This window comes from Nocardia sp. CC227C (genome assembly GCF_030767025.1).
GTDB lineage: Bacteria > Actinomycetota > Actinomycetes > Mycobacteriales > Mycobacteriaceae > Nocardia.
This window is the reverse complement of sequence record NZ_JASITE010000004.1, coordinates 508,593-555,719: the sequence shown is the minus strand read 5'-3', so window position 1 is coordinate 555,719 and position 47,127 is coordinate 508,593. Positions and strand designations below refer to the sequence as shown.

Sequence of the window (47,127 nt, the reverse complement as noted above, 5' to 3'; positions counted from 1 at the left end):
CGACCGTGCGCGGCCCTGCCCCCGACCGTGCGCGGCCCTGCGCGGCCTTGCCGGACCGTGTGGTCCTGCCCGGCTGCTGCGTGGCGCTGCCCCGGCCTGCCCGGCCTTCCACGCCTACTCCGGGATCGGTCGCCCGGCTCAGGCTTCCAGCGGCACCGCGGCCTCGGCGGTGTACACCAGGAAGGTCAGGCTCTCCTGGAAGTACAACTCGACCTTGTCGGCGTCGTGGGACAGGTAGCCGATGGAGAGGTCCTGGCCCAGTTGCAGGTCGAAGTCGCCGCCGCGGGTGGTGAGCACGAACGCGCCGTCGATGGCCGGAGCCCAGATGATCTGGCCGTCGATGAGGCGTTCGATATGGGTGCGGATCGGGTGGCCGTGGTCGGAGGTCTCGCTGACCGCGGTGTAGAGGTCGGCCGACAGCAGCACCGAGTACGGGCCGTCCACACCGCCCAGTCGCAGCTTGCTCAGCGCCTGCGCGATCGTCTCCGGGGCCAGGCGCGGATCGCCGGGCAGCTTCACCGGCTCATTGGAGGTGCTGGACCGGATGCCGGTGATGGCGGCGGCCGGGTAGCCCTCGAAGATGGCGCGGTCCTCGGCGAAGGCGATCTTCTTGGCGGCGTCCTTCACCGGGTCCAGGTCGGTGTCGTTCGCGCCGCGTTCCACATTGTCGAGTTCCTCGCGGGTCAGGCTGAACGGCACGCGCAGTTCCACCAGCGGAGCCACCAGTCGCTGCCGCGCCTGCACCCCCTCGTCGGGCGGGTTGATGACGGTGGTGCGGCCCAGGCCGACCGCGTTGAAATCGGCCCCGTGCGGGCCCGACAGATCGACCACGCGGCGACCGGCGATGTGCCGCTTGAAGGTTCGCGTCGCCTCCTCCTCGATGGCCGCCCAGGCCGCGGAGGTGATCGGCGCGAGTTCGCGGTGGAGGTTGTTCATGCCTTAGCTCCTTTTCAACGTGCCGATACCGAGGGAACCGTTACCGGATATGTCAACGCCGTCCGCCTCCGGAGATTCCCGCTCCGCCGGCGCGGGTGCGTCCGGCAGTTCATCGAAAAAGCTTGCGGCGGGAGCGAAGAACGCGGTCCCGGTGACGGCTGTGGAGAAATCGAGAATGCGGTCGTAGGCCGCCTCGTCGCTACCGAGGAACATGCGCTCGAGCATGGTCTCGATCACGGTCGGGTCGGCCGCGTAGGCGATGTAGTAGGTGCCGAACTCCCCGGCGGCCACACTGCCGAACGGCATATTGGCCCGGGTGATCTGCCCCAGATCGTCCTGATCGTTCACGGCGATATGGGAATCCGCGGGCTTGTCGGCATCGTCGAGTTCGAAGTCGTCGACCTTGGTGCGGCCGATCACCCGCTCCTGCTCGGGAACCGACAGTGCCCGCCAGGCATCCATGTCGTGCAGGTACTTCTGCACGTACACGTAACTGCCCCCGGTGAATTCGGCGTCCTCCGCGCCGACCAGCGTGGCGGAGCGTGCCAGCTGCCCCTCGGGGTTCTCGGTGCCGTCCACGAAGCCGAGCAGGTCGCGCTGCTCGAAGTAGCGGAAGCCCTGGGTCTCGTCCACGATGGTGGCCGCCCCGGCGAGCCGCTCCCCGATCTTCATGGCCAACTCGAAGCAGGCGTCCTGATTCTCGGCCTTGAGATGGAACAGCAGGTCGCCGGGCGTGGCCGGGGCCTGGTGCTTGTCCCCCTCGTATCCCGGAAATTCGTGCAGGCGAGCGGGTTTCGGCCCGGCGAAGAGGCGGTCCCAGGCGGCGGACCCGATGGCGGCCACGCAGGTGAGGCCCGAGCCGGGCACCCGGAATCCGACGGACCGGCGTAACCCGGGCAGGTCGGTGAGTAGATCGCGCACCACCGCCTCGCCCCCCTCGTCGATGGTGGCGACGAGGAAGATCGCGGCGGGTGTCAGCGGGTCGAGTATCGGCTGCGGCTCACCCATGGGGTCCAGCCTAGAACCACGATCCGGTGCGGCGGTCGTCCGGTCGCCCGTGTCTGCCGGTAACCTGTACCGACCAGTGGGTTTGCTCTGGCGTCTACTTCGCCACAGTGAGCAGGAAGGCCACATCGTCAACGGCCTTCACGCTGTGCCGGGCGTCGGGGATGACCAGCAGGTCACCGGCCGAACCCTTCCACTCGTTGGCCCCGCTGATCAGGGTCAGGGTGCCGCTGAGCACGACCATGGTGGCCTCACCGGGATTCTCGTGCTCGGCCAGGCTCTGACCGGCCGTCAGGGCGATCACGGTCTGCCGCAGGCTGTGGGCGTGACCCCCGTAGATCGTCTGCGAACTGCGCCCGCTCGAGGCGGTGGCAGCGATCTTCAGTTGTTGGCGGGCGACCGCGGTCAGCGATTTCTTGTCCATGGACTGCCTTTCGCCGGGCTGGGTATCCGTGAGTATGCCCGACGGCCTCGAACCGCTCGGCTATTTCGCCGGTTCGTGTGCGGGAATTGCCGCACATGCGATATTCGCGTGATCCGTGTTACCGCGTATAACGCCGGAAGCGATACCGCAGACCCGTCGCGGATTCGCGCCACGGTTCGGAATCGGCGGACCACTCTGGGCCGATGGCGGGTGCGTAGCAGTCGCCGGCGATATCCGCGTCCACCTCGGTGACCATCAGTTCTGTCGCCGAAGGCATTGCGGCACGGTAGATCTCGCCGCCGCCCATCACCCACACCGGTTCCTCCCCGGCCAGGGCGAACGCCTGCTCCAGCGACCCGGCACGCTCGGCGCCCGCCGCCGCCCACGCCGGATCGCGGGTCACGACGATATTGCGGCGGCCCGCCAGCGGGCGGAAGCGCGGGGGCAGCGAATCCCAGGTGCGACGGCCCATGACGACCGGATGCCCCCAGGTGACGTCCTTGAAATGCGCCATATCCTCCGGAATTCGCCACGGAATGGTGTTGTCCACCCCGATGACGCCGTCCAGGGTCTGCGCCCAGATGAGCCCGATGGTGCGCACCCGCACCGCGCTCACACCGCCACCGGGGCCTTGATGGCCGGATGATGCTGGTAGTCCACGACTTCCACATCCTCGTAGCGGTACTCGAACAGCGTCGGGGCCTGTCGCAGCCGCAGCCGCGGGAAGGGGTACGGGTTCCGGCTCAGCTGCTCGCGCACTTGGTCCACATGGTTGTCGTAGATGTGGCAGTCGCCGCCGGTCCAGATGAAGTCACCCGGTTCCAGGTCGGCCTGCTGCGCCACCATGTGCGTGAGCAGGGCGTAGCTCGCGATATTGAACGGCACGCCCAGGAACAGGTCCGCGCTGCGCTGGTACAGCTGGCAGGAGAGCCTGCCGTCGGCCACGTAGAACTGGAAGAAGGCGTGGCAGGGGGCCAGCGCCATGCGGTTCAGCTCCGCCACGTTCCAGGACGAGACGATGATGCGGCGCGAATCCGGATCGGTGCGCAGCGTGTCGAGCACCTGCGTGATCTGGTCGATATGGCCGCCGTCCGGGGTCGGCCAGGAGCGCCACTGCACGCCGTAGACCGGGCCCAACTCGCCGTAGGCATCGGCCCACTCGTCCCAGATGCTGACGCCGTGCTTCTGCAACCAGCCCACGTTGGAGTCGCCTCGCAGGAACCACAGCAGCTCGTAGACGATGGACTTGAGGTGCACCTTCTTCGTGGTGACCAGTGGAAAGCCGCGCGACAGGTCGTAGCGCAGCTGATGGCCGAAGATGCTGCGGGTGCCGGTGCCCGTCCGATCCGATTTCGGCGTGCCGCGCTCCAGCACCAGCCGCAGCAGGTCCTCGTACTGGGTGTCTCGGTGTTGGATGTCTCGGGGGGCGTCCACGCCTGGCAAGCTTACGCAGTGTGCGGGAGCTCTACGTGATCGGAATCGGCGCCGGGGATCCGGACCAGGTCACCGTGCAGGCCATCAAGGCGCTGCGTCGGGTGGACGTGTTCTTCGTCATCGGCAAGGGAGCCGAGAAGCGGGAGCTGGTGGATGTGCGCACCGCCATCCTGGACGAACACGCGCGGTGGCCGTATCGGATCGTGGAGATCCCCGACCCGCCGCGCGACCGGTCGGTTCCCGCCGCCGGTGCGGACGACGCCTACCGCGGGGCGGTGGCGGACTGGCACGAACGGCGCAGCGAACTGCTGGAGGCGGCCTTCGCCGAGACCGAGGGCGTGGGCGGCATCCTCGTCTGGGGCGACCCCTCGCTCTACGACAGCACCCTGCGCATGGTCGAACGGGTGCTCGACCGGGGGCGCGTGCGGTTCGAGCACACGGTGATCCCCGGCATCACCAGTCCGCAGGCGCTCGCCGCCGGGCATCGCGTGGTGCTGCACGACATCGGCGCACCCGTGCAGATCACCACCGGTCGGCGGCTGCGCGAGGAGGGACTGCCGTCCGACCGGTCCACCCTCGTCATGCTCGACGGCGACTGCGCCTTCACCACGGTGCCGGGGGACGATGTGCACATCTGGTGGGGGGCCTACCTCGGGATGCCCGATGAGACCCTCATCGCGGGGCCGCTGCGAAAAGTGGAGCGGGAGATAGTGACCCGGCGCGCGGAGCTGCGCGCGGCCAAGGGCTGGATCATGGATATCTATCTGCTGCGCCGGGGCTGAACCGTGCGCTGCCGAATCGTGTGCTGCTGAATCGTGCGCTGCCGCCGGACTGCCCGGCGACAAACTCCCGACCTGCGGGAAGAATCGGCCGGGTTAGGCTGCCGTTGATGGGATCGGAAGGTGGTTCGGGTCCGATGACGCTCATCGGCCGGGAGGAATCGGCGGCGGTGCTGCGCGAGCACCTGCGCCGCACGCTGACCAGCCACGGTGGGCTGATCCTCGTCGCCGGAGAGGCCGGAATCGGCAAGACCGCGCTCATGACGCAGGTGCTGGGGGAGTTCACCGACTCGGCGCTGGTACTGGCGGCCACCGCCTGGAGTGGCGACGGCGTGCCCGGATACTGGCCGTGGGTGCAGATTCTGCGGCGGCTGCGGGATCGCTGCGCCGCCGCCGAATGGGCCGCGGTCGTCGACAATGCCGGAGCGGCGCTGGACGCGCTGACCGAGGGGACACCCGGAGCGGGTGCCAGGGGACAGCCGGGGGTTACGGGACATTCGGTTGCCGCCACGCGGCCAGAGGTCGTGGGAGCTGCGGGCGGTTCGGGGGAAGCGGGCGTTCCGGGAGCTTTGGGAGCTGCGGGCGGTTCGGGGGTTGCGGGCGGTGCGGGCGTTCCGGGGGCTGCGGGCGGTCCAGGAGCCACGGGCGTTGTCGGAGTCTTGGATGGAGCGGGGTCTTCCGAGCGCGACGGAGGTTCAGGCGTTGCGGGGGCTCCGGAGAGCGCGGGATCGCCCGCTGCCGCGGGCGCTTCGGAGCATGCGGGCGATGCGGGAGCTTCCGAGGTTATGCGGCCCGCGGGTGTGTCCGGATCTTCGAGCGTGGCGGAAAATGCTGGTGCCGTGGGGCTTTCGGGTGTCGCCGTATCTCCGGGTGCTGCGGCGCAGGCGGGTGCCGCGGGGAGTTCAGGCGCTGCGGGGCAAGCGAATTGGGCGCTGTTCGAGATCGGTGACGCGATCACCGCCGCACTGGCGAGCGCGGCGCGTCGGCGTCCGGTCTTCGTCGTGATCGACGATCTGCACCATGCCGATCCGGAATCGGTGCGGGTGCTGACCTTTCTCGCACGCCATGCCTGGTTCGAGCGGATCGCGGTGGTGGCCGCGGTGCGCGATACCGAGCTAGCGGCCGAAAAGCACCCGCTGCGCGAGGTTTTCCCGGAGGTGTGGGCGGCCGCGCACACGGTGGAGCTGTCCGGACTGTCGGCAGCCGAGACCGCCGCGCTGACCGCCCGGCTGACCGGAGGCACACCGCCACCCGAGATCGCGCACCGCATCGCGACCGCGAGCGGCGGGAATCCCTTTCTGGCGGAACAGGCCACGCGACTGTGGCACGGCGGCGGGTCCGTCGACGCCCTCACCCCGGGCGTGCGCCAGACCCTGGACGCGCGACTGGCATCGCTCCCGCCGCTGGTGGTGGCGGCGCTGGGCGTCGCGGCGGTGGTGGGACGCGAATTCGCCGCTCCCGTGGTCGCCGCCGCACTCGACACCACCCCGGCCGAACTGGCCGACACCCTCACACGTGCGGTGCGCGCGCGTCTGGTCGGCCGCGTCGGCACCGAACTCGGTGGGGTGGGCGGCGACCGGTTCGTCTTCGTGCACGACCTGATTCGCGAAACCCTGCTGGCGCGGCTGGACGCGGCGGACCTGCACCGGCGGCACGCCGACGTGCTGGTCGCCCTGGAGCGCCTGCCCCGCGATGTGACAGGCGCGACCGCAGGCGATTTCGCCCATCACGCCTACCAGGTGGCCCGCTCCGGCGACCCCGTCGCGGTCGACCGTGCCCTGGACTATCTGCTCACCGCGGCCGCCGAAGCCGACACCCGCTCGGCCGCCGGTGAAGCCGCCCACCACTACCGCCGAGCCCTCACCCTGCTACCCCCCGACGACCTTTCCCGCCGCGGCCGCCTCGGCCTCGCCCTGGCCGCCGCCGCCCACCGCGCCGGTGAACTCCCGGAGGCTCGCGCGTCCTACCAGACCGTACTCGCTGAATCCCGTGCGGCACAACGTGAATCGTCTGACCGTTCCGATCGGGAACGGCCGATCGGCAGTCGAGGGTCCGATACGGAGCGCGAGGTCGGCGGCGGTCGCGTCAGTAGCGAGGATCCGCCCGGCTACGACGGCGAATCCGCTCGCGGCGCGACCGAGCCCGATGGTGTTGTCGAGCGCGTCGATGGTGATGCTTCCGCCGGTGGGATGAATTCGGTGCCGGGGGCGGCGGAGTTGTTCGCGCGGGCGGTGCTCGGGTTGCAGGGGCTCGGGATGACGGATCCGGAGGGGGAAGCCGCGCGGGAGATCGAGCTCATCGACGAGGCGCATCGGCGGCTGGTGCGGGAGCGGGCGGAGGGGGATCCGCTGACGGTGCGGGTGTTGGCGGCGTCCGCGCGGGTGCGGGTGCACACGGGATGGTCGCGGCGGGCTCGCCGGGGCGAGGCGGTGACGGAGGAGATGAGCGCGCGGGCGTTGCGGCTGGCGCGGGCCTGCGGGGACACCCATACGATCGGGGCGAGCCTGCTGGCGCGACACGATGCCGTGTGGCGGCCGGGGACGGCCGCCGAGCGGCTGGCGCTCGCCGAGGAGATCCACACCGTCGCGGACTGCGTGGGTGATGAGGACCTGCGCATCCAGGGGTACGTGCTGCGCATCGCGGCCCTGCTCGAACTCGGCGACCCGCGCGCCCACGCCGAACAGGCCGCCCTCACCGCGTACGCCGACCGCACCCGCCTACCACGTCCCCGCTTCATCGCCCGCTCCCGCGCGGGCGCACTGGCCACCGTCACGGGCAGCGTCGCCGCCGCCGCGGCCATCGACGACGCGTACGCCCTCGGTGAACGCAGCGGCGAGGTCGACCGCCTGCCCCTGTGGCTCGAACAACGCTGGGCACTGGCCGTGACCACCGCCGCCGAGCCCGATATCGCCCGCCTCACCGCCCGCTACCGACGGGCACCCAGCGCCTACACCGTCGCCCCGCTCCTGCTCGCCGCGGCACGCCGCCTGGCCGCCACCGCGTCCGGGGCGGACCGCGCTTTTCCCGAGGCTGACAGCACGTTGGCCGGGGCTGGGGATCCGTGGTGGGGGCAGGACGAGGTGGGGTTGCTGGATGTCGTGCGGCGGGGGGTGGATGAGGTGCGGGTGCTGCTGGAGACGTATCCGCGGCACTTTCACGCCGGGGCGCTGGTCGCGCTGGCGGAGGCGGCGGTGGTGCTCGAGGACGCGGAGTTGCGGAAGTCGGTGCGGGAGTTGCTGTCTCCATTGCGGGAGCTGTGGGCGGTGACCGCCGGGGGCGGCGCGGTGTACGGGCCGTACGCCTACTGGCTGGGACGGCTCGACGCGGCGGCGGGGGACCGCGACCGCGCCGCGATGGAGTTGGAGGCGGCCGCGGCGTCGGCGCGGCGAATGCGGTCGGTGCCGTGGCGCGAGGCGGCGGAGCGGGAACTCGAGCGGTCGGGCACAGGGGCGACGCGATCCGCGGCGTTGCGAGCGCATACCACGATCGAACCGGCCGCCCATGTCTTCCGGCTCGCCGACGGCGTCTGGACGCTGCGGTTCGCGGGCGGGACGACGCACCTGCCCGATATCAAGGGGCTGCGGGACCTGCACACACTCCTCGCGAATCCGGGTCACGACATCTCGTCGATGGAGTTGCTCACCGGCACCGGAACCGCCGCGGCCACCGTGTCGGCCGCCCGCGGCCTGGGTGCCGACACGGTGCTCGACGAGCGCGCCAAGGCCGAGTTCCGCCGCCGTCTCGAGCGGCTCGACGACGAGATCGACCGCGCCACGGCCCGCTCCGACGACGATCGCGCCGCCGAGCTGGATGCCGAACGCGCCGCCCTGTTGGACGAACTCCGCCGCGCGGCCGGACTGGGCGGTCGCACCCGCCGCCTCGGCGACGACGCCGAGCGCGCCCGCAAGACCGTCTCCGCCCGCGTCCGCGATGCCCTGCGCCGCCTCGACCGCGCCCACCCGGAGCTGGCCGAACACCTGCGCGCCTGCGTCTCCCTCGGCCTGGTCTGCCGCTATCAGCCGCAGCGCGAGATGCGCTGGGACACCGACTAGCCGCCGGTCCGGCTGCATCTTGTTCGGAAGCCCCGTCCGAGCGGGGTGGGCCACCCGGGCGGAGCTTCCACACTGTCGGCCCTACACAAGGGGGCGTTCGCATTCGGCCGACAGCGCGAAACCTTATGGGGGCAAACGTCTGGACAACCATGACATTTGTGCCCGCACCGCTGACATTTCGTGCCGGACATTGTTCGCGGCCGTGTCGCGCGGGAACTCGCCGAATCTCGCGGCGCTGGATTCGGTCTCGCGCCTTACGAGTGAAGCACCCATCGGCCGCCGAGCGGCCGAGACCGAAGGAGCGAATCATGGAGCGCATCGCCACCGACCTGTGGGTCACCGAAACACAGAACCCGGCACCGGGCCTGACCACCCGCGCCTACCTGTGGACCCGCCCGGAAGGCAACGTGCTGTTCTACAACACCAGCATCGAGAGCGAATTCGACCGCATGGCCGAACTCGGCGGCGTCGCCGATCAGTACCTCAGCCACCAGGACGAGATCACCTCCACCCTGGCCACCCTGAAGGCGCGGTTCGGCACCCGGCTGCATCTGCACGAGTCGGAGGCGGACCTGGTCACCGCCACCACCGTGGACGATCCGTTCACAACGCGGCACACCGCCTTCGAGGGTTTGGAGGTCATCCCAACCCCCGGCCACACGGTGGGCAGCACCAACTACCTGGCCACCATCGCGGGCAAGCGCTACCTGTTCACCGGCGACACCATCATCCGGGGCGAGGACGGCCGCTGGTGGGCCGGTTACCTGGAGGGCTTCAGTGATAAGGAAGCGCTGGTCGCGAGCCTGGACGTGCTGGCCGAGCTGACTCCGGACGTGGTGGTCTCCAGCGGCTTCCTGGGCGAATCCGGGGTGACCGAACTCGGCGAGCGGCCGTGGGCCGATATCCTCGACGAGGCGCGCGAGAGATTGCTGACGGGCCGCTCGCTGGTCTGACCAGGGCGTGTTCACATCGGGCGGCATATCGGCGGGTGCCGGTAGGCTGCGTGTGTGCCCGAATTACCCGAAATCGTGGCGCTGGAGCAATTCCTCGCCGAGCATGCGGTGGGCGCGGTCGTGGGCCGGGTCGATGTGGCGGCGCTGAGTGTGCTCAAGACCTTCGATCCGCCGGTGACCGCGCTGTCCGGGCGTGATGTGACGGGTGTGGGCCACTGGGGCAAGCACCTCGGCATCGACTGCGACGGACTGTGGCTGATCACGCATCTGTCGCGGGCGGGCTGGCTGCGCTGGCTCGACGAGCCCGGCGCCGCCCCGCCCAAACCGGGGAAGGGCCCGCTCGCCCTGCGCGTGCACCTGTTCACCCCCGAGGGGGCGACCCCGGCCTTCGACCTCACCGAGGCGGGCACCAGGAAACGGCTCGCGGTCTGGCTCACCACCGATCCGCTCGCGGTGCCCAGTATCGCCCGCCTCGGCCCGGACGCCCTGGCGGTGAGCGAGCCCGAATTCGCCGAACTGCTGCACGGCACCTCGCAGCGGGTGAAGAACGCGCTCACCGATCAGACGATCATCGCCGGTATCGGCAATGCGTACTCCGACGAGATCCTGCACACCGCACGGCTGTCGCCGTTCGCGAATGCCGGAACGCTCGACGCGGAGCAGCTGTCCCGGCTGTATTCGGCCATGCGCGCCGAACTCCGCGATGCCGTCGAGCGTTCCGTGGGCCAGGACGCCGCGCGGCTCAAGGGCGAGAAGCGCTCCGGCATGCAGGTGCACGGCCGCACCGGCATGCCGTGCCCGGTCTGCGGTGACACCGTCCGCGAGGTGGCTTTCGCGGACAAATCCTTCCAGTACTGCCCCACCTGCCAGACCGGCGGCAAGATCCTCGCCGACCGCCGCATGTCGCGCCTGCTGAAGTAGGGCGGCGACCCCCGGTAGCGCGGGACACGGCGTCCAGCACACGACCCGCCGCATCTCCCCGCGCCCGGGTGCTCTCAGATCAGTGTGGGTACCGTAATCCCTTGCCAGGCAAGGCGTTTGGCGCGGTCGGGGTCGTCCTCCAAACGGGGCGGGTAGTCGATGATCATGGTGGTGCGCCGGTCCTCGGTGTACTGCGGCCAGGACGGCAGCGGTGCGCCGTGGCGGGCGAAGGACAGCCAGTTGTCCTGGAACTGCCGGGTCACCGAGCGCATGCCGCGTTGGCCGCCCGCCACGGTGAGCGCGCGTCCGAACGGGGTGTCGCTGGCCCCGAACACCGGGACCAGGTCGAAGGCGTGGGTGGCTCCGAATCCGGCGAGATGCAGTGCGCGCGGGGCGAAGTCGAAGCGGTAGCCGTAGGTGGGGGCGAAGCGGCTGTGTCCTTCCATGGCCGTGACCGTTGACCGCCACAGCACGAAGTCACCACCCATGCGCACCGCGACCTTCGGATCCGGGAAGCCCGGATAGGCGGCGATCACCTGGGCCGCGGCCTCGGAACTGGAATGCGCGAGCACCTTGCGAAGGCGTTCCGGGGTGGTCGGCAGCGTATCGGACAGGCGCGCGAACAGCGTGCCCTCATCCCGATTGCTGCCGATGATGAGCGGCAGCCGATGCGCGCTGCCCTCGGTGAGCGCGTCCAGCGGGGAGCGGGGCAGGAAGTCGCCGTCCACCATCGGCACGGCCGGGAAAAGGCCAGGCTGCTCCCGCAGCACCGTGGCGACGGCCCGGTCCACCGCGCGGCGAATGTCATTGGCACCGGCCGAGATCAGCGCGCGCGACGCCTCGTCCGGGCTGGCCCCGAGTCCCTCCACACAGCGTCGGGCGAAGAGTTTGGCGTCGTCCGGGCCGGCCGCCCACGCCGCGGGCGGGCTCTGCGAGATGCCCCGGTGGAACAGCCCTTCCGCCGCCGGGGTCGCGAACAGGCTCAATACCGCGTGCGCCCCGGCGGATTCGCCGAAGATCGTGACATTGTCCGGATCGCCGCCGAAGGCCGCGATATTGCGCCGCACCCACTCCAGCGCCGCCACCTGGTCGCGCAGCCCCAGGTTCGAATCGAATCGCCTTCCGGGCGTGGAGTATTCACTGAAGTCCACATAGCCGAACCCGCCCAGCCGGTAGTTCAGCGACACCACGATCACATCACCGCGCACGGCCAGCCGCGCCCCGGAGTACAGTCCCAGCGCCGAGGTGCCGATCATGTACCCGCCGCCGTGGATGAACACCATGACCGGGCGCGGCGTGGCCGAGTGCCCTACGGGCGCGGTGATATTGAGCGTGAGGCAGTCCTCGCCGGTCGGCTGCTGCTGCCGCGGTCCGATGCGCGCCCCGCTGCGATGCTGCATCGCGGCGAAGCCGAATTCCCGGGCGTCGCGCACCCCGGCCCACGGCCGCACCGGCTGCGGCGCCCGGAATCGCAGCTCGCCCACGGGCGGCGCCGCGTAGGGGATGGACCGCCAGCGCGCCACCCGGCGGCCCCGGGAACCGCGGACGACGCCGTCGGCAGTAGTGATGTCGATCGTTGCCACCATCTGAAAACGGTATCGGTGCGACCCACCCGCCCGCTAGCCCCTACTGACTTGTTGCCAATACGTGGCCGCGCCGAACCGGTCACAGCCAGCTCCGGAACCTGCGGATGTACAGCGTCTTCGCCAACTGCGCCACCAGGCAGTAGCTCAGCAGCGTCAGCACCAGCCAGGGGAAATACGTCAGCGGCAAGGACTGCATCCGGAGGACCTCGGCCAGCGGCGAGAAGGGCAGCCAGATGCCGACGGCCATGATCGTGCCGGTGGTCAGCAGCACCGGCAGGGCCGCCCGCGACTGGAGGAACGGGATCTTCCGGGTGCGGATCATGTGCACGATGAGCGTCTGGGAGAGCAATCCCTCGATGAACCAGCCGGATTGGAACAGCGTCTGGTGTTCGGGACCGTTGGCGTGGAAGACGAACCACATCAGCGCGAAGGTGCTCATATCGAAGATCGAGCTGGTCGGACCGATGCACAGCATGAACCGGCCGAGATCCCGGGCGTTCCACCGCTGCGGCCTGCGCAGGTACTCCTCGTCCATGCGATCCCACGGAATGCTGAGCTGTGAGATGTCGTAGAGCAGGTTCTGCACCAGCAGGTGCACCGCCAGCATGGGCTGGAAGGGCAGGAAGGCCGAGGCCACCAGCACCGAGAACACATTGCCGAAATTCGACGACGCGGTCATCTTGATGTATTTCATGGTGTTGCCGAAGGTGCGGCGACCCTCGATGACACCGCGTTCGAGGACCATGAGGTCCTTCTCCAGCAGGATGATGTCCGCGGATTCCTTGGCGATGTCGACCGCGGTGTCCACCGAGATGCCCACATCGGCCTCACGCAGCGCCGCCGCGTCGTTGATGCCGTCGCCGAGGAAGCCGACGGTGTGGCCGCGCGTGTGCAGGGTGCGCACGATGCGCGCCTTCTGCGTCGGGTCGATCTTGGCGAACAGCGTGGTGCGTTCCACCAACTCGGGCAGATCGGCGTCATCGGTCAGCTCCAGCCGGGTGCCGGTGACCGGTTCGCCCACCTCGAGGCCGACGTCCGCGCACACCCGCGCCGCCACCAGTTCGTTGTCGCCGGTGATCACCTTCACCTCGACGCCGTTGTCCGCCAGGGCTTTCAGCGCCGCCGCCGCGTCCTGCTTGGGCGGGTCGAGGAAGGCGAGAAAGCCGACCAGCGTCATCTCGGTCTCGTCGGTGGCCGTGTAGCGGTCGCGGATCGGTACCGCCCGAACGGCGACGGCCACTACCCGCAGGCCCTCGCGATTGGTGCGCTCGGCCAGGTCGATCACACGTTCGCGCAGCTCCGGGGACATGGCGATCTCGCGGTCGCCGTCGCGCGCGAACCGGCACAGCGCGACCACCTCCTCCACCGCGCCCTTGCAGACGAGCTGGTTCTCCGCGAGCGCGCCCAACCGGTCGCTGACCACCACCGACATCCGGCGACGCACGAAATCGAAGGGGACCTCGTCGACGAGCCGGTAGCGGCTGTCGACGACGACCTCCTCGGCCTCGCCCGCCCGGTCGATGACCGCGCGGTCCAGCAGATTGCGCAATCCGGTCTGGAAATGGCTGTTCAGATATGCCGATCGCAGCACCTCGTCGCTCGGCCGCCCGTGCATATCGAGGTACCGGTCGAGTACGACCCGGTCCTCGGTGAGGGTGCCGGTCTTGTCGGTGCACAGCACGTCCATGCCGCCGAGGTTCTGAATGGCGTTGAGCCGCTTGACCACGACGTTGCGCTTGCTCATGGCGACCGCGCCCTTGGCGAGATTGGCGGTCACCACCACCGGCAGCATCTCCGGCGTGAGGCCCACCGCCACGGCCACCGCGAACAGGAACGCCGAGGTCCAGTCGCCCTGGTTCCAGCCGTTGACGACGAACACCACGGGCACCATGACCAGCATGAATCGGATGAGCAGATAGCTGACCCGCTGCACCCCGGTGTCGAATGCGGTCTCCGGATGCGCGCCGACCATGATGTCGGCCATGGAGCCGAAGTAGGTGTCCGAACCGGTCGCTACCACCACCCCGGTACCGGTGCCGGAGGTGACGGAGGTGCCCATCAGCACCAGGTTGTCGGCCTCCGCCGGGTCGGGGCGGGTGTGATGCGGGGTGTCGCCGGTGGTGGTGTCGGCCTTCTCCACCGGCAGCGATTCACCGGTGAGCGCGGCCTGGGCGACCATGAGATCCTTGGCCGCGATCAGCCGCATGTCGGCCGGCACCAGGTCACCGGCGGCCAGCCGCACGATATCGCCGGGCACCACCTCGGCCACGGGGATTTCCCGGGCCCGGCCGCGCGGTTCGCCCGCACTTCGCCGCAGCACCGCCGCGGTGGTGGTGACCAGCCGGGTCAGCGCTTCGGCGGCCCGGTTGGAGCGGAACTCCTGCCAGAACCGGATCAGCGTGCTGATCGTGATCATGATGCCGATGGTGACGACGCCCTCGACATCGCCGGTCAGGTAGAGCACGACGGCCAGGGCCGCCAGCACCAGGATGAACGGATTCCAGCACGCCCGCGCCAGCTGCACCAGCCAGTGCGGAACGTACTCGTGGGCGATCTTGTTCGGCCCGTACTGTGCCAGCCGCTGGTTGGCGTCGGCGTGGTCGAGGCCCGCGCGCACCGAATCCAGGTCGTGCAGCACCTGTTTCGCCGGTTGGGCGCTGATGCCGACCAGCTTCGTGCCGACCGCCCGGGTGCGGGCCTCCAGTTCGGCGGCCCGGCGTTCCCGGCGCGACGGGCGGTGGGTGGGTGGTTCCGGCTGCTGGAGGGGCAGCGGAGTGGACATGGTCATGAGGTACTCCTCACGCGGTAGACGCATCGGGACTGCGGGGTGTCGTGGCCTGCTGCCCTAGCGCTTCGGGTGGCAGCCCAGCGACGCGCTGACCACGGCCGGCGGGGTGTAGCCCACCAGCAGGTTGGCCCGCTCCTGCGGGGTGAGATTCCGGCGTGCCCACAGGCGGCGCGCGCCGCGGCGGCAGCCGCCGAGCACGGCGGTGGTCAGCGTGGACGGGGTACGGCGTGCGATGAAGGTCATGGCGAACTCCTCGGTGACAGGGCCGCGGCTCATCGCTTCGAATTCATTTCAACCGGATTCGCGCACGCTGGGGTGGACAATTGTCGAGGGCGTGACAATTGCCTGTGCGTAATGCGCTGAATTCGCCGAACGGTCAGTTCGAAGGAATGCCGCGACCGGGCGAGACAATGCAGAGCGATCGAGACGGATACGGACTTCCACCGGGTGTCATCCTGCGGATCTCACCTCCTTGCGGCCGAGGCGTGCGGGGACGCCGAATCGAAAGCACAGCAGGGAGCGGACCAGGGAATTCCTGGTGAGCACCCCTCTCGTCAGAGTTTCGGCACTACACGACGTGTCCCGGCGTCGAGCCGGGAAGCCACTTCGGGTGCATCCCTTAATCCGGGAAGACCTGTCCTAACCTTGGGCGTCTCTCGACGTCGTCAGATCAGTGGCCTGTGTTCGCGTAGGAGCCTCACCTATCGAGGTGCATGAACGTCGACAATGGTGTCGCACGAATTCGGATTAGTCAAATCCCAAAAAAATCGGCCCCCGCTCGGGGGCCGAGAAACACTACTGGAGATAGCCTTCCACCTGCTGGGCGGAATTCGCCTGGGCCGAATCGGGATCTCGACCCTGGTCGAGCCGGGCCCGGCGCTGCCGCAGCAGATCCCAGCACTGGTCCAGCTGTATCTCGAGCTCGGCCAGCTGGGCGCGCTCGCTCTCCGGGTCCAGGTCACCGCCGGTGGTCTTGGACCGCAGCTCGTGCTCGCGATCCACCAGTGTCTTGATGCGCGCGAGGATGTCCTGATCGGTCATGAAGCCTCCACTCCGCGACGGTTGCAGCGACCCGGCCGGGCCACGCGTCCATGCTACGGCGCGGACAGGCACTCCCCGGCGGTCCGCAGCGCCGCCGCCAGTTCCGCACGCGGCAGCGCGGCGTATCCGAGCGCCACGCCGAACAGGTGTCGCGGCCCGACGTAGTGGGTGTCGAGGCGGCCGAGGTGCACGCCGCGCCGCTCGGCCGCCGTTACCGCCGCCGCCTCGGCGGCGGCCGAGGCCAGCGGAACCACCACGTGCGATCCGGCGGCGTCGCCGATCACGCCGAGTCCGTGCCGCCGCAGTTCCGCGACGACCAGGGCGCGCCGCGACTGCATCTCCCGGCGCAAGCGGCGCAGGTGCCGGGCGAGATCGCCGTGCGCGGCCAGCTCGGCCAACACCAACTGCCCGGCCGTGGCCGGACCGGTGCCGGTGTGTTCGCGATGGGCGAGCACCGCGTCGGCGACGGCGGGCGCGGCGACCAGCCAGCCGATGCCGAGGGCGGGGGAAAGGATCTTGCTGGTGGTGCCGAGATGCACCACCACATCCGGGGCGAGGGTCGCCAGCAGCGGCAACGGCGCGGTGTCGTAACGCAATTCGCCGTCGTAGTCGTCCTCGATCACCAGAGCGCCGCTGCGCCGGGCGAATTCGACGAGCCGCACCCGCCGCTCGGCGGGCATCCGGGCGCCCAGCGGAAACTGGTGCGCGGGAGTGCAGTACACGGCGCTGACGCCATCCGGCAAGAGGTCCACCCGCAGGCCATGGTCATCGACGGGAATCGGCACCAACTCGATTCCGGCCGCCTGGAACGCACCCGCGGCCCGGCGGTAGCCCGGATCCTCGATGGCAACCGCCGCGCCCGGGGGCAGCACCGCGGCCGCCAACTCGGCCACCGCGGCGCTGGTGCCCGACGTGGCCAGTACCGCGCTGCCGCCGGACGCGCCCAATCCCCGATGCCGCAGCAGATGTGCGGCCACCGCCGCGCGGTAGCCGGGGTCACCGGCGCGGTTGCGGCGGACCAGGGGCGTCGGGTCGGCGGCCGCCCGCCAGGCCCGTCGCCACGCCGCGCGGTCGATGGCCTCCACACAGGGTGCGCCGGGTGCCAGATCGGCCAGATCCGTCGCCTCGTCCGCATCGGAGGCGGCGGGTGACCACTCCGGGGCCAGCCGGGGGGCGGCGGTCAGGTAGGTGCCGGAGCCGTGCCGCCCGCCGAGCCAGCCTTCGGCGTGCAGCTGGTCGTAGGCGGCGGTGACCACGGTGCGGCTCACGCCGAGGCGCAGCGCCAGCGCGCGCGAGGAGGGCAGGCGGTCGCCGCGGTGCAGGACCCCGGTGGCGGCCGCGTCCCGCAGTCGGTCCGCGATCTGTGTCGACAGCGGGGCCGACGCCGAGCGGTCCACCACGATCGGCAGGTCGTCGGCTACGAGCGGACGGAATGCCGCGCCTTCCGGTGCTGTCGCTGTCATGGCGTTCCCGTCATACGGACAAGTGGTCTGTTGAAATCTCTGGGAAATGGCTATTCTACAAGTCCATTTCCCGGGCAATGCTGGTCCTATGAGTCAGACAGCGTCGAACCGGACCCCCTTGTCGCCAACGCCGCGCAGCACGCCGACGCGCTACCGGCACCGCGCCCGCAGCGACCGGGCACACCTGGACGCGGTCCTGGACGCCGGGTTCCTCTGCCATCTCGGCGTGGTGATCGACGGCACCCCGCTGGTGGTGCCCACCATCTACGGGCGCGACGGGGACACCCTCTACCTGCACGGCTCCACCGGGTCCGGCAATCTGCGCGCCGCCTGCACCGGTGACGTCTCGGTGTCGGTCACCCATGTGGACGGCATCGTGTACGCGCGCTCCGCGATGCACCTGTCCATCAACTTCCGGTCCGCCGTGATCCACGGTCGGCCGACCGCGCTCACCGATCCGGACGAGCAGCTGCGGGCCATGCGGATCGTCGTCGACAATGTCACCCCCGGCGCTTGGCCCGCGGTGCGGCAGCCGACCAAGAAGGAACTCGCGGGCACGCTGGTGCTGGCGCTCGACCTCACCGAGGCGTCGGTGAAGGTGCGCGAGGGCGGGCCGATCGACGAACCGGAGGATGTCGCCGCCGGTGGGGTGTGGGCGGGAGTGCTGCCGCTGCGGCAGCTGTGGGACACCCCGATACCGGCCGACGACCTGGAGCCGGGGGTTCCGATTCCCGGCCATGTGCTGGCTCGGGTCGCGGGGTCGCCGGTGGCGGGGTAGCCGAATGGTCGAATCACGGTCACACTGAATGTGATTCGATCTAGTACCGGGAGGTCCCCATGGATCCCGATAGCGATGACGCCGACGGCGGGCCGACACGCCTGCTGGATTTCATAGCGCGGCGGGAAGCCGAGGCCGCCGCCGCGCTCGCCGCGGCCCGGATCGGTTCCGGGAAGGAGCCGTTCAGCCTGGAGGCATTGCGCGCCGCCTACGACCTCACCCTCGACCTCGGCACCCGGCCGCTCACCGCGGCCGACGTCGCCGAGTACGAGCGGCGCTACTACCTCACCACCCCGGCCGATATCCGGACCGTCGCGCAGTTCGGCGAATACCTGTACTCGCTCTACATCAACGAGGTGGGCTGAGGTCATCCGTGGCCCGCGTGGCGACTGCCGTACGGCGGCAACCGCATTCCACGCGATGCCGCACCGTGCGCCGCGGTGAAACCGGCCGTGGCGAACCAGGCCCGGCGCATAGGGGCTGCCGAGGACAAGGCGGGGCGAACCGAGTCCGGACGGCCGAACCGAATGAGGCCGAGACGGGAGAGCCGGGCGGTCCGGTCGGTGGGCGGAGCAGGCCCGCGCGAACCAGGCCGGGGCGCGGCAGGAACTCCTGCGAATCGAGCGCCGCGACCGGCCGACCGGTGCCACCCGCCGCCATCGGCCGCTCGCGAGCGGTTGCGCGTCAACGCCACCACGCCCGGGCCGAGCGGCAATCCGGGCACGCCCGCGGGCATTTCGGGCCCGTGGGTCGCGATACCGGGAGGGATCCCGGCCACCGCCGCGAGCTTTCGGCCCGGCGCTACCAGGGCGTGGCGGTGAGGCCGAGGCGGGTGAGGGTGGTGTGGGCGAGGTCGCGCAGGTCCGCGGCGGTGGGGATGCGCTGGGGGTCGAGGCCGACCAGGCCCAGGGTGTAGGTGTCGGCGATGCGGGTGAAGTAGGCCGACAGGCGGGTGCGCGGGAAGGCGTCGGCGCGCAGGCCCGGATGGATGGCGCGCGCCGCCACGCCCGTGCACTGGTGCGGGCCGAGGGTGAGCAGCGAGTCCGGGAGGGTTCCGATATTGGAGCACAGGATGTCTCGCTCGCCCGCACCCCTCGCGAGGGTGTGCGCCCAGCGGTCCGGGATCACCTGGAGCAGTTCCTCGGGCATGCCTCCCGGGCCGGTCATGCGGTGTTCGTAGGCGGCGCGGGCGCGGTGCCGGATGGTGGCCGGGGTGTCGGTGCGGCGCACCGCGATCTCGGTCATGGCGAGATCGTTGTCCACGCGGGGTTCGTCGCGGGTGTCCACCGGGAGGCTGACGGCGATCTCATGCTCGGGAAAACCCGTGGACCACAGCATATTCGCCACCGCGTGCACGAAGAGACTGTTGGCGGTGCCGCCGTGGGCGACAGCAACGCGATTCCAGTCGCGGGCCGGGATCTGGAGTACGGCGCTGCACGGGACGGCGTCCGGGTGGTCGGACAGCGGTTCTCGCGCCGCGGCACCGGGCGGTCGGCGGGGAATGCCGCGGCGCAGCGCGCGGGCGGTGCCGCCCAGCACGATGGACCATTGGCGGCGGGCGTCGGCCCAATCCGAGTGCGGCGGCGGCGATGCCGCCAGCGGGGTGCCCGCGAGCGCGGAGTCCACGGCCAGGGCGAGGGCGCGGCCGTCGGCCAGGGCGTGTGAACACGTCAGGGCGACAATGGATCCGCCGTCATCCAGCGGCGCGGCCGAAAGCCGCCAGCCCGGACCGAATTCCGGATCGAGGTCCGCGCCCTGATCGTCGGCCCACTCCAGCAGGGTATGCGCGGCCAGCGGCTCCGCGGCCAGCACCAGGGGATGCGCCCAGCCGGTCACCTGCCAGCGCGGCCGCGCCCCCGGAATCCGCGACCGCACCACCCGCCGCCCCAGTGGCCCCGTCCGCAACGTCTCGTGCACACCCCGCAGCAACTCCGGCCCCACCCGGTCGGCGGTACGCCAAATCCCCTGCAGCGCGATCGGCGTTCCCATACCCCGATGCGCCCGCAGGAACATCTCGTCCACCACGGTCAGCCGGTTCATTGCAGGCAGCGTACCGATCGGTACTGACAATCGGCGAGCACAGCTGCCGACCGATCCGACATCACCCCGCCGCACGCTCGGTCACGCCCGTTCGCGGTGGTGCCGCGCCGCGTTGACCGGTCGCTCCGACCCGACCGCTGTTAGGTAGGTCGCGTGGGGAAGCCGCACGTCGAGGGGGTCGACGGAAACCCCGGATGCCCTGGACCGGCGGTTTTTCCTCGATCGAGGACGGGCTGCGGTGTCGGTCGGGTCAGGCCGGGCGGCCGCCGCGGCCCGCGCCGGCGGCGAAGCGCTGTGCGCCGTCGAGGGCTCCGTCGGCGAGGGCGGTCATGCCGTGGCGGAATTCGTTGCGGAGGGCCGCTGCCTCGTCGAGGCCGTCCTGTTCCAGCACCGACATGCGGTCCGAGCGCAGGCAGGTCTGTGGGAGGGTGGTGAGTTGGGCGGCGAGTTCCTCTGCGGCGCGGCGGGATTCGCCGGGCGGGACGACCTGGGTGACCAGGCCGATCCGCAGGGCCTCCGCCGCGCCGACGGCTCGGCCGGTGAGGATGAGGTCCATGGCGCGGCCGGTGCCGATGATGCGGGGCAGGCGGACCGTGCCGCCGTCGATGAGGGGAACGCCCCAGCGGCGGCAGAACACGCCGAAAGTGCTGTCCTGCTCGGCGATTCGCAGATCGCACCAGAGCGCGAGCTCGAGTCCGCCCGCCACGGCGTAGCCGGAAACGGCGGCGATGACGGGCTTGGACAGCTGCATGCGGGTCGGACCCATGGGGCCGTCGCCGTCCTCGGCCGCGCGATTGGAGCGTTCGGTGCCGAGGGCCTTCAGATCCGCCCCGGCGCAGAAGGTGCCGCCCTCGCCCCACAGCACCGCCACGGCGGCGGTGGGGTCGGCGTCGAATTCGCGGAAGGCGTCGGCCAGCGCCGCGGCCGTGGGCCCGTCCACGGCATTGCGGGCTTCGGGGCGGTGCAGGATCACGGTGGTCACGGGGCCGTCGCGTTCGACTCGTACGCTCACGGGACCGACCATACGCCGTGCGCACGGCCGTGCGCACACCCTTGCGCGAAGAAATGAATCCGTGGTTCACTTCTTTTGTGGCCTACCGCAGAACCCCCGCTGTGCAGGCCCGTCTCGACGCCCAGGCCGGGTCGATCGTGCGGGCCGCCATGAAGGTGCTCTCCGAGCAGGGTTTCGCCGGACTGTCGATGGCCACCGTCGCCGCCGCCGCCGGTGTCGCCACCGGGACCGTCTACAAGAACTTCAGCGGCAAGGCCGAACTGGTGACCGCCGTCTTCCGCGAGGTCGTCACCCGCGAGGTCGCCGCCGTGGCCGACGCCAGCGCCGACGGCGGTGTGGTGGAGCGGGTCACCGCCGCCGTGGAGACCTTCGCCGGACGCGCCCTGAAGAACCCCAAACTCGCCTACGTGCTGCTGGCCGAACCGGTGGACACCGCCGTCGACGCCGAGCGACTGCGCTTCCGCCGGGCCTTCGCCGACACCTTCGAAACCGCCGTGGCCGACGGTGTCGCCAATGGTCAACTGCCGCCGCAAGATCCACGCACCAGCGCCACCGCCCTGGTCGGCGCGATCGGTGAGGTGCTGGTCGGCCCGCTGGCCCAGGAACTGCCACGCGAGACGGTGCTGCCCGATCTCGTCGCCTTCGCACTGCGCGCCCTCGGCGCGCGGGCATCCTCGACATAGGAGTCACCCATGCACACCCACGACGTGTTCAACCAGGTGCCGAACATCGTCCCCTTCGACAACTCCCGCAACCCCGCGCTGCTCGAGGGGCTGCACCGCGAGGGCGCGGGCTGGGCCGAGGACGAGGTGCGCACGCTCGGCGCGCTCGCCGGCGGCGTGCGGGCACAGGAGTGGGGTCGGCTGGCCAACGACTATCCGCCGGTCCTGCGCACCCACGACCGCTACGGCCACCGGGTGGACGAGGTGGAATTCCATCCGCACTGGCACGATCTGATGCGGGTGGCGGTGGAACACGGCCTGCACGGCACGCCCTGGCAGGACGACCGGGCCGGTGCGCACGTCGCGCGCGCCGCCAAGTTCTACACCTGGGGCCTGGCCGACGCGGGCCACATGTGCCCGATCTCCATGACCTACGCGGTGATTCCGGCGCTGCGGCACAATCCGGAACTCGCCGCGAAGTACGAACCGCTGCTGGCGTCCCGGGTGTACGACTACGGCCTGCGGGAGCCGTCCGGCAAGGCCGGTCTGATCGCGGGCATGTCCATGACCGAGAAGCAGGGCGGTTCCGACGTCCGCGCGAACACCACCACGGCCACACCGCAATCCGACGGCACGTACCGCATCGTCGGCCACAAGTGGTTCACCTCCGCCCCGATGTCGGACATGTTCCTGACCCTCGCGCAGGCCCCGGGCGGCCTGTCCTGCTTCCTGCTGCCGCGCGTGCTGCCGGACGGTTCGCGCAATCCCCTTCGCCTGCAACGGCTCAAGGACAAGCTGGGCAACAAGTCCAACGCCTCCTCGGAGATCGAGTACGAGAACGCCACCGGCTGGCTGGTCGGCGCGGAGGGCGCGGGCGTGAAGACCATTATCGAGATGGTCAATATGACCCGCCTGGACTGCGTGATCGGCTCGGCCACCGGCATGCGCGCCGGCGTCGTGCATGCCGTGCACCACGCCCGCCATCGGGATGTGTTCGGCAAGAAGCTGATCGACCAGCCCGCCATGCGCAATGTGCTGGCCGACCTGGTGGTCGAATCGGATGCCGCCACCACCGTCATGATGCGGCTGGCGGGCGCGACCGACCGCGCCGCCACCGATCCCGCCGAGGCGGCATTGCGCCGGATCTCGCTGGCGGTCACCAAGTACTGGGTGTGCAAGCGCGCCCCCGCGCACGCCGCCGAGGCGCTGGAATGCCTGGGCGGCAACGGATACGTGGAGGAATCCGGGATGCCGCGGCTGTACCGGGAGGCCCCGCTCATGTCCATCTGGGAGGGCTCCGGCAATGTGGCGGCCCTGGATGCGCTGCGCGCCATGGGACGTCAGCCCGAGACGGTCGAGGCGTATTTCGACGAGGTGTCGCTGGCGCGCGGGGCCAACGCGCACCTGGACGCGGCCATCGACCGAATCGGCAAGGAGCTCACCGATCTCGCCGAGATCGAATACCGGGCACGCCGGGTGGTGGAGTCGATGGCGCTGGTGCTGCAGGGCGCGCAATTGGTGCGACACGGCAATGCCGCGGTCGCGGACGCCTTCTGCGCCACCCGATTCGGCGGCGACTGGGGTGTCGCGTTCGGCACGCTGCCGACCGGCATCGACACCGAGGCGATCCTCGAACGCGCCTACGTGAGCTGATCCCCGCGGGCCATGTGCGGCCGGACGTCGTGGCGACTCCCCGCGGGCCGCGCGCGGCCGGACCGTCGTGGCGATCTCGGTCACGGCGACGGCGGTGGCCGTGACCCGGGTGAGCAAGAGCACGGCCCGCGGGTGCTGTGCCGACCGTGGACGCCGCAATAGATTTGGGTGCACGCGCTCGACGGGGAGCGTGACACGCGGGGTTAGGACGGCGTTCGATGGGTGAGTACACGCAGTTCATCGCACTTCCGGCGGAACGGCTGTGGGACGTGGTGGGGGATCCGCGACAATGGCCGCGGTGGAATCCGGCGGTCACGTCGGTGGCCGCGGCGGGGCCGCCCGAGGTCGGCGCGACGGGCCGCTACCTGCCGCGCGGACCCGTCTTCGAGGCCGTACACAAGCGCTTCGCCGATCCCTTCACGATCACCACGGTGGTGCCGGGCCGACGCCTGGTGCTCGAGCAGCCCGAACCGGCCGGGACCATGCGGGTGGAGTGGACGCTCACGCCGCGTACCGGCGGGACGGTGGTCGGGCAGCGGATCACCTTCGCCGGGGCGTCGGCCGCGGTGGCGCGGAAGGTGGTCGGAAATCTGCTGGAGGCCGACGTCCGCGTCGGTTTCGCACGCCTGGCCCGCGCCGCCGGACTGGAACCCGCCGCGGACGCGCTCACGGTGGTGATCGCCGGGGGCAGCGGGGCGCTGGGCCGGAGCCTGGCGGCGGACCTGGTGTGCCGGGGCCAACGGGTCACCGTGCTCACCCGGCGCGCGGCCGCGCGCTCCCCGTTCACCCAGGTGGAGTGGGATGGCCGCAACCCTGGCGACTGGGTAGCGGCACTGCGCGGTCCGGGGCGGACCGCCGTGGTGAACCTGGCGGGCCGACTGGTGGACTGCCGCCCGACCGAACGGAATATCGCCGCGCTGCGCGACAGCCGGGTGGATTCCACGGCGGCACTGGTCGCGGCGTCGAAAACCCTGGACCGGCCGCTGGACTACTGGGTGCAGGCCAGCACCACGGCCATCTGGTCGGATGCCGGGGAGACCCGCTGTACCGAGCGCACGCCGCTGCCGGTCGGCCTGCCGCAGATGACGGGCGTCGCCGAACCGTGGGAGCGGGCCTTCGACGGGGCAGAGGCCGAACACCGGACGATTCTGCGCACCTCCATCGTGCTGGATCCCGACGCCCCCGCCGTGCGCCGACTGGTGGCGCTGACCAAGGCGGGGCTGGGCGGCAGGGTCGGCAGCGGCAGGCAGTGGTTCAGCTGGATCCACCGTGAGGACTGGCTGGCCATCGTCCGGGCGGCCCTCGGAATGACTCCGGAGGTCACGCTGCCCGACGGAATCGTGGTGGCCGCCACCGACTTCCCGGTGCGCAATCGCGAACTCATGGCCGCGCTGCGCCGCCGCCTGCACCGCCCGCCCGCGCCGCCCACCCCGGCCGCCGTACTGCGGATCGGCGCGGTGCTGCTGCGCACCGACGCGGCCCTCGGGCTCACCGGCCGCCACGCCACCTCGGAGGTGCTGCGGCAGGCCGGATTCCGCTTCCGCTATCCGACACTCGACGAAGCCCTGGCCGACGTCCTGCCGGACTGAACCGGATACGGGCGATCGCCCGATACCGCCCGGACGTACCCGTCCCTAGCGTTGGTGTGTTCGTCGGAGGGAGATCGCAATGGGCAGGGAAGCCATCGTCGTCGGTGGCGGCATCGGGGGACTGGCGGTGGCCCGCGCGCTGGGGCTGCGCGGGTGGGAGGTCGCGGTGCTGGAGAAGGCCCGCGACTTCGGTGCGGTCGGTGCGGGAATCTCGATCTGCCCCAATGGTCTTCGCGCCCTGGACGCCCTCGGGCTCGGCGCCGTCGTCCGGGCGCGTGCGCTGGCCGAGACCACGGCGGGCATCCGCACCCCCGGGGGTCGCTGGCTGTCGCGCACCGACACCCGGAGGTTCGAGCGGCGTTTCGGCCCGCTCGTCGTCCTGCACCGGGCCGATCTGTTGGACAGCCTGCGGGCCGCCGTACCCGATCACGCCCTGCACGCCGACACCGAGGTCGAGGAGGTCCGCACGGTCGGTGCGAAGGTCGAGGTGGTGCACGGGCGCGGTACCGCGCGGGCCGATCTGGTGATCGCCGCCGACGGCCTGCACAGCCCGATACGCACCCGGCTGTGGCCCGGTGCGCCCCGGCCCCGCTACGTCGGATACACGGCGTGGCGGCTGGTGGTCGACCCGCCGCGGCCGGTGCGGTGCGGTGGGGAGACCTGGGGGCGCGGCCAGCGCATCGGGCTCGCGCCGCTGCCGGACGGCCGGGTGTACCTCTATGCCGCCGCGAGTGTTCCGGCCGGGCAGCGTGGCGGCGAGGGTGAGCTGGCGGAGCTGCGCCGTCGATTCGGCACCTGGCACGATCCCGTCCCCGAACTGCTGGCGGCGGCCACCGAGGCGGCGGTGCTGCGGCACGACATTCTCGAACTGCCGCATCTGGACAGCTTCGTATCCGGCCGGATCGCACTGCTCGGCGATGCGGCGCACGCCATGACACCGAATCTGGGCCAGGGCGCGAATCAAGCCCTGGAGGACGCCCTGACGCTGGCGTCCGCGCTCGATTCGCACGAGGAGACCACCGCCGCGCTCGCCGCCTACGACCGCGCGCGGCGGCCCCGTGCGCAGGGCATCGCCGAGCGCTCCCATGTCATGGGCGTGCTCGCGCACCGGGATTCGCGCTCGGCCGTCGCGGCGCGGAACCTGGCACTGCGGCTGCTGCCGGGCCGGGTGATGCTGAACTCGCTCGCGCCCACGCTCGACTGGCATCCGCCCCGCTGAGTGCGCGGCGACCGCCGGGTGCAGCGGCGAGTGTCGGTTGGCCCGCGGCTGCTCGCCCGCCGCGGCGGAATAGGGCATTCGACCGATACCGGCGCGGCCGCCGTCTCCCTACTCTCATGATCGGCGGTACGGCATCCCTCGTCGTACCGCCGGTCCGTCCTCGGCTGCCATTTGCCATGGTCGGAGGGTGTGGCGAGGCGGTCTCCCCCGGACTCTGACGTCCGCCTCGTCATACCGGTCGTGGTTCGGACCGGTCACGGACTCGATCCAGCGCGGACTTGTTCCCGCGCGGACTCAATCCAGCTCCAGGCGGGCGAGCTCCACTCGATTGGCCACCCCGAGCTTGCGGAAGACACGCGACAGGTGATGCCCCACCGTCTTCGGGCTCAGGAACAGGCGGGCAGCGATCTCCCGATTGGTGGCGCCCCCGGCGGCCAGCCGTGCCACCTGCGACTCCTGCGGTGTCAACGACGTGCCGGGCGCATTCCCGGTGGGTTCCGCCGCGCCCGCGGCGCGCAGTTCCGCACTCGCCCGCGCCGCCCAGGTGGTCGCGCCGACTCGCTCGAATACCTCCATGGCGGTGCGCAATTCGGCGCGCGCGTCCGCCGTGCGATGTTGCTGCCGCAGCCATTCGCCGTACAGCAGTCCGGTGCGGGCGCGGTCGAACCAGCGGCCCTGGCGGGCATGCAGCCCCAGGGCGCGGGTGTAGGCGTCCGGGTCGCCCGTCAGCACCGCCCGCCCGCGCAGCAGCAGCGCCTCCGCCCACGGCGCGTCCAGGGCCGCGGCCCAGAGCCGCAGCGCTTCCAGGGGTTCCCGAGCCCGCTCCGGCCGCCCGATGCGCACCGCGGCCTCGATGCGGTCGGCGTACACGGACAGCCACTGGCCGTGGCGATTCAGCGGGGTACGGTCCAGCGCCTCCATCCGGTCCAGCGCGGACTCGAAGTCACCGCGGGCCATCTCCAGCACCGCCAGCGCCCAATCGAAGTGGATCCGGTGCAGGGCGGCGATGGGCGGCCCGTGCCGGTACCGCTCGACCAGCTCCAGGCAGCGCCGGGCATCGCCCATCGCGGCGGCGGTCAGCGCCAGCACCGTGGCGGCGTGGGTGCCGCCCACCGGTTGCTCGACGTGCTCGCCGAGTTGGGCGGCCTCGGTGGCGAGCAGCTCCGCCTCGCGAAATCGCCCGGCCATGAATTCGACCTGGGCCAAGCGTGATTCGACAGTGGTCAGGCAGCCCGCGGCACCGCGGGCACGGTAGTCCTCGGCCAGTGCGGTGAGCAGGTCGCGGGTGGCGTCGGCGTCACCGAGGACGATCGCCTGCGCCGACAGCACCAGGCGCACCGCCGGATCCCGATGCCGCGGTTCGGATGCGGTGCGGCGCTGGCGGCGCAACAATGCGATGCCGTCGGTCGGATCGTCGGCGTACAGACCGAGTACGCCGTCGTAGGCGAGCAGGAATCGGTCGCGGTCCGGGGCCGGCGGCAGCTCCCGCAGAATCTCGCGCGTCTCCCGTAGCGCGCCCAGATCGGCTGCGGCCCAAGCACATCGACCGGCTTCGAGCAGCAGTGCCGCAGCTCGCGCGGGATCGGTCGCCGTCACGGCCGCGGCCCCCGCGCGCAGCAGTCGGTGCGCCCGCTCCGGTGCGCCGTGCTCGAACGCCGTGTACGCCCGGACCGAGGCGATCCGGGCTCGCCACCCCGGATCGACGGGCAGCGCTCCTAGCTCGTCGGCCAGCCGTTCGGCGCTGTCGAACCGTCCGGCGCTCGCCGCGTCCTCCAAGGCTTCGACCAGGCGGCGCGCGCGCTCGTGCGGCGTCGGCGACAGTTGCGCGGCGCGCTCCCACGCGCTGGCCGCCGGGCCGTGCCCGCTGCGCTGCCGGGCGCGCACGGCGGCCGATTCCACGGCGGCCGCGACGGCTTCGTCCGGGTGCTGGGTCGCCGCGGCCAGCTGCCAGGCATGCCGGTCCGGATCGTCGGCGAGCGCGGTGGCGAGGGCCGCGTGCACCGCGAGCCGACGATCGGCGGGTGCGCTGCGGTACGCCGCTGCCCGCATGACCGGATGCCGGAACAGCACCCGCTGTCCCGAGACATCGATGAGGCCGCCGCGCTCCGCCTCCGCGAGCGCGTCGGGACCGGCACCGAGTGCGGCCAGCACCCGCAGCACCGTGGCCAGCTCACCGGCGTCATCGGCGGCGGACACCAGCAGTGCCAGCCGCGCCGGCTCCGACAGCGCCGCGATGTGCCGCTGATATCCGGACAGCAGCCGATCGCTGAGCGCCAGCGGACCCACCTGCGACATCCCCGGATTCATCCCCGGCAGCTCCAGCAACGCCAGTGGGTTGCCGGCCGCCTCCGCGAGTACCCGGTCGCGCACCTCGACCGGCAGCATCGGGAAGTGGTCCGCCAGCAGCGCTCGCGCCTGCCCGGAATCCAGCGGAGCCGGGCACAGGCGCTCGAGCCCCGGCGCGCGGAACGGCGCTCGCCCCGCGAACAGCAGCACGATGCCCTCCGCGCTCAGCCTGCGGGCCGTGAACAGCAGGGCGTCCAGCGAGGACTGGTCCAGCCACTGCGCGTCGTCGATCAGGCACAGCACGGGGGCGTCGGTGGCCAGTTCCGCCAGCAGCGACAGCGTCGCCAGGCCCACCAGGAACCGTTCCGGATTCGTCACCGGCCGCAGTCCGAGTGCGCAGCTCAACGCCTCGCGCTGCGGCTCCGGCAGGGCGTCCAGGTGGTGCAGCGCGGGGTCCAGCAACTGCCGCAGGGCGGTGAACGGGAGTTCGGACGCGGTCTCGACACCGGTGCAGCGCAGGATCCGCCAGCTCGGATCGGTGAGTTCGGCGGCCCGGCGCAGCAGCGCGGATTTGCCCTCGCCCGGACCTGCGAGCACGGCCAGCGTCCCGCTGCGCCCCGCGCGGGCGTCCGAGAGCAGGGTCCCGATGCGATGTTGTTCCGTCGCGCGGCCGTAGAGCATTACCAGCACTCTGCCGCCCGGGTGATCGGCCCGCAATTCACTCCTCCGCCCGGCGACGGCTCACCAGGACTCGTCGGCCAGCAGCCGCGCCAGTTCGACGCGACTGCGCACCCCGAGCTTCGGAAAGGCCCGGTAGAGATGGTGCCCAACGGTTTTGGGGCTGAGAAACAGTCGGGCGCCGATCTCGTTGTTGGTCGCGCCCCGGGCCGCCAGCCGAACCACCTGGAGCTCCTGCGGAGTGAGCAGTCCCACGCGATGATCGCTCGCCGTGGGCGGCGCGGTGTCGGCGGACGCGGCCCCGCCCGCCGCCCGCGATTCCGCCCGCGCCCGCTCCGCCCAGGGGCGCGCGTCCAGCCGTTCGAAGTCCGCCAGCGCCGCCGACAGCCGGGTGCGCGCCTCTCGCACCCGACGCTCCCGGCGCAGCCATTCGCCGTACAGCAATTCCGTGCGCGCGTGGTCGAAGCCGCGCTGCGCCTTGGTGTGCAGCCGCAACGCTTCCTCGTACCGGTCGGGGTCGCCGTCCACCAGCGCGCCGCAGCGCAGCGCCAGGCCACGCACCCACGGGTTGTCCGTCGCGTCGGCGAATTCGACGAGCGCCGCGAGCGGTTCGGCGGCGCGCTCCGGCCGCCGCCAGCGCACGGCCGCCTCCACCCGGTCCGCGAGCAGATGCGGCCACTGGGCCAGCGCCCGGTGCGGGCTGTTGGCCAGCGCCTCACCCCGTGCTACCGCCGCCTCGTAGCGGCCCTGTGCCAGATCCAGATGCAGCAGCGCCCATTCGTTGTGCGCGGCATCGACGGTGTTCACCGCGCGCCGCGGCTGCCAGTCGGTCAGCTCCCGGCAGCGCTCCGCGTCGCCCCGCACCGCGGCCAGGACCGCGAGGATCGACCGGGCCTGGCGCCCCCGGCTCGGCGTGCCGGTGCAGTCGGCCAGACGGGCCGTCTCCAGGCAGGTGGCCTCGGCATCACGAAAGCGACCGAGCAGCAACTGGATCGTGCCCAGTGCGCCGTGCACCGCGGGCAGCCGCCCGGCCATGCCGAGAGCGCTGTACTCGGCGGCCAGCTCGGTCAACACGGTGTTCGACTGCTCGATATCGGAGGCGAGGGCGGCCAGCAGGGCGAGGGGGAATCGGGCGGCGGGGTTCGGTACCGGGCGTCCCGTGTTCGTCGCGGCGCGAATGAGCGCGACACCGGCGGACGGGGCACCGGTCACCAGCTGGATCGGGCCGTCCACGGCGGCCAGCAGCGGTGCGGCGGGCGTGCCGAGGGCCAGCTCGGCCAGGTGCTCTCGGGCGCGGAGCAGGCACGGCAGATCACCGGCGACCCAGGCGGTACGCGCGGCGTCGAGCAGCAGCAGACCGGCCCGGTAGGGCTGCTCGACCGCGGATTCCTTCGCGGCGGCGAGAAACAGATCGTAGGCCGCGGTGAGCGAATCGGATTCGAAGGCGATCTGAGCACGCAGTTCGTACAGACGGGCGCGGCGCGGCGCATCCAGCACCGTGGGGTCCAGCCGGTCGGCGACCACGAGCGCATGCTCTGGCCGTCCCGCCTCCACCAGTGCCGCCATGGCGCGAATCAGGCGGCGGGCGGCGTGCGCCGGATCCGGCGTGAGCCGCGCAGCCCGTTCGAAGGCCGTGGCGGCGACACCGTGGGCACTGCGGTCCGCGGCCCGCAGGGCCGTGGCTTCCACCGCGGCTGCGATGGTTTCGTCCGGCTCGGCGGTCGCGGCGGCCAGATGCCAGGCCCTTCGGTCCGGATCGTCGGCCAGCGCTTGGGCCAGCGCCGCGTGCACGGCCTGGCGACTGGTGAACGGAGCCAACCGGTAGGCGGCGGAGCGCTTGAGCGGGTGCCGGAAAGCGACGCGGGTGCCGGACACCATGACCATGCCGGAGTTCTCGGCGGCCACCAGTGCGTCGCCGCCGAGCCCGAGCTGTCGCAGGGCCCGTTCGACCACGCGGACACACCCGGTCTCCTCGGCCGCCACCACCAGCAGTGCCAGCCGTGTCGAATCAGGCTGGGCGGCAATGTGGTCGGCGTAGCCCACACACAGTCGGTCGGGTATGGGCAGCGGCTCGACCGGCAGGGTGTCCAGGTCCATCCGAGGCAATTCCAAGACGGCCAGCGGGATTCCGATCGCCTCGGTGAGCACCCGCTCGCGCAGTTCCGGCGCGAGATGCGGAAAACGCTGGTCCAACAGGGTTCTGGAGTGCACGGCGTCCAGCGGGCCCAGCCGCAGCACCTCCAGCGCCGTGTGATACTCCGGCCGCCCCGCGAAGATCAGTGCCACCGCCTCGGCGTCGAGCCGGTGCGCGGCGAAGTGCAGGGCGTCGACCGAGGGGCAGTCCAGCCACTGCGCGTCGTCGATCAGGCACAGCAGCGGCTGCTCGGTGGCGATCTCGGCCAGCAGTTCCAGGGTGGCCAGGCCCAGCGCGAAGCGGTCGCTCGCGGGGTTCGCGGCGGCGCTCAGGCCGAAGGCGCGGCGCAGGATGCCGCGATGGGGTTCCGCGAGGTCGTCGATCCGGTGCAGGAAGGGCTGCACGAGCAATTGCAGCCCGGCGAAAGGCAATTCGGCCTCGCTCTCGACTCCGGTGCAGCGCAGTACCAGCACCGGGTCGGGCGCCGTCGCTTCCGCGTGCTCGAGCAGCGCCGACTTGCCCGCGCCCGGATCGCCGAGCAGTGCGAGTCCGCCACCGCGTCCCGCGGCGGCCGCCGCGGTGAGGGCGCTGATGCGGCGCACTTCCTCGGTGCGGCCGACCAGGGACGGCACCGGGGGGCGTGCCGGGGCGGGGGTTGGCGGGTGGTCGAGGGCTCGGGCGGTCATAGTCGGTCATTCTCTCCGGACCGACCGATCGTTTCGGTATGTGTGGCCGAGCTGCGCATACGGTGCGAAATCAGAACGTTCACCATTTGCTGATTCCCGATCCGGGACATAGGTTGTCGCATGTGCTGTTCGGTCGTGCCAAGGAAATACAGCACATCCACGACCTGCTCGACACCGCACGGGCGGGCCACGGTCGTGCGCTCACCGTCATCGCCGCCCCGGGGCTGGGCACATCCACACTGTTGAACGCGGCGGCCGACGCCGCCACGGGCTGGCGGATCCTGCGCTGCACCGGGATCGAAAACGGCTCCGACCTGCCCTTCGCGGGCCTGCACCGGTTGCTGGGACCCGTGGCGGAGCACGCCAACGGTCTGGACGCGCTACCGGCACCGCAGCGCCGCGCCCTGGACGCCGCACTCGGGCGCCGGGCATCCGACGACGCGGACCGCTTCTGCGTCGGCCTGGCCGTGCTCTCCCTGCTGGCCGAACTCGCCGCGGACGCCCCGGTGCTGTGCCTCGTCGACGACGCCCACCTGCTGGACCGCCCCACCCGGGACGCCCTGCTGTTCGCCGCCCGCCGACTCGACGCCGAACACCTGGTCCTGCTCTTCGCCGGAGATACGGAATTCCACGCCGACGGACTGCCCGAACTCCGGCTCGCCCCCCTGGACCACGAGTCGGCCGCCGCCCTCCTCACACACCACTTCCCGGCCCTCACCCCGGACACGCGCGACCGCGTACTGCGCGCCGCCGCCGGGAATCCCTTGGCGACCCTGGAATTCCCCGGCATGTACCCGGTGGCCCGCGCCGGCCACCCCCGGACCGCCGAGGCGGTGCGCACGAGCGAGGAGGAGCTGTCGGGGCGGCTGTGTGCGGGTTATGCCGACCGTATCGCCGGATATCCCGCGGCCGTGCGCACCGCGCTGCTGGTCGCCGCCGCCGAGGAGACCGGTGATCGCGGGCTGGTCTCGCGGGTCCTGTCCCGCCTCGGGTGCACCGGCGACGCGCTCGCCGCGGCGGAGGACACCGGTCTGTTGAGCCGATCCGGGCAGGTCGTGGCATTCCGGCATCCGCTACAGCGCTCGGCGGCATACCGGGCGGCGGATGCGTCCGCCCGGACGGCGGTGCACCTCGCCCTCGCCGCCGAACTCCGTCACGATCCGGTACGCCACGCCTGGCAGCTTGCCCGCGCCCGCACCGCACCGGACGAAACCGTCGCCGCCGCACTGGAAGCCGCCGCCGACTACGCGTGCGCGCACGCCGCGCACGCCTGCGCCGCCGGTGCCCTGGAAGCGGCCGCCCGGCTGACCCCCGACCTCGTCGTGCGGGGCCGCAGGCTCGCCCGGGCCGTGGAGACCGCTCTCGCGGCCGGATGCGTCGAACAGGCATTGCGACTCGCCGACACCGCCGAACAACTCTGTCTCACACCGGGGGAGCGAGCGCGGGTGCTCGCCGTCCGGGCGACCGTCGAATTCGAGGTCGGCTCACCGCACGGGGCGTATCAGCTCATGCTCGACGCCGCCGAACACATCGCAGACCTCGATCCGCAACGGGCCGCGTGGCTGCTCATCGACGCGGGCCGGATCGCGTGGACCGCGGGCGATCTCGCGGACTTCCGGATGGCGTACCACCGGCTGGCGGAACTGGCGCTCGGGCCCATGCGGGCACCGCTGCTGTCCGCGCTGCGGGGACCGATGGTCATGCAGACCGGCGATCCGGCCGGCGGAATCGCCCTCATCCGGGCGAATGCGGCCTTCGGGCGGACGGTGCCGCTGGAGATGATCTCGCTGCGACACGCGTTCGCCGCGCAGTCGGCCCTCATCGGCGATATGGAGGTCGCCCGGGAACAGCTCACCGAACTGGCCGGGCTGGTATGCGAGCGCGGCATGATCACCTGGTGCCCGGCCGTCGGCTGCGTCCTGGCCAATGCGGAACTCATCCTGGGCCGGTTCTGGGAGGCGGAAATCATTGCCGCCCACAGTCTCCGGATCGCCGCGGACACCGGGCAGCCGGGGCGGGTGGCGACGGCGGAGGCGCTGCTCGCCATGATCGCGGCCGTGCGCGGCGACGAGGCGCGGTGCCGGGAGTTGGCGGGGCGCACGCTGCGGCACGAGCCGGGCGATTTCAACGCCATCGACGTCACCCACGGGCACTGGGCGCTGGCACTGCTGGATCTCGGGTACGGGCGCTACCGGCAGGCGCTCGACCGGCTGCGGGAACTGTACGAGCAGCCGAAGCAGGCACGGGGACACTGGACCGATCTGCTCGCGGACCTGATCGAGGCGGCGGCGCGGGCACGGCGACCCGATCGGGCCAGCGCGGCCATGTCCGAGATCGACACCTGGGCGGCGGCGCTGGACAAACCGTGGGCCGAGGGCATCGCCCTGCGCTGCCGGGGGCTGTTGAGCGGCGACGGGGAGCTGTTCGGCAAGGCGCTCGGCCTGCACGCGGCGGCGCAGCGCTGGTACGACCACGCGCGGACCGGGCTGCTCTACGGGGAATGGCTGCGCCGGGAAGGACGGGAGGGGGAGGCGCGGGTCGCGCTGACGACGGCGCTGGAGACGTTCGAGCGGCTCGGGGCGGTGCCGTGGGCCGAGCGGGCGCGGGTGGAACTGCATGGGCTGGGCGCGGGTCCGGCGGCCGGTGGCGCGCGGCAGCCTCGCCCGGCCGGGGTATCCGGCGTCCCCGGAGACCGTCTGCCGCCGGGGGAGCCGTTGACGACCCTCGAACTCCAGGTGGTGCGATTGGCCGCCGCCGGACTGACCGAGCGGGATATCGCCGCCAAGGTGTTCCGCAGCGCGAGAACCGTTGGGCACCGCCTGGATACGGCGTGCCGGAAACTCGGAGTGACGGACCGCGAGGCGTTGGCGAGCGTCTGGTCGGAGTGATCCGGGGCGAGGCGGCAGTCGGCCGCACGCGCACACCGCCGGAGCGTGTGAGCGCGACGGTACGGCCCGGGCCCGCGCGGGATCGGTGGGCGCGTCAGCGGTTGGCGCGGTACCAGCCGATCAGGGCGTCGGTGGAGGAATCCGCCTGCGGCTCGGGATCCTCCGCCGCGGTGAGGAGGGGTTCGAGGGCCAGGGCCTGCTGTTTGCCGAGTTCCACACCCCACTGGTCGAAGCTGTCGATGCCCCAGATCGTGCCCTCGGTGAACACCTGGTGCTCGTAGAGGGCGATGAGCTGGCCCAGCACGGAGGGTGTCAGCCGCGGGGCGAGGATGGTGGTGCTGGGGCGGTTGCCCGGCATCACCTTGTGCGGGACCAGGTTCGGGTCGGTGCCCTCGGCGGCGATCTCCTCGGCGGTCTTGCCGAAGGCCAGCACCTTGGTCTGGGCGAACAGGTTCGACATCAGGATGTCGTGCATGCTGCCGGTGCCGTCCATGGTCGCCAGATCGTCGGTGGGACGGGCGAATCCGATGAAATCGGCGGGCACCAGCCGGGTGCCCTGGTGCAGCAGCTGGTAGAACGCGTGCTGGCCGTTGGTGCCTGGCTCGCCCCAGAAGATCTCACCGGTGGAGGTGGTCACCGGCGAGCCGTCCGCGCGCACCGACTTGCCGTTCGACTCCATGGTCAGCTGTTGCAGGTACGCCGGAAAGCGGGCCAGGTCATTGGAGTACGGCAGCACCGCCCGCGACTGCGCGCCGAAGAAGTTCGAGTACCAGACGCCGAGCAGACCCAGCAGCACCGGCGCGTTCTCCGGCAGCGGCGCGGTGCGGAAATGCTCGTCCACGCGGTGCATGCCGTCGAGGAACTCCGCGAAGCGCTCCTTGCCGATCACCGCCATGACCGACAGGCCGATGGCCGAATCCACCGAATAGCGGCCGCCGACCCAATCCCAGAAGCCGAACATGTTCGCGGTGTCGATGCCGAACGCCGCCACCCGCTGGGCGTGCGTGGACACCGCCACGAAATGCTTGGCCACCGCGTCGTCGCCGAGCGCGGCCGTCAGCCAGCGCCGGGCGGCGGTGGCATTGGTGAGGGTCTCCAGCGTCGAGAAGGTCTTGGACGCCACGATGAACAGCGTGGTCGCCGGATCGAGGTCCGCGAGCGTGGCCGTCAGATCGGCGGGGTCGACATTGGAGACGAATCGGGCCGAGATTCCGGCGTCCGCGTAGTGCCGCAGCGCGCGGTACACCATGGCCGGACCCAGATCGGAGCCGCCGATGCCGATGTTCACCACCGTGTCGATGCGCTCACCGGTCGCGCCGCGCCACCGCCCCGAGCGCAGCGCATCGGTGAATTCGCCCATGCGCCCGAGCACTTCGTGCACCTCGGCGGTGGCGTCGGCGCCGTCGACCTCGGCGCGTCGCCCGGCCGGTTCGCGCAGCGCCCAATGGGCGACCGCGCGGTCCTCGGAGGTGTTGATGTGCTTTCCGGTGAACATGGCGTCGCGGTGGCGCTCCAACTCGGCGGTATGCGCCAATTCGACCAGCAGGTCCACGGTTTCGCGGGTCACGCGGTGCTTGGAGTAGTCGATGTGCAGATCCGCGACCCGCACGATCAACTCACGTCCGCGCTCCGGGTCGTCGGCGAAGAACTCACGAAGGTGCCGGTCGGCCAGGGTCGCATGATGATCGTGCAGTTTCCGCCAGGCCGCCGTCGCGGTGATGTCGCTGCTCACGTCCGCCGAGGTTACAACCACCCGTACCTGCGCGCAGGTAACACCAGGTAAATACCGGCCAGCCACCCGGAGATCCGGAACACGCGAACTTCGCCGAGCACGGCCGGGGCACCCCGACCGCGGCCTAGGCTGGGGACATGGTGTCGGAAAGCGAACTACTTCAATCCGTTCCCACCCAGCTCTGGATCGGCGGACCGGTGGACGCCACCGGTGGCGGCACCTTCCCGGTGCGCAATCCCGCCACCGGTGAGGTTCTCGTCGAGGTCGCCGACGCCACGCCCGAGGACGGGGCCCGCGCGCTGGACGCCGCGGTGGCGGCGCAGGCCGACTGGGCCGCCACGCCCGCCCGGCAGCGCGGGGAGATCCTGCGGGCGGTGTTCGAGGCCATCACCGCGCGGGCCGAGGAATTCGCGCTGCTCATGACCCTGGAAATGGGCAAGGCGCTGCCGGAGTCCCGCAACGAGGTCAAGTACGGGGCCGAGTTCTTCCGCTGGTTCAGCGAGGAGGCGGCGCGCGTGCACGGGCGCTACCAGACCGCTCCGTCGGGCACCGGCCGCATCATGGTGCACAAGCAGCCGGTGGGGCCGTGCCTGGCCATCACGCCGTGGAACTTCCCCCTCGCCATGGGGACCCGCAAGATCGGTCCCGCGCTGGCGGCGGGCTGCACCATGATCGTCAAACCGGCGGGCGAGACCCCGCTCACCATGCTGCTGCTGGCCAAGCTCTGCGCCGAGGCCGGATTGCCGGAGGGCGTGCTGTCGGTCATCACCACCAGCCGTTCCAGCGCCGTCACCGCGCCGTTGCTGGAGGATCCGCGCCTGCGCAAGCTCACCTTCACCGGCTCCACCCCGGTGGGCAGGAAGCTGGTGGAGTCCTCCGCGCACGGACTGCTGCGCACCTCCATGGAGTTGGGCGGCAACGCGCCCTTCGTGGTGTTCGACGATGCCGATATCGACGCCGCCGTGCAGGGCGCGCTGCTGGCCAAGCTGCGCAACGGCGGCGAGGCGTGCACCGCGGCCAACCGCTTCCACGTGCAGAACTCGGTACGGCGGGAGTTCACCGAGAAGCTGGTCGCCGCCATGGCCGAGGCCGAACTGGGCCCCGGCGCCGACGATTCGACCACCCTCGGCCCGCTCATCAACGAGGACCAGCTGACCACCGTCACCGAACTCGTCGACGACGCCGTCGCGGCCGGGGCGACCGTGGCGCTCGGCGGCAAGGCACCCGGCGGGCCCGGCTGGTTCTACCCGGCCACCGTCCTCACCGACGTCCCCGCCCGCGCCCGCATCCTGAGCGAGGAGGTCTTCGGCCCCGTCGCCCCCATTGTCGGCTTCGACACCGAGGAAGAGGGCCTCGCCGCCGCCAACGACACCGAATACGGTTTGGTCGCCTACGTGTACACCCGCGACCTGGACCGCGCCCTCCGCATCGCCGAGGGCTTGCAGACCGGCATGGTCGGCGTCAACCGCGGCGTCATCTCCGATCCGGCCGCCCCCTTCGGTGGCGTCAAACAATCCGGCTTCGGCCGCGAGGGCGGCTTCGAGGGCATCGAGGAGTACCTCGACACCAAGTACATCGCCCTCCCGTAGGCACGCCGCATACCGGAAAAAAATCGACCGCCCCGGGGTGAGAAGTCACCCGGGGCGGCCTGGGGAACGCGGAGCCCGTCGAACCCGGAGCTCGTCGAACGCCGCGAAGTCTGTGCCGTACCTCCAACCACCAACCGCCGCCCGAATCACCCGCCCGAAGAAATCGCTCCGGACCGGGCGACCCCGCGGTCAATCCCTCGCTCGGATCACCCGCCCGAGTCCACTCATTCCCGGACGAGTCACTTCCGCAGCCGCGACCCCGCACTCGGATCACCCGCCAGAGTACTTACGTTCCCGGACCGACCACTTCCGCAGCCGCGACCCCGCACTCGGGCCACCCACCAGAGTCCGTACGTTCCCGGCCTGACACCCGCCCGGCCCTCACACCAACACTCCCGGGTTTGCGGCGCGTCCCGGTTCTGGACTGACCGGAGCGGAGGAGCGAAGCGGGGGAGCGGAGGGAGGGAAGAACCGGGACTTCCAGCGCCGCGAACCCCGCCGGAGCGGAGCGGAGGCCAAATTTCAGTGCCCGAGGCGGCCGCGGCCGAGGCGGAGCAGGAGCATGGCGAGGGTGTGGCCTTCCTGGCCCAGTTCGCTGAAGCGCTCCAGCACCTTCATCTCGCGCGAGTGCACCAGCTTGGGGCCGCCGTTGGCCATGCGTGTGCGGCCGATGAGGCGGGATACTTCGGTGCGGCGTTTGACGGCCGCCAGGATCTCGGCGTCGAGCTTGTCGATCTCCTTGCGGAGCTTGTCGATCTCCGCCTCGGTAGGCAGCGCGGAGTCGGAGCCGGTCGCAGGCTTGTCTTGTCCCGTCGTCGAGATGCTCATACTTCTTCTCCTCGTGGTCAGAACGTCGATCGGCGGGCAGACCCGCAGCGTTACCGATCGGTTCTTCACCATGACTGCAACTTGGAAAGCCGACCTGGTCGGTCTTACATTGTCCCCCGAATGGGCGCGCTCAGGTAACTGGTCTTCGTGGAGCGCTGGTCACCTGGCCAGTCTGCCACGGGCTATGGGTCATGCAAAACGAATACGTTTGGAAACTCCTGAGAGTTTCCTCCGCGCGCCGATCCACCGGATGTTCGCCTCACTCGCAGTATTCGGACCCCTCGGTCTCCTGGATGACTCGGATCGGCGGAGGTCACGGCGATTCCCGTGGCGCGGCGGCCAGCGCCGCCGCCATGCGCAGCAGATCCCGGGTCTTGGTGGTATCCAGACCGGTCAGCTCGGTGATCTTGCGCAGGCGGTAGAGCACGGTGTTCGAGTGCACATGCAGGGCGGCCGCGGTCGCCGTGGTGCTCGAGTCGTGGGCCAGGTAGGTCTCCAGCGTCAGCCGCAGACTCGGATCACCGTCGAGCGGCGCGAGGGCGGCGGCATTGATCCGCGAGACCCGGGTGGGCCGGGTGAGCTGGTACTCCACCGCCAGATCGGCGAAGCGCACCACACCCGAGCGCCGGTGGTAGCGTCGCGCTACCCGCAGCAGCTCACCCACCTCCCGGTGCACCTCCGGAATATCCTGCGGTACGGCCGAGTCCACCGCGCACACGGTCTCGGCCCCGATGTCGCGGCCCAGCCCGGCCAGCTGCGCGGCGAACGCCTCGAACCGCGACTCCGGATCGGCCTCCGGGGCCGGGATCAGCGCGCCGCCGCCCTGCGCGGTGACCATGTGCAGCGTCTCGCCGCGGCCGAGCCGGTCCAGCGCGTACTCCAGCCGCCGCAGCTTGCGTCGGGAGGCCACCGTGGCGTCGACACCCTCGACCCGCTCATCGGGATGCGCGGCCACCCGCAGTGACACCACCCAGTACCGCCGCGCGAGCGTGCGGCCCACCGACCGTGCCGCTCCGGCCACGTCCTCGCCCGAGGTGAGAGCCCGGTAGAGGCGGCGGCGGTCGTGATCCTGCGGCGGAATCGGGGCCTGATCCGCGCCGTATCCGGCCAGCACGGCCCGGGTCGCCGACTGCAGGTGCCGTTGCAGCAGCGCGTCCGCCCGCGCGAGCGCGTCGGCGTCGTCGGGTCCGGCCAGCTCGGCGATGGTCCGCCACCACAGTTGCACCCCGAGGTGGTAGGCGCTGATCACATCGGTGAGCGGCACCCGCTCCTCGGCCCGCCGCCGGGCGGACTGCTCGATGGGCAGCAGTTCGTGCGGCTCGGGATCGCGGTTCTCGTGCAGGGTCGTGACGAACAGTTCCAGGTTGCGCCGCACGATCGCGGTGACATCGCGGCGGATCACCTCGGTCGGCAGCGTGCGGTAGAAGGCCACCTGACCGCGGACGTGTTCGACGGTCGCCGTCACGATGGCGTGCGTGCGCTGCGCCAGCTGGTCGGCCAGCGGCCTGCCGTCGATGATCACGGGATCGGCTACCGGTTGCCTGTTCAAGCGCACCCCTCGGTCTCGTTGCCGCATTCCGCCCACTGTCCCACGACACGGTTGTCGCCGGGCACAATACGGGCGGCGTTCTTCGTCGGGAAACACAGTCCGCGGCGGGCGCGCGTGCGTCAGTATTCGGCGTATCCCGGTGCCATCCGGTCGGCCGGGACATGCTGTTGTCAGGAGATACCCTTGGGATCCTCGATTTTCGCGGTATTCCTACCGCTCGCTCTCGCCCTGGTCATGTTCGGTCTCGGTCTCACCCTGACCGTCGACGACTTCGCTCGGGTGCTGCGCTATCCGAAGGCCGCCGCCATCGCCCTGGTCTGCCAGATCGTGGTGCTGCCCCTGCTGTGCCTGGGGATGGTGTATCTGTTCGGGCTCACCGGCGCGCTGGCGGTGGGCATGATGCTGCTGGCCGCCTCGCCCGGCGGCACCTCGGCGAATCTTTTCAGCCATGTGGCCGGTGGCGATGTGGCGTTGAACATCACCCTCACCGCCATCAACTCGGTGCTGGCCGTGTTCACCATGCCCGTGGTGGTGACGCTGTCGCTGGCGGCCTTCCTCGACGACGGCAGCGGCATCGGGCTGCAACCGGGCAAGTTCCTCCAGGTGATCGCCATCGTGCTGATCCCGGTCGCCATCGGCATGATGGTGCGCCGCCGCTTCACCGCCTGGGCCGAGCGCATGCGCGGACCGGTCAAGATCACTTCGATCGTGGTGCTGGTACTGGTCATCGTGGTCGCGGCGATCAGCGAGTTCGGCACCTTCACCGACAATATCGGCCGGCTCGGCGCGATCACCCTGCTGCTGTCGATCCTGAGCCTGCTCATCGGCTACTTCGTGCCGCGCCTGTTCGGCGTGGACGCGCGTCAATCCATCGCCTCCGCAATGGAAATCGGCATCCACAACGCGACACTCGCCATCGCCGTGGCGGTCTCGGTGCTGGAGGACGAGACCATGGCCGTTCCGGGAGCCATCTACGGCGTCATCATGTTCGGCCCGGCGGCGGTGGCGGCCTGGCTGCTCGCCCGTCGGAGCGCGCGGGCCGGGACGGGCACGGGCTCCGAGGTCCGCGCCGCCACCTGAGGAGACGCGCACGCTACCGGCACTATTCGGACACCTGGGCCAGCGGGATGTCATGGTGTCGGTGCCCGCCGGTAGCGTTGACAGACGATGAACGCGACGGTGGCTGAGGACGAACAGAAGACCGAGCGGTTGCTCGAGGGGTTGAACCCGCAACAGCGCGCCGCGGTGATGCACACCGGCTCGCCCCTGCTGATCGTGGCGGGCGCGGGCTCGGGCAAAACCGCGGTGCTCACTCGGCGCATCGCCTACCTGCTCGCCGCGCGGGATGTGAGCCCCGGCCAGATCCTCGCCATCACCTTCACCAACAAGGCCGCCGCCGAGATGCGGGAGCGGGTGGCCGGTCTGGTCGGGCCGCGCGCCGCCAGCATGTGGGTGTCGACCTTCCACTCCAGTTGCGTGCGCATCCTGCGCACCCAGGCCGGACTGGTGCCGGGACTCAACTCCAACTTCTCGATCTACGACGCCGACGACTCGCGCCGCCTGCTCGCCATGATCGGGCGCGATCTCGACCTCGACGCCAAGAAGTACACCCCGCGCCTGCTCGCCACCGCCATCTCCAACCTCAAGAACGAGCTCATCGACCCGGATCGGGCCGCCGCCGACGCCCAGACCGACGACACCGAGTTCCCGCGCGTGGTCGCCCGCGTCTACGACGAGTACCAGCGGCGGCTGCGCGCGGCCAACGCCCTCGACTTCGACGACCTCATCGGCGAGACCGTGGCGCTGCTGCAGAAGCATCCGAATGTGGCCGAGTACTACCGGCGGCGGTTCCGGCACGTGCTCGTCGACGAATACCAGGACACCAACCACGCGCAGTACATCCTGGTGCGCGAGCTGGTGGGCCACCATCTCACCGCCGATTCCGAGGTGCCGCCCAGCGAACTGTGCGTGGTGGGCGACGCAGATCAGTCCATCTACGCCTTCCGCGGCGCCACCATCCGCAATATCGAGGAGTTCGAGCGCGACTTCCCGGACGCGGAAACCATTCTGCTGGAACAGAACTACCGCTCCACCCAGCATATTCTGGCCGCCGCCAACGCGGTCATCGCCCGCAACGAGAACCGGCGCGAGAAGAAGCTGTGGACCGATCGGGGCGACGGCGACCTCATTGTCGGATACGTCGCCGACAACGAGCACGACGAGGCATCCTTTGTGGCCCGCGAGATCGACCGGCTGGTGGATCAGGGCGATGCCAACTACTCCGAGGTGGCGGTGTTCTACCGCACCAACAACAACTCCCGGGCGCTGGAAGAGATCTTCATCCGCATGGGGCTGCCGTACAAGGTGGTCGGCGGCGTCCGCTTCTACGAGCGCAAGGAGGTGCGCGATATCGTCGCGTACCTGCGGGTGCTGGAGAATCCCAACGACGCGGTGAGCCTGCGCCGCATTCTCAACACCCCGCGTCGGGGCATCGGCGATCGCGCCGAGGCATGCGTGGCCGTGCACGCCGAACAGCGCGGGATCGGTTTCGCCCAGGCGCTGCGCGATGCGGCCGACGGCAAGGTGGCGCTGCTCAACACCCGGTCGCAGCGGGCCATCGCGGGCTTCCTGGACCTGCTCGAGCAGATCCGGGCGGCGGGTGCGCAGGAGGATCTGGACTTCCCGGATGTGGGCAGCGTGGTGGAGGCCGTGCTCGACCGCACCGGCTACCGCGCCGAACTGGAGGCGTCCGACGATCCGCAGGACGGGGCCCGGCTCGACAACCTCAACGAGTTGGTCAGCGTGGCACGGGAATTCAGTTCCGAGGCGCGCAACAATGTGGAGGCGGCGCGGACCGAGGGCATCCTGCCCGAGGCCGCCGAGGGTGAACCCGAACCCGGTTCGCTGGCGGCCTTCCTGGAGCGGGTGTCACTGGTGGCCGATACCGACCAGATTCCCGACGAGGGCACCGGGGTGGTCACCCTCATGACCCTGCACACCGCCAAGGGGCTGGAATTCCCGGTGGTCTTCGTCACCGGATGGGAGGACGGGCAGTTCCCGCATATGCGCGCGCTCGGCGATCCCACCGAGCTGGCCGAGGAGCGCCGCCTCGCCTACGTGGGCATCACCCGCGCCCGCAAGCGGCTGTACCTGACCCGCGCGGTGGTGCGCTCCGGCTGGGGCCAGCCCGTCTCGAATCCCGAATCCCGCTTCCTCCAGGAGATTCCGCAGCACCTGCTGGACTGGCGGCGGCTGGAGCCCGCGCCCAAGCAGTCGAGCGGATTCCGGCGGCGTCGCGACGACGAAGGCTTCGAACGGGATTGGACGCGGGGCGACGGCTGGAGCGAGCCCCGGCCCGGCGTGCGGGATCGCGGGGGCGAACGCCGTCCGGCTCCCGCCTCCGCCGGAAAACGCAACAACACCGGGCTGGTGCTGGCGGTCGGCGACCGGGTCAGCGACGACAAATACGGCCTGGGCCGGGTGGTCGCCGCCGAGGGCTTCGGCGCATTGGCCACGGTGACAATCGATTTCGGCACCGCGGGCAAGATCAGGCTGATTCCGCAGTACAGCCGCACCCTCGTCAAACTCTGACACCTCCTCACGCCGCCCCCTTGCCCGGGCGGCGCGCCAGGGCGTGTACTCGAAGGCATGGCGACGAGAATGACCGTGTTGCTTCCGGATGCGATCGCCACCCGGCTGAGAGCGACCGCGGGCGCGGATATGAACGACTACGTCACCCGTGCGGTACGGCAGCGGCTGCTCGCCGAGGATCTCGCCGAACTGCGTGACCGCCCACCCGACGTGCGGGTCGGTGCGGAGGCCGAATTCGAAGCCTCCGATGCAGACTGAGCCGATGCGGCAGGGTGAGCTGTGGATGGCGGCCAGCTCGCTGTTCGGGCAGGAACGCCGGGTGGTGCTGTTGGACGCCGACGCGGTGGTGCAGCAGAATCCGCTGCTGGTGGTCGCGCTCGTGCATCCCGACCACGAGGTGCCCGCCGCACACCGGCTGCTGTCGGTGCCCATTCCGGGCACGCCGCACGTGATCGCGCTCTACGACATCACCATCTACCGGCGCACCAGTCTCGTCACCTACGAGGGGGCCATCGGGGGCGAGATCCTGGAACGGGTCAAGGTGGGTATGCGGGCGCGGTTCGACCTGTGAGGCTGCCCGCGCCCGGCACCAACCGGCAGCCTCCCCGCAGTCGGCACCGACCGCCGAGCGCGGAACGGACCGGCGAGCGCGGGCGAGACTGCCGAGCAGGGGAGGACCGCCGTCGCGAGGCCGGCTGGCTAGCCCCGGTAGACCTCGACGTAGGCATTGGTGGCCACGGCGACGACGCCGGGACCCATCCCCGTGCAGCCCGTGGTGACGCGCTCGCCGTTCGGCGTGAAGGGGTAGCTGAGCGCGGTGTACGGCCCGACGCCGTACATCGGGAACGGACCGCTGGCGTAGAGGCCGAAACAGTCCACATGCAGGACGTAGTTGCTGCCCCCGTCGGGCTGGCATACGGCCGACGCGCCGAAGAGATCCCGTTCGACGGCGCAATCCTGGGGCGCCGCCTGCGCGGTCCCGGAGCCGACGATCGCTGCGAAGGCCACACCTGAAACACCAGCGGCCGCGACCCGTGCCGCGGCGGCAATCGTTTTCCTCATGAAACTCCTTCCGTTACCGAAGGATCGTCGGCCCGAACCGGCCGGCCGTTACCACCGGTGCGGATTCCCCCGTGCCCACGCCCGGGGCACGACGGGCTGAGGGTGGCCCTCGCACGGTCTCCCTGCCAGGGTGGCCGGACCGGCAGAGTGGTCTGCATGCGATACCGACTTTTCGGCCGAACTGGCTTGCGTGTGTCCGAACTGGCGCTGGGCACCATGGCCCTGCGGGACGCGGACGAATACCGTCGCGTGCTCGACGTCTTCGCCGAAGCCGGGGGCAACCTCCTCGACACCGCGCCCATGTACGGCCCCAGTGAGGAACTACTCGGCTCGGTGCTGCGTGACCGCGACCGCTTCGTCATCGGCACCAAGTACACGCCGACGCGTGACGCCGCCGATCCGAACGCCGCGGGCAACCACCGCAAGAACCTGGTGCTGAGTCTGGAACAGAGCCTGCGGAATCTGCGCACCGACTACATCGACGTCTACTGGGTGCACGTCTGGGACCGGCTCACCCCCATCGAGGAGACGCTGCGCGCGCTCGATGACGCCGTTCGCTCCGGCAAGGTCCTGCACCTCGGCATCTCGGACGCGCCCGCCTGGGTGGTGGCCCGCGCGAACACCCTCGCGGAGCTGCGCGACCGCACCCCGTTCGCCGGCCTCCAGGTGCCCTACAACCTGCTGTGGCGTGATGCCGAACGCGAGCTGATCCCGATGGCGGAGGCATTCGGCATGAGTGTCACTGCCTGGGGGCCGCTCGGGCAGGGCGTACTGTCCGGCCGAGCCGGACGCCGCAGCGACCCGGCCGAGTTCACCGAGCGCCAGCGCACGGCGGCCGCCGCGGTCGACAAGGTCGCCGCCGAGCTGGGCGTCCCCGCGGCCCACGTCGCCCTGGCCTGGACCCGCCACCGCTCACCCGCCGTACTGCCCATCGTCGGCGTCAGCGGCGCGGCCCAGCTCACCGAGAACCTCGGCGCGGTCGACCTCACCCTGCCTGAGGAAACGGTCGAATTCCTGGAAACCGCCGCACCTTTCGAGCTCGGCTTCCCCGGCGACTTCATCGCCGGCTGCGACACCGCCCCCGCCGTCTACGGCGACAAGGTGTCCCGTCTCGATCCCAGGGGGTACGCGCTCCGGGCCTGACGACAATCGCCCGGGGCCGTACGCATGGGGGCGCGCTGTGTGGTTGGCCCGTGTGGCGGGTCGGGTGACGCGGCGGGGTTGGGACTGTGCGCCGCGGGTGGGTGCGCAGTCGGGTTGGACCGTGCTACGGGGCCGAACGCCTGGCGTGGTTCGGATCGCGCCGCGCGCCGCCTGGCGCGGCGGCTGCGTGGTGGGTTGGGCTGCGTGGTGGGTTGGGCTGCGCGGTGAGTGGGGCTGCGCGGTGAGTGGGGCCGCGTGGTGAGTGGGGCCGCGTGGTGTGGCGGGCGCGTGGGAGGGGCGCGCGGCGGGGTTGGGCTGTGTGGCGCGCGGCTTGGCGGGGCTGGGCGGTTGGAGGGCTGGGGCGCGCGGTGTGGGGGTGCGTGAAAGCGGCTGTGGGCGCGCTTTCTCGGCGCGCCCACAGGGGGAAGGTTCGGTATCGCGGTCTAGTCGCGCTGGGGGCCGAGGGCGATGCCGCGGGAGGCCAGCCACGGGACCGGGTCGATCTTGTTGACGCCGTTCAGCCAGACCTCGAAGTGGCAGTGCGGGCCGGTGGAGAAGCCGCGGTTGCCGACGGTGGCGATCTGGTCGCCCGCCATCACGTACTGGCCCTGGGAGACGGTGGCGGT

Annotated in this window: 36 protein-coding genes and 1 riboswitch (1 of these 37 cut by a window edge); of the genes, 17 read left to right on the top strand and 19 right to left on the bottom strand. The window is 71.0% G+C overall.

Going from position 1 to position 47,127, the window contains the following annotated elements:
• Positions 1–138: 138 nt before the first annotated feature.
• The 5 genes from QMO76_RS11140 to QMO76_RS11120 all read right to left on the bottom strand — a co-directional run bounded on the left by QMO76_RS11140 (position 139) and on the right by QMO76_RS11120 (position 3,799).
• Complete coding sequence (locus QMO76_RS11140; RefSeq protein ID WP_306361117.1) at positions 139–936, bottom strand: family 1 encapsulin nanocompartment shell protein; 798 nt, start codon at positions 934–936, stop codon at positions 139–141.
• A gap of 3 nt (positions 937–939) precedes the next feature.
• Positions 940–1,944 carry a Dyp-type peroxidase gene (locus QMO76_RS11135; RefSeq protein ID WP_306361116.1) on the bottom strand — a complete coding sequence of 335 codons (1,005 nt, stop codon included), beginning with the start codon at positions 1,942–1,944 and terminating at the stop codon, positions 940–942.
• Positions 1,945–2,038: 94 nt separating this feature from the next.
• The gene (locus QMO76_RS11130; RefSeq protein ID WP_039817302.1) at positions 2,039–2,365 is read right to left on the bottom strand and encodes a cupin domain-containing protein; all 327 of its coding nucleotides are present in this window, start codon (positions 2,363–2,365) and stop codon (positions 2,039–2,041) included.
• A 118-nt stretch (positions 2,366–2,483) separates the two neighbouring features.
• Entirely contained in the window at positions 2,484–2,972 is a 489-nt protein-coding gene (locus QMO76_RS11125; RefSeq protein ID WP_306361158.1) for a dihydrofolate reductase, read from the bottom strand.
• Positions 2,973–2,977: 5 nt separating this feature from the next.
• The gene (locus QMO76_RS11120) at positions 2,978–3,799 is read right to left on the bottom strand and encodes a thymidylate synthase (RefSeq protein WP_372341947.1); all 822 of its coding nucleotides are present in this window, start codon (positions 3,797–3,799) and stop codon (positions 2,978–2,980) included.
• 20 nt (positions 3,800–3,819) lie between these two features.
• On the opposite strand from QMO76_RS11120, the gene cobF reads away from it, so the two are divergent.
• From cobF to QMO76_RS11100, 4 genes are all read left to right on the top strand, one after another.
• A complete protein-coding gene (gene cobF / locus QMO76_RS11115) occupies positions 3,820–4,581 on the top strand; it encodes a precorrin-6A synthase (deacetylating) (RefSeq protein WP_306361115.1) in 762 nt (253 codons plus the stop codon).
• A gap of 107 nt (positions 4,582–4,688) precedes the next feature.
• Positions 4,689–8,630 carry an ATP-binding protein gene (locus tag QMO76_RS11110; protein WP_306361114.1) on the top strand — a complete coding sequence of 1,314 codons (3,942 nt, stop codon included), beginning with the start codon at positions 4,689–4,691 and terminating at the stop codon, positions 8,628–8,630.
• Between the two features lie 308 nt (positions 8,631–8,938).
• On the top strand, positions 8,939–9,583 hold the full coding sequence (locus QMO76_RS11105; RefSeq protein WP_306361113.1) for an MBL fold metallo-hydrolase: 645 nt from the start codon (positions 8,939–8,941) through the stop codon (positions 9,581–9,583).
• A 54-nt stretch (positions 9,584–9,637) separates the two neighbouring features.
• Entirely contained in the window at positions 9,638–10,504 is an 867-nt protein-coding gene (locus tag QMO76_RS11100; RefSeq protein WP_306361112.1) for an Fpg/Nei family DNA glycosylase, read from the top strand.
• Between the two features lie 74 nt (positions 10,505–10,578).
• Here the strand turns inward: QMO76_RS11100 and QMO76_RS11095 are convergent, their stop codons facing one another.
• From QMO76_RS11095 to QMO76_RS11075, 5 genes are all read right to left on the bottom strand, one after another.
• Positions 10,579–12,090, bottom strand: a complete 1,512-nt coding sequence (locus QMO76_RS11095; protein WP_306361111.1) for a carboxylesterase/lipase family protein — start codon at positions 12,088–12,090, stop codon at positions 10,579–10,581.
• Positions 12,091–12,169: 79 nt separating this feature from the next.
• Entirely contained in the window at positions 12,170–14,878 is a 2,709-nt protein-coding gene (mgtA, locus tag QMO76_RS11090) for a magnesium-translocating P-type ATPase (protein WP_306361110.1), read from the bottom strand.
• A 57-nt stretch (positions 14,879–14,935) separates the two neighbouring features.
• Positions 14,936–15,121: a hypothetical protein gene (locus QMO76_RS11085; protein ID WP_306361159.1), complete on the bottom strand. Its 186-nt coding sequence runs from the start codon at positions 15,119–15,121 to the stop codon at positions 14,936–14,938.
• 296 nt (positions 15,122–15,417) lie between these two features.
• Positions 15,418–15,594, bottom strand: a riboswitch (M-box (ykoK) riboswitch).
• A gap of 79 nt (positions 15,595–15,673) precedes the next feature.
• The gene (locus tag QMO76_RS11080; RefSeq protein ID WP_306361108.1) at positions 15,674–15,919 is read right to left on the bottom strand and encodes a DUF2630 family protein; all 246 of its coding nucleotides are present in this window, start codon (positions 15,917–15,919) and stop codon (positions 15,674–15,676) included.
• A 53-nt stretch (positions 15,920–15,972) separates the two neighbouring features.
• Positions 15,973–17,382, bottom strand: a complete 1,410-nt coding sequence (locus QMO76_RS11075) for a PLP-dependent aminotransferase family protein (protein WP_306361107.1) — start codon at positions 17,380–17,382, stop codon at positions 15,973–15,975.
• 88 nt (positions 17,383–17,470) lie between these two features.
• Here QMO76_RS11075 and QMO76_RS11070 point away from each other — a divergent pair, with 88 nt between their 5' ends.
• Positions 17,471–18,160: a pyridoxamine 5'-phosphate oxidase family protein gene (locus QMO76_RS11070; protein WP_306361106.1), complete on the top strand. Its 690-nt coding sequence runs from the start codon at positions 17,471–17,473 to the stop codon at positions 18,158–18,160.
• 59 nt (positions 18,161–18,219) lie between these two features.
• Positions 18,220–18,525 carry a hypothetical protein gene (locus QMO76_RS11065; protein WP_306361105.1) on the top strand — a complete coding sequence of 102 codons (306 nt, stop codon included), beginning with the start codon at positions 18,220–18,222 and terminating at the stop codon, positions 18,523–18,525.
• A gap of 436 nt (positions 18,526–18,961) precedes the next feature.
• On the opposite strand, the gene QMO76_RS11060 is transcribed toward QMO76_RS11065, so the two are convergent.
• Both QMO76_RS11060 and QMO76_RS11055 read right to left on the bottom strand, forming a co-directional pair.
• A complete protein-coding gene (locus tag QMO76_RS11060; RefSeq protein WP_306361104.1) occupies positions 18,962–20,200 on the bottom strand; it encodes a hypothetical protein in 1,239 nt (412 codons plus the stop codon).
• Positions 20,201–20,450: 250 nt separating this feature from the next.
• Complete coding sequence (locus tag QMO76_RS11055; RefSeq protein WP_372341946.1) at positions 20,451–21,224, bottom strand: crotonase/enoyl-CoA hydratase family protein; 774 nt, start codon at positions 21,222–21,224, stop codon at positions 20,451–20,453.
• A 65-nt stretch (positions 21,225–21,289) separates the two neighbouring features.
• Here QMO76_RS11055 and QMO76_RS11050 point away from each other — a divergent pair, with 65 nt between their 5' ends.
• The 4 genes from QMO76_RS11050 (at position 21,290) to QMO76_RS11035 (ending at position 26,335) form a co-directional block, all read left to right on the top strand.
• Positions 21,290–21,895 (top strand): TetR/AcrR family transcriptional regulator, encoded by a 606-nt coding sequence (locus QMO76_RS11050; RefSeq protein WP_306361102.1) that lies wholly within the window; start codon positions 21,290–21,292, stop codon positions 21,893–21,895.
• Positions 21,896–21,904: 9 nt separating this feature from the next.
• Positions 21,905–23,527 (top strand): acyl-CoA dehydrogenase family protein, encoded by a 1,623-nt coding sequence (locus QMO76_RS11045; protein WP_306361101.1) that lies wholly within the window; start codon positions 21,905–21,907, stop codon positions 23,525–23,527.
• 218 nt (positions 23,528–23,745) lie between these two features.
• Complete coding sequence (locus QMO76_RS11040) at positions 23,746–25,116, top strand: DUF1731 domain-containing protein (protein WP_306361100.1); 1,371 nt, start codon at positions 23,746–23,748, stop codon at positions 25,114–25,116.
• A 79-nt stretch (positions 25,117–25,195) separates the two neighbouring features.
• The gene (locus tag QMO76_RS11035) at positions 25,196–26,335 is read left to right on the top strand and encodes an FAD-dependent oxidoreductase (protein WP_306361099.1); all 1,140 of its coding nucleotides are present in this window, start codon (positions 25,196–25,198) and stop codon (positions 26,333–26,335) included.
• A 294-nt stretch (positions 26,336–26,629) separates the two neighbouring features.
• On the opposite strand, the gene QMO76_RS11030 is transcribed toward QMO76_RS11035, so the two are convergent.
• Positions 26,630–29,302, bottom strand: a complete 2,673-nt coding sequence (locus QMO76_RS11030) for a LuxR C-terminal-related transcriptional regulator (RefSeq protein WP_306361098.1) — start codon at positions 29,300–29,302, stop codon at positions 26,630–26,632.
• 60 nt (positions 29,303–29,362) lie between these two features.
• Positions 29,363–32,119, bottom strand: coding sequence for a LuxR family transcriptional regulator (locus QMO76_RS11025; RefSeq protein WP_306361097.1), 2,757 nt, complete (start codon positions 32,117–32,119; stop codon positions 29,363–29,365).
• Between the two features lie 122 nt (positions 32,120–32,241).
• Here QMO76_RS11025 and QMO76_RS11020 point away from each other — a divergent pair, with 122 nt between their 5' ends.
• Positions 32,242–35,007: a LuxR family transcriptional regulator gene (locus QMO76_RS11020; protein ID WP_306361096.1), complete on the top strand. Its 2,766-nt coding sequence runs from the start codon at positions 32,242–32,244 to the stop codon at positions 35,005–35,007.
• Between the two features lie 94 nt (positions 35,008–35,101).
• Here the strand turns inward: QMO76_RS11020 and pgi are convergent, their stop codons facing one another.
• Positions 35,102–36,739 (bottom strand): glucose-6-phosphate isomerase, encoded by a 1,638-nt coding sequence (pgi, locus tag QMO76_RS11015; RefSeq protein ID WP_306361095.1) that lies wholly within the window; start codon positions 36,737–36,739, stop codon positions 35,102–35,104.
• Between the two features lie 137 nt (positions 36,740–36,876).
• Here pgi and QMO76_RS11010 point away from each other — a divergent pair, with 137 nt between their 5' ends.
• On the top strand, positions 36,877–38,328 hold the full coding sequence (locus QMO76_RS11010) for an NAD-dependent succinate-semialdehyde dehydrogenase (RefSeq protein ID WP_306361094.1): 1,452 nt from the start codon (positions 36,877–36,879) through the stop codon (positions 38,326–38,328).
• 522 nt (positions 38,329–38,850) lie between these two features.
• On the opposite strand, the gene QMO76_RS11005 is transcribed toward QMO76_RS11010, so the two are convergent.
• Both QMO76_RS11005 and QMO76_RS11000 read right to left on the bottom strand, forming a co-directional pair.
• The gene (locus QMO76_RS11005) at positions 38,851–39,156 is read right to left on the bottom strand and encodes a chorismate mutase (protein ID WP_029931136.1); all 306 of its coding nucleotides are present in this window, start codon (positions 39,154–39,156) and stop codon (positions 38,851–38,853) included.
• A 313-nt stretch (positions 39,157–39,469) separates the two neighbouring features.
• Positions 39,470–40,705, bottom strand: a complete 1,236-nt coding sequence (locus QMO76_RS11000) for a CdaR family transcriptional regulator (RefSeq protein ID WP_306361093.1) — start codon at positions 40,703–40,705, stop codon at positions 39,470–39,472.
• A gap of 183 nt (positions 40,706–40,888) precedes the next feature.
• Here QMO76_RS11000 and QMO76_RS10995 point away from each other — a divergent pair, with 183 nt between their 5' ends.
• From QMO76_RS10995 to QMO76_RS10980, 4 genes are all read left to right on the top strand, one after another.
• Positions 40,889–41,785 carry a bile acid:sodium symporter family protein gene (locus QMO76_RS10995; RefSeq protein WP_306361092.1) on the top strand — a complete coding sequence of 299 codons (897 nt, stop codon included), beginning with the start codon at positions 40,889–40,891 and terminating at the stop codon, positions 41,783–41,785.
• A gap of 87 nt (positions 41,786–41,872) precedes the next feature.
• Positions 41,873–44,296, top strand: a complete 2,424-nt coding sequence (pcrA, locus tag QMO76_RS10990; protein WP_306361091.1) for a DNA helicase PcrA — start codon at positions 41,873–41,875, stop codon at positions 44,294–44,296.
• 69 nt (positions 44,297–44,365) lie between these two features.
• A complete protein-coding gene (locus QMO76_RS10985) occupies positions 44,366–44,554 on the top strand; it encodes a hypothetical protein (protein ID WP_306361090.1) in 189 nt (62 codons plus the stop codon).
• Positions 44,544–44,867 (top strand): hypothetical protein, encoded by a 324-nt coding sequence (locus tag QMO76_RS10980; RefSeq protein WP_306361089.1) that lies wholly within the window; start codon positions 44,544–44,546, stop codon positions 44,865–44,867. Before QMO76_RS10985 ends, QMO76_RS10980 begins: the two co-directional genes overlap by 11 nt.
• A gap of 128 nt (positions 44,868–44,995) precedes the next feature.
• On the opposite strand, the gene QMO76_RS10975 is transcribed toward QMO76_RS10980, so the two are convergent.
• Positions 44,996–45,358: a hypothetical protein gene (locus QMO76_RS10975; RefSeq protein ID WP_306361088.1), complete on the bottom strand. Its 363-nt coding sequence runs from the start codon at positions 45,356–45,358 to the stop codon at positions 44,996–44,998.
• Positions 45,359–45,550: 192 nt separating this feature from the next.
• On the opposite strand from QMO76_RS10975, the gene QMO76_RS10970 reads away from it, so the two are divergent.
• A complete protein-coding gene (locus QMO76_RS10970) occupies positions 45,551–46,501 on the top strand; it encodes an aldo/keto reductase (protein ID WP_306361087.1) in 951 nt (316 codons plus the stop codon).
• A gap of 443 nt (positions 46,502–46,944) precedes the next feature.
• Here QMO76_RS10970 and QMO76_RS35335 read toward each other — a convergent pair whose 3' ends face one another.
• A protein-coding gene (locus tag QMO76_RS35335; protein WP_372341945.1) for a M23 family metallopeptidase crosses the window boundary here: on the bottom strand, positions 46,945–47,127 show its 3' end. 1,251 nt of this gene lie beyond the right edge of the window; only the last 183 of its 1,434 coding nucleotides appear in the window; the start codon falls outside the window, past its right edge — the gene reads right to left on this strand; it ends in the stop codon at positions 46,945–46,947.

Coding starts and splice junctions, on each gene's coding strand:
- QMO76_RS11140 (WP_306361117.1), bottom strand. CDS start 936: ATGAACAACCTCCACCGCGAACTCGCGCCGATCACCTCCGCGGCCTGG.
- QMO76_RS11135 (WP_306361116.1), bottom strand. CDS start 1,944: ATGGGTGAGCCGCAGCCGATACTCGACCCGCTGACACCCGCCGCGATC.
- QMO76_RS11130 (WP_039817302.1), bottom strand. CDS start 2,365: ATGGACAAGAAATCGCTGACCGCGGTCGCCCGCCAACAACTGAAGATC.
- QMO76_RS11110 (WP_306361114.1), top strand. CDS start 4,689: ATGGGATCGGAAGGTGGTTCGGGTCCGATGACGCTCATCGGCCGGGAG.
- QMO76_RS11105 (WP_306361113.1), top strand. CDS start 8,939: ATGGAGCGCATCGCCACCGACCTGTGGGTCACCGAAACACAGAACCCG.
- QMO76_RS11095 (WP_306361111.1), bottom strand. CDS start 12,090: ATGGTGGCAACGATCGACATCACTACTGCCGACGGCGTCGTCCGCGGT.
- mgtA (WP_306361110.1), bottom strand. CDS start 14,878: ATGACCATGTCCACTCCGCTGCCCCTCCAGCAGCCGGAACCACCCACC.
- QMO76_RS11085 (WP_306361159.1), bottom strand. CDS start 15,121: ATGACCTTCATCGCACGCCGTACCCCGTCCACGCTGACCACCGCCGTG.
- QMO76_RS11080 (WP_306361108.1), bottom strand. CDS start 15,919: ATGACCGATCAGGACATCCTCGCGCGCATCAAGACACTGGTGGATCGC.
- QMO76_RS11075 (WP_306361107.1), bottom strand. CDS start 17,382: ATGACAGCGACAGCACCGGAAGGCGCGGCATTCCGTCCGCTCGTAGCC.
- QMO76_RS11070 (WP_306361106.1), top strand. CDS start 17,471: ATGAGTCAGACAGCGTCGAACCGGACCCCCTTGTCGCCAACGCCGCGC.
- QMO76_RS11065 (WP_306361105.1), top strand. CDS start 18,220: ATGGATCCCGATAGCGATGACGCCGACGGCGGGCCGACACGCCTGCTG.
- QMO76_RS11060 (WP_306361104.1), bottom strand. CDS start 20,200: ATGAACCGGCTGACCGTGGTGGACGAGATGTTCCTGCGGGCGCATCGG.
- QMO76_RS11055 (WP_372341946.1), bottom strand. CDS start 21,224: ATGGTCGGTCCCGTGAGCGTACGAGTCGAACGCGACGGCCCCGTGACC.
- QMO76_RS11045 (WP_306361101.1), top strand. CDS start 21,905: ATGCACACCCACGACGTGTTCAACCAGGTGCCGAACATCGTCCCCTTC.
- QMO76_RS11040 (WP_306361100.1), top strand. CDS start 23,746: ATGGGTGAGTACACGCAGTTCATCGCACTTCCGGCGGAACGGCTGTGG.
- QMO76_RS11035 (WP_306361099.1), top strand. CDS start 25,196: ATGGGCAGGGAAGCCATCGTCGTCGGTGGCGGCATCGGGGGACTGGCG.
- QMO76_RS11030 (WP_306361098.1), bottom strand. CDS start 29,302: ATGCTCTACGGCCGCGCGACGGAACAACATCGCATCGGGACCCTGCTC.
- QMO76_RS11025 (WP_306361097.1), bottom strand. CDS start 32,119: ATGACCGCCCGAGCCCTCGACCACCCGCCAACCCCCGCCCCGGCACGC.
- QMO76_RS11010 (WP_306361094.1), top strand. CDS start 36,877: ATGGTGTCGGAAAGCGAACTACTTCAATCCGTTCCCACCCAGCTCTGG.
- QMO76_RS11005 (WP_029931136.1), bottom strand. CDS start 39,156: ATGAGCATCTCGACGACGGGACAAGACAAGCCTGCGACCGGCTCCGAC.
- pcrA (WP_306361091.1), top strand. CDS start 41,873: ATGAACGCGACGGTGGCTGAGGACGAACAGAAGACCGAGCGGTTGCTC.
- QMO76_RS10985 (WP_306361090.1), top strand. CDS start 44,366: ATGACCGTGTTGCTTCCGGATGCGATCGCCACCCGGCTGAGAGCGACC.
- QMO76_RS10980 (WP_306361089.1), top strand. CDS start 44,544: ATGCAGACTGAGCCGATGCGGCAGGGTGAGCTGTGGATGGCGGCCAGC.
- QMO76_RS10975 (WP_306361088.1), bottom strand. CDS start 45,358: ATGAGGAAAACGATTGCCGCCGCGGCACGGGTCGCGGCCGCTGGTGTT.